Below are 57,135 nucleotides of genomic sequence, written 5' to 3' on the forward strand. Positions count from 1 at the left end.
CGATCTTTCGTATGGCGTCTACGGCTTCGACGACGACGGCCCCGTCCGGATGGACAACCCCGACCGGAAGACCGACCGCGCACGGATCGTCGAGGAGGCCGACCGCCTCGTGAGCTTCGTCGATACGGTCGGCCACGAGCCCTGGCTCCGGACCACGATCCGCGGGCTCGTCGGCCAGAAGCTCGATTACGGCCTGTTGACGGTTGCTGCCGACGATGGGCCCACCAAGACGACCCGCGAACACCTGGGCATCCTGCTGGCGACCGAACTGCCGACGATCGTCGCCATCACGAAGGCCGATCTCGTCGACGCCGACCGGATCGCCACAGTCGAGCGTGAGGTCGAGCGCCTGCTGCGGGACGTCGAGAAGACACCGCTGCCGGTCGAGCGCCACGGCGTCGACGCCGCGATCGAGGAGATCTCAGAGACCGTCGTCCCCGTGGTGACGACCAGCGCCGTCACGGGCGATGGACTCGACACCTTAGACGAACTCTTCGAGCGACTCCCCAAGACCGGTGGCGACGAGACCGCGCAGTTCCGGATGTACGTCGACCGCTCCTACAACGTCACCGGCGTCGGCGCGGTCGCCTCGGGGACGATCAACGCCGGCCGCGTCGAGGCCGGTGACGAACTCCTGCTGGGGCCGATGGCCGATGGCACCTTCCGCGAAGTCGAGGCCCGCTCTATCGAGATGCACTACCACCGCGTCGACGAGGGCCGTGCCGGTCGGATCGTCGGTATCGCGCTGAAAGGCGTCGAAGAACAGGACGTCGAACGCGGGATGGTCCTCCTGCCCCGCGAAGCCGATCCCCAACCGGTCCGGGAGTTCGAGGCCGAGGTGATGGTGCTCAACCACCCGACGCGGATCGGCGAGGGCTACGAACCCGTGGTGCACTTAGAGACAATCAGCGAGGCCGCCGCGTTCTATCCCGAGGGCGGCCAGCTACTTCCGGGCGACAGCGGGCGGGCGCGCGTTCGGTTCAAGTTCCGGCCGTATCTGGTCGAGGAAGGCCAGCGCTTCGTCTTCCGGGAGGGGCGCTCGAAGGGCGTCGGCACGGTGACGGACGTGACAGGCGTGGAGTGATTGATACTTGCAAACGATTTTTGATTGCTCGATGGAAGCCAGTCAAACGAGTAGATTGCTAACGGTTTATCAAGGGGGGCTCGTTTCCCTTTCATCACTTCTTCTTTTGGAATTCGGAATGAAACGATTGAGTCTAGTTTGTCTCCTGTCGACCATAGTCATTCTGGAACTGATCAACACTCGAATACACCCGGCCAATGACTCTACAGATTGGCTCGAAGCAAAGGAGTACCGTATGGATATCCAACAAGATGCGAGTGATGTCGCACTGGCTATGGGTATCGAACCACCACGGGTCATCATTTCAGGGGGTATGGACACTCTTTCAATTATATTCGCCGACGAGAACCTGATAATTGTACCACGACTAGTAGTCGCGGGCCTTGATCGGGATATTGTGAAAAGTCTTCTCGCCCATGAACTGGGACATATCTATCACCGCTCTTTGGTACTAGAAGCGTTTCACAAGGCATCGACTTCGTATGTAGGCTTTCTGGGTCTCTGGCTAGGATTCCTCCGTGGGCGCACGCTTGTTATTATAATCGGGATTTCATTAGTATACATTTTCATGGCCACATTCAAACGAAACTATCTGGGAAATCTGTTCCTGATTGCGACGAGTCTCGGGGCTATCCTTCCTTCTCTTTGGGCGTACATCGCGAGACAACGGTGTAATGAATATCTTGCTGACGAAATTGCGGCGAAACACGTGGGGGCAACGACATTTGCTCATGGTCTTCAGGTAATCAACAATCGATTACAATCGGTAGAACCTAGTCAGGATGCCAACGTGTCATTATTCAACCGCCCCAGACAATGGATGGCCCACCATCCTCCTATAAGTGCTCGAATTCGTCGTTTAGGTGTCGATCCAGAAGAAATATAGCCGGTCAACGAAGGTGCTCTTCACCAATAGTTTCGCAACATTCACCACAAATGTATTCATCCAGTTCGGAAAGCGCTTGCTTATTGCCAGTGTATTGCATTACACACCCTTCGGTGGTACAGTCAGCTACACCGAGCATCTGGCCCATCAGTTTGATAACCTCATTTCGCATCCACTCCGATGACTGGTCGGTCCACTGTCCATCTTCATAGAATTCGGCCGTTGTAACAAGAGAGATATCTCCAGCCAAATATGACATCCCGAATATATTATTTCGGCGCTTATGGTAGATTGGCAGATCCGTGATCGTGATCGTCTTCATCCCCTCTCCTATTTCACCAATACGGATCAACCTCTCCGCTTCATAGCACTCGCTGTCGGAGTCATAAGCCACATCTCGAATCGAAGTAGGGTCGTCAAATTCCGCGGGGTTGAATTTTTCATCAACATCGAATCTCGAAAGGGGCCGATGAACCGCATCAAAATGCGTTTCGATCGCACTTTCGAGTTGAAATCTTGCCTCTTCGATGGGGTTACCGATCATCTGCGATGTCACTTCCAAAGTAGGCGCATCGACTGAATCTGATCTGAACAGTGCCATTGGATGATATAAAGTGTGGGCTGGTAAATCAAATGTGTTACGTGTCAATTTTCATTTTCCAAAAATTCCGAACATTCCCCGGACCAATTCTTTATAATCTTCTGTCACTTTCACGTGGCGATCTGAGTGAGTTTTCTAAAAGTTGAGGGGGTGGTGGGGCCGTCTTCCGGGAGGGGCGTTCGAAGGGCGTCGGGACGGTGACGGACGTCACTGGCGTGGAGTAACGCTATCCCCGATACTGCGATTCGTTTTACGAGAGGTCGCTTTCGACGTCCGCGATATCGGTATCCTCGCCGACGTGGAGGTGCTCGATATCGGTCATCGACGCGAAGTCTTCGAGGTGCTCGCTCGTCACGGCCTGGCTGTAGCCCGTGTGGTGAGCACCGCCGGCTTTGATCCACGCCTCGATGGCGGTCTCGAAGTCGGGTTCGGGTTTCCAGACCGCCCGCGCGACGGGGAGTTCGGGCAGCGGTTCGTCCGGCCCGACCGATTCGACATCGTTGGTGATGAGCCGGAAGCGATCGCCCATGTCGACGAGCGAGGCGTTGATCGCCGGGCCGGTGTCGGCGTCGAAGACCGCCCGGACCGGGTCGGCTTTCCCGCCGATGTCGAGCGGGTGGATCTCCAGGCGTGGCTGTTCGCCGGCGATCGACTCACAGATCTCCAGCATGTGCGCCCCGAGGACCTTCTCGTCGCCCGCGGTGAGATCGTAGGTGTAGTGTTCCATCAGCGAGGTGCCGCCCTCTCGGCCCCGGCCCATGACTTTCATCGCCCGGGTCAACAGCGCCGACTTCCAGTCGCCCTCAGGGCCGAACCCGTAGCCATCGGCCATCAGCCGCTGGACGGCCAGGCCCGGGAGCTGTTCCAGGCCGGTCAGGTTCTCGAAGGTGGTGGTGAAGCCGACGAACTCGCCGTCTTCGAGGAAGGCTCTGATCCCGAGTTCGATCCGGGCGGCCTCCCGTAGCGACTCGCGTCGATCGCCGTCGGCCCGGAGATCGGGCGCGAGTTCGTATTGCTGGTCGTACTCCGCCACGAGGTCGTCGATCTCGTTCTCGGTGACGTCCTCGACGAATTCGACGAGGTCGCCCAGACCGTAGCCGCTGACGGTCGCCCCGAGGGTCATCTCAGCTTCGACTTTGTCGCCCTCCGTGACGGCGACGTCGCGCATGTTGTCGCCGAAGCGGGCGATCTTCGCGCCCCGGAGTTCGTGACGTGCGGCAGCCGCGCGAGCCCAGGTGTCGAGTTGCTCCCGGACGCCGTCGTCCTCCCAGTGGCCGACGACGACCTTCCGGTCGATGTCGAGTCGGGAGACGATGTGGCCGAACTCGCGACCGCCGTGGGCGGACTGATTGGCGTTCATGAAGTCCATGTCGATCTCGTCGTAGGGCAACTCGCGGTTGAACTGGGTGTGGAGGTGGACGAAGGGAACGTCCAGCGCCTGCAGGCCACGGATCCACATCTTCGCCGGCGAGAAGGTGTGCATCCAGGTGATGAGCCCGATGCAGTCCTCGCTGGCGTTGGCTTCTCTGACGACCGACTCGATGGCGTCGGCCGTCGTCAGGACTGACTTGAACTCGACGCTGACCGGGATCCGGTCGTCATCGTCGAGTCCGGCGGCGACCTCGCGGGCGTGTTCCTCGACGAGGTCGAGCGTCTCCTCGCCGTAGAGGTGCTGGCTCCCGGTGAGGAACCACACTTCCAGGTCATCGAAGTCCGTGCCGTGCGGGATGGGTGACATAGATAGTCACAGATCGGACGACCGCGAGTAAAAAATGATCGATGGGTGCGGACGAACGCGGCCGGGCCGCCTTGCCCACTCTTCGTCCGGCGGCGTCACCCCCTGATTCATTATCCCGTCGAGTGAACCCCGCGGGCATGGTCACGATCACCGATCCGACCGGCGGACTCACCGCCGAGGTCGATCCTGACGGGACGATATCGCTCGAACACGACGGCACTCGCGTGCTCGATCCATCGCCGTATGGCATCAGAACGCCGTACGGTCAGTTCCCGGACGACTTCGATCTGCGCGAGCAGTCCCAAGCCGAGATCGACGAGACCTACGAACTCTCCCACGGGAAGGAATCGAACCCGCACCATCTGGCGACCGAGACGACGCTGACCTTCGCGGGCGACGGCGGGACCGTCGACCTCCAGATCCGGGTCGCCACCGACGGCGTCGCCTACCGGTATCACATCGAGGGCGACCACGACCAGTATCTCCTGCCCGGCGACGAGTCCGGATTCCGGTTCCCCGACGGGGCAGTCGCCTGGGTCTCGGAGTACCAGGCCAACCACGAGGGTCACAGCTGCCAGTCGCCCGTGACCGCCCTCGAGGGCGAGTACAACCTCCCCGGCCTGTTTCGCGTCGGCGAGTCCTGGGCACTCATCGCTGAGGCCGGCGTCGACGGCACCTGGATGGCCGGGCGACTCACCCCTGCCGACGATCACCCGGTCGGCGTCGACATCGCGTTCCCCGAGGCGAGTCCGACCTCCCACGTCTGGGGCCACGACCCCGTCACCTCGCCGTGGCGGGTCGCCATCGTCGGCGACCTGGCGACCGTCGTCGAGTCGACGCTGCCGACCGACCTCGTTGAGGGGCCGGCGTTCGATCCCGAGTGGGTCGAACCGGGTCGCGTCGCGTGGTCGTGGTGGTCCAGCGGGTCGCAAGTCCGCGATTTCGAGACGCTGAAAGACTACGTCGACTACGCCGAAGAGCGCGGCTGGGAGTACGCCCTCGTCGACGCGGGCTGGGACGAAGCGTGGCTGCAGGACCTGGTCGACTACGCCGACGAGCGAGGCGTCGGCATCGAAGTCTGGGCCAACTTCATCGACTTGAACACCGAGAGCAAGCGCAAGCAGCGATTATCCCAGTGGAGCGAGTGGGGCGTCGCCGGGATCAAGGTGGACTTCATGGATAGCGACGACCAGGGGCGGATGCAGTTCTACACTGATCTGGCCGCCGATGCCGCCGAGCACGAACTCACCGTCAACTTCCACGGCTCGGCCGTCCCGACGGGCCTCCGGCGGCGCTATCCGAACATATTGACCTACGAGGGCGTCCGCGGCGCGGAGTACTACAAGTGGGACACGAACACGCCCGAGCACAACGCGATCCTGCCGTTCACCCGCAACGTGGTGGGGCCGATGGACTACACGCCAGTGACGTTCTCGGCCGACCGGCGACTCACCTCGGCGGGCCACGAACTCGCGCTGTCGGTCGTCTACGAGTCTGGCCTCCAGCATTACGCCGACAGCATCGAGAGCTACGCTGACTATCCACTCGCCGAAGACGTGCTCGAAGCTGTCCCCGCAGCCTGGGACGAGACGGTCTTCCTCGGCGGTCATCCCGGAAGCGAGGCGACGCTCGCCCGTCGGCGGGGTGAGCAGTGGTTCGTCGGGTCGATCACGGCCGGGCCCGCCCGGACGATCGAGGTGTCCCTGCCCGATCTCGACTTCCTCGACGGCTCGACGACGGCGACCGTCACGACCGACGCCGGGGACGGCGCGGGCCTCGAAGCGTTCGAGCGTGAGGTCTCCCCGGGCGGGACGCTGTCGGTCCCCGTCGCCGAGCACGGCGGGTTCGTCGCGAGACTCTGAGTTCCCGCCGTGTCGCGCCGTCGAAACTCCCACGGATCGCCCGTCGAATCCGCCGGACGGCTGCGTTCCTTCGAACACAATTTATAAATACGAATTGGCCGCTCGACTAGGCTATGGGCTCTGCAATTCACGTCCAGCAGCGCGAACCGATCGCCGAGATCGATCCGAACCTCTATGGCCACTTCGCCGAGCACCTCGGGCGGTGTATCTACGGCGGACTGTGGGTCGGTGAGGACGACCGCGTCCCGACCGAGGACGGCGTCCGCATGGACACGATCGAGCTTCTCGCGGATCTGGACATGCCTGTCCTGCGGTGGCCCGGCGGGTGTTTCGCCGACGACTACCACTGGGAGGACGGGATCGGACCGCGCGAGGAGCGGCCGACCCGCCGCAACGCGTTCTGGACGCAGGGACGTGCGGATATCCCCGAAGAGCCGAACGAGTTCGGCACGGAGGAGTTCATGCGGGTCTGTGATCTGCTTGACGCCGAACCGTACCTCGCGGCCAACCTCGGCAGCGGGTCGCCCGGCGAGGCGGCCGACTGGCTGGAGTACTGCAACTACGACGGGGACACGGAACTCGCGAACCGCCGGGCGGAAAACGGCAGCGAGGAGCCTCACGACGTGAAGTTCTGGGGCGTGGGTAACGAGAACTGGGGGTGTGGCGGCCGGATGAGTCCGGAACAATACGCCGAGGAGTTCCGTCGCTTCGCAACCTACCTCCGCAGCGTCGACGGCCTCCTGAGCGAGGAAGACGTCGAACTCGTTTCCGTCGGGCACATCCACGACGACTGGAACCGCAAGTTCCTCGACGCGCTCTCTGAGTGTGCGAGTTTCACCGAGGGTCCCTACGACCTGATGGAGCACATGTCCGTCCACCGGTACTACGAGGCGGGCAGCGACACGGACTTCGACGACGAGGAGTACTTCCGACTGCTCGCGCGCTCTCGCAAAGTCGGCGGCGACGTCGACAACGCCGTCGACGCGCTGTCGATCTACGCGCCCGAATCCGACATCAGTATCGTCGTCGACGAGTGGGGCGTCTGGCACCCCGAAGCGACCAACACGAACGGCCTCGAACAGGAGAACACGGTCCGGGACGCGATTTCGGCGGCCGGCGTCTTCGACGACCTCCACGAGCGGGCCGACGTGGTCGCGATGGCGAACATCGCCCAGACAGTCAACGTCCTGCAATGCCTGGTCCAGACCGACGAGGACGACGCCTGGCCGACCCCGACCTATCACGTGTTCGACCTCTACGAGGGCCACGCCGGCGGGACGGCCCTCGATACGGTCGTCGACACCGACGAGCGCGAGGTCGAGGACGAACCCTACGACGTGCCGCTGGTCAGTGCCTCGGCCTCCGAGCACGACGAGGAGATCTACGTGACGCTGTCGAACCGGGCCCTGGAGAGCGAGGACGTCACCCTTACGCTCGACGACGATGGCGCAACTGTCCGCGACAGCGCGGTGCTGTTCGCCGACACCGACGTCGAGGCGTACTCGCGGAAGGACAACGCGGAGGCGTTCGCGCCCCAGGAGATCGACGTCGAGGCGACCGGCGACGGGACGTTCGAGGTCACGGTGCCGGCGAGTTCGGTCGTGGCGCTGACCGTCGACGTCTGATTCCAGTCCCGTCTACTGATTTTGCTGGCCTCGTTGTTCGGCGGCATGTCGTCGCCTCGCCGTGTCTGTGCCTGTGCGCTCGATCAAAAACAATAAACCATGTTGTTACGACACCCTGACAAATGGCACCAATGAACGATGACGGCGACAGTCACAGCGACCGGCGCACGTTTCTCAAATCGATCGGGGCACTCGGCGCGAGTACGGCAGTGGGGACCGGAGCGATCGGTTCGGTCACGGCCGACGAGCACCTCGACCAATATCACCGGACGCTCAGGGAGGAACTCACCGACGAGCGGGGGCTTCCAGCAGGGGAGTTCGTCTACGGCGGGACCGAGAAGGCGCCATTGGACGCGTTCAGCCACAACGGCGGGGAGGGCGGTACCGAAACCGAGATGGACGTCTCGGCCGACGACGTGCCGATCACGATCGCCGACAGACTCCAGGTCACCGAGACGCCGGAGAACGCCTACGCCTACACGTACAAGGGCTCCATCGATGACCGGTCGTTCAGCCAGGGTGACGTCCTCCTCGGGGTGGCGTACCTCAGGGGTGTGGACACGGCAAGCGCGGACGCCGAGGTCCAGACCCAGGCCGGGTTCAAGTGGGAGTACACCAACCCTGACGGCTCGACGGGCTACTCCAGCAACATGGTCGTCAGCCCGGCGAACGTCTCTCCCGGGTCAGATTGGCAGCGTCACTACTTCGTCGTCGAGATCGGCGAGAAACCCGACGGCTCCGAGTTCCAGCCGTTCTTCGAGTTCTGGACCGGATTCACCGCACAGACGATCGACTTCGGCGGGATGGCGCTGATCGATTACAGCGACACGGACGTCACGGCCGGGCGACTCAACGAGTTGCTCGTCTCGTATGACTACGACGGCCGCGGGGCGGACGCCCAGTGGCGCCAGGCGGCCCACGATCGGATCGAGAAGATCCGCAAGACCGACGTCGAGGTCGAAGTGCTCGATGGCGACGGGAACGCCGTCGCCGACGCCGACGTCGAGGTCGCGATGGCCGAACACGCTTTCGACTTCGGCGGCGAGTTCACGCTCTCCCAGATCGGCGACCGATGGGATTCTGACGTCGCCGAGACCTACCGCCGGACGTGGCTGGAGAACTTCAACAAGGGCGTTCTCACGAACGCACTGAAGGTCTCACCCTGGAGCGGCGAGTGGGGCGAAGCCGTCAATGCGGACACGGCGCGCCGCGCCATCCAGTGGTTGCTCGACAACGACGTCCCGACACGGGGCCACGCGTTAGTCTGGGAGGAATGGGACTGGATGAACATCGACGCCGAGCAGTCCGACGCGGCGATCAACGACCTCGTCACCGAGCGGATCCGCACGCGCGCCAGCGAGTTCCGGGGCGACTTCGTCGAGTGGGACATGCACAACCACCCGATCTGGCAGCCCAACATCCGCGAACAGATCGGCCGGGAGGCCGCCCTCGAGTGGTGGCAGACCGCCCACGATGCCGCGCCGGACGCCCAGATGTACGTCAACGAGATGAACATCATCGCCGGGAGCAGCTATCGCGACCCCTACGACGAGTTCATCACCTGGCTCATGGACAACGATGCCGGCGTCGAGGGGATCGGGTTCATGGGCCACTTCGACATCACCAACCTGACGCCGCCCGCGGAACTCCTCTCGGTGTTCGACCGCTTCGGCGAACACGGCGTCCCGCTGCAGATCACGGAGTTCGACGTCCAGATGGACACCCGCGATGACGAGGCCAAGGTCGAGGCCCAGGCTGACTACGTCCGTGACGTGCTCACGGCGGCGTTCAGCCACAAGGCCGTCGAGGGGGTGATGTCCTGGTGCTTCTGGGACGAGAGTGGTGAACCCAAGCGCTACTACAGCGAGGACTGGACGCTCCGTCCACATGGTGAGGAGTATCAGCGCCTGGTCTTCGAGGAGTGGTGGACCGAGGAATCCGGCACGACCGACGGCGACGGTGTCTACGCCACGGACGGGTTCAAGGGCACCTACACGATCACGGCGACCGACGGCGACCAAACTGCCGAACGCGCGGTCGAGATCGGCGACGACACCGGCACCGTGACGGTCACACTCGGCGAGAGCGACGCCGGTGGGGGCCAAAAGGACGATAGCGACGACGAAACCGAGACCCCGCCCGGCGCGTTGCCCGGCGGCGAGGGACCGCCCCAGGACCTCGACGGCGACGGTCGTCACGAGGATGTCGACGGCGACGGCGACGCCGATATCGCCGACTTGCGGTCGCTGTTGAACAACCGCGACAGCGGGATGGTCCAGGAAAACGCCGGGGCGTACGACTTCGACGGCGACGGAGACGTCGACGCCGGCGACGTGCTTGCGCTGTTCCGACAGCTCTACCGGTAGGATCACTGATCGGGCAGCTATTTTCGTGTCTCCGGGCGAGTCGGCGTCGGATACAAACGCTTATCGTGGAGACTATCCAGCCATCGAATCATGGACGGGAACCGGCAGTCCCCCCCGATCGAGACCGTGACGATCGACGACGAGTTCTGGACGCCGTGGCGCGAACGCAATCGCGACGTCACGGTCGAATACCAGTACGAGCAACTCGAAGAGGCGGGCACGCTCGACAATTTCCGGCGGGTACGCGACGGCAAACGCGGCGGGCACAGTGGCATGTGGTTCCAGGATTCGGACGCCTACAAGTGGATCGAGGCGGCGAGTTACGTCCTTGCCTCGCGGGACGACGACGACCTGGAAGCCCGCGTCGACGAGGTGATCGATCTGATCGCCGATGCCCAGGGGGCCGACGGCTACCTCAACACCTACTTCGACCTGGAGGTACCCGAGAAACGCTGGAGCAACCTCAACACGATGCACGAACTGTACTGCGGGGGCCACCTGATCGAGGCCGCGGTCGCGCACTACCGCGCGACCGGCAAGGAAACCCTGCTCGACGTGGCGCGGAGCTTCGCCGATCACGTCGACGAGATGTTTCCCCAGCAGATCGACGGCGCGCCGGGCCACCAGGAGATCGAACTCGCGCTGATCAAACTCGCTGCCGTGACCCACGAGGACCGGTATCGCGACCTCGCGGCGTACTTCGTCGACGTGCGCGGGAATACCGATCGCTTCGCGTGGGAGAACGACCACCGCGAGGAGATCGCGACGCTCGAGGAGTGGGAGGGCGACGAGGGCGGTGCGGAGGGTGACGGTGAGATCGGGGCGGACGACGAAGACGCCGACAGCGATGGCGACGCCGAGGAGGGTACTGACGACGCTACGGCGGAGAACGACGACGTCGAGGGCGACGACGAGTGGGCGGACGCCGAGGTCGAACCGTACGACGCGAGTTACAACCAGGCCCACGCCCCGCTTCGCGACCAGGAGGCCGTCGAGGGCCACGCCGTCCGGGCGATGTACTACTTCGCCGGTGCGACCGATGTCGCCGCCGCGACGGGCGACGATGATCTGCTCGCCCACCTCGATGCCCTCTGGGAGAACATGACCCGGCGGCGGATGTACGTCACCGGCGGGATCGGCTCCCAGCACCCCGGCGAGCGCTTCACGATCGATTACCACCTGCCGAACGAGACGGCCTACGCCGAGACGTGCGCAGCGATCGGGAGCATCTTCTGGAACCAGCGCCTGTTCGAAGCGACTGGCGACGCAAAGTACACTGACCTGATCGAGTGGACGCTGTATAATGCCGTACTGCCGGGCGTCTCGCTCGATGGGCGGGAGTTCTTCTACGACAACCCGCTCGCGAGTGACGGTGACAGCCACCGGGAGGGGTGGTTCGACTGTGCGTGCTGTCCGCCGAACGTCGCGCGATTGCTCGCCTCGCTCGAACGGTATCTTTACGCCACCGACGACGACGAGGCACTCTACGTCAACCAGTACGTCGGCGGGACGGCCGAGCTATCGGTCGGCGGAACGGGCGTCTCGATCAGCCAGGATGCTGCCCTGCCATGGGAGGGCAGCGTCACGCTCGACATCGACGCCGCGGAACCAGCCACGTTCGCCCTCCGGCTCCGGGTGCCCGGCTGGGCCGAGGACGTCTCGATCACTGTCGACGGCGAGGCGGTCGACACGGCCGTCGACGCCGCGGACGCGCCGACGTACGTCACGCTCGACCGGGAGTGGGCGGACGCCGAGGTCAGCGTCGAGTTCGGGATGGGCGTCGAAATCCTGCAAGCCCACCCCGCCGTCGCGGCCGACGCCGGCCGGGTGGCACTGACGCGCGGGCCGCTGGTGTACTGTCTGGAGGGCGTCGATCACGACCGGCCCCTCCACCAGTACGCGATCGATCCCGACGCGACATTCGAGGCGGTTCATCACGACGAGTTGCTCGAGGGCGTGACAGTCCTCGACGGCGACGCCACGGTGCCGTCACTCGACGGCTGGGACGATGAACTCTACCGGCCCGCTGTCGAAACTGCGACGGAGAACGTGTCGATCACCGCCGTCCCCTACTACGCCTGGGACAACCGCGACCCCGGCGAGATGGCTGTCTGGGTGCGAGAAGCGTAGGGCTGGTAGCTAAGATAAGGACTCAAACTGAGTGAGACTGCTCTGAAAGCCCTCGCCAGTTTCGGTCCCGCGACTTGCTGCGCGCTTCGGTCGCTTCGCGCCCTGCAGTGCTCACGTCGTCGGGGTTCCCGAAACTGACTCGCCCTTTCATTCCACCAGGATTTGGATTCATAGCCGACAGAAACGCTCTCGTTGCTCGGTACTTAGCTGAACACCGCCGTAGGCCCGACCCTTACAGCTGCGCGAGGTCGTGCATTTCGTCTTTGGTGTTCTGATAGAGTCGCTTGTAGATGTCGTAGTACTCGTCGTAGATGTCGACGTTCTCTGGCTCCGGCGTGTACACCTCCCCAGTCTCGGTCCACTCGGTGGCGACGTCGTAGTCCTCGAACAGTCCCGTCCCGACGCCGACGACCAGCGCGTCGCCAAGCGGCGCGCCGACGCCGCCGGCCGGCACCTCCATCACACGACCGGTGACATCGGCCAGAATCTGCATCCACAGCTCGGAGTTCGAAACGCCGCCGACGACGCTGGTCTCGGGCTTCAGCGGAATCCCGATCTCCTCGGCGACCTCGACGTTGTGCCGGAGGCTGTACCCGCCGGCCTCCATCAGCGCCCGGTACATGTGGGACTTGCCGTGATAGAGCGACAGTCCGGTGAACATCCCGCGCGCGTCCGGATCCCAGATGGGCGAGCGCTCGCCCTTGAAATAGGGCAGCGCGACCAGCCCTTCCGATCCCGCCGGGACGTCCTCGGCCTTCATGTTCAGCAACTCGAAGGGATCCACGTCGACGAGTTCGCCGGCCTGTTCCTCGGGACCGCCGAACTCGTCCTTGAACCACTCGATCAGCCCGCCAGTCGTGGCCGAGCCCCCCCAGGTGTAGATTTTCTCGTCGCTGTCGGCGACGTGGGGCATCGAGACGAGCTGCTGATCCAGACCCGCACCCTCGTGGATGGTCCCCCAGCACGTCGAGGTCCCCATCATGCTGACGTTGTCGCCTTCCTCGAAGGCTCCCGCGGCCAGCGTCGCCATCGGTGCGTCGACGCCGCCAGCGAGCACCGGCGTCCCCTCCGGCAGCCCGCTCGCTTCGGCCGCATCGGCGGTCACCTCACCGACGATCTCCTCGGAGGGGACCAGTCGCTCGGGAAACTTCTCGACCGGGATCTCGAGCATCTCGCAGGCTTCTTCGGACCACTCCAGCTCGTGGATGTCGAAGACCCCGCCGACGTTGCCGGCCGAAGAGTAATCGACGGCCAGCTCGTCGGTCATGACGTACTCGACGTAGTTGTTCGGCGGGACGAAGTTCTCGATATCGTCCCAGACGTCGGGCTCGTGTTCCTTGATCCAGCGGATCTTCGTGTACCCGTAATACGAATCGACGTAGTTGCCGGTGATCTCGAAGAGCCGATCGAGGTCGACATTCTCCTTGACCCACTCGACCTGGTCGGTCGCGCGGCGGTCCATCCAGATGAGACAGGGGTAGACCGGTTCCCCCTCGTCATCGAGGGGGACGCCCGCACCGCCGTAGAGGCTGGAGATGCTGATCCCGCGGATCTCGGCGGGGTCGACCTCGGCCTCGTCGATGGCTTGCTGGATCGAGTCGTAGGTGGCCTCGACCCAGACATCGGGCCACTGCTGGGCCCACGACGGTTCGGGCTGTTCGACCTCGTAGCCGGCATTCCCGGAGCCCAGCACCTCGCCCTCCGGCGAGACGATGATCGTCTTCGTACTGTTCGTCCCGATGTCCGTCCCCACGAGGTATTGTCCGTCCATCGGAATCACTCCTGGCCGTAGCCCTCGAGATACTCCTGGTTGAGGCGTTCGGCCTCCTCGTCGGGGATCTCCTCGGGCGTGCCCAGGTCCTCGGCAATCGAGGAGATCTTCGCGCTGTGTTCGATGTGGAGCGCGGCCTTCAGCGCGTCGCCGGGGGTGTCACCGGCGGCGAACAGGCCGTGGTTCTTCATCAGCAGGCCCTGGAACTTCCCCTCGCCCGTGTGCTTGGCGAACTCCTCGCCGATGGCTTCGGTCCCCGGCGGGACGTACGAAGAGACGGGGATCGACTCGCCGAAGGTGTCTGCGAGTTCGGTGACGTAGACGGGGAGTTCCCGCCCGGCGGCGGCGAAGGCGGTCGCGTACGTCGAATGAGTGTGGATGATCCCGCCGAGTTCCTCGTTTGCCCGATAGATGTGGAGATGTGCGCCCGTGTCCACGGAGGGCTTGAGATCGCCCTCGATGACCTCGCCGTCCATGTCCACGACGACGAGGTTCTCCGGCGAGAGTTCGTCGTAGTTGACGCCGCTGGGTTTGATCACGACCCGATCACCCTCACGACCGCTGACGTTGCCGCTGGTGCCCCTGACGAGGTCGTTTTCCGGCAGTGCCATCAGCGTCTCGTAGACCGTCTCGCGTAGACTCTCGAGTGCCATGTTCACCCGACCGTTCGCTTGGGTGGGTAAAATCTCTTGGTACTGCTCGACCCGGGTTCTATCGGTCGAATCTGTCGACGATATCAACAAAATACTTTTGAACTGATCGTCGTAGTGTCACGCATGGTCGACATCGCAGAGGTCGCTCTGGGTCTGGGACTCACACTCGCCGGGGTCGCGTCGATCGTCGGCGCTCGCTCGATCGCGGACCTCTCCGAGCAACTGGACGCGATCGGGAGCACGCACTCGGCCGCCGAGACGGAGGCGGCGCCGTGGAAAGTCTCGATGTACAGATATTCCGGTGCGTTCATCGCCTTTCTCGGCCTGCTGTTCGTCCTGGCCGGTCTCGGGCTTTGAACCGGCACTGGCCTCCTTTGGTTTCCGCTAGTGCCAGGGTTCCTCGGCCACGTCGTGCATCGACTCGACCCGATGATCGGGGACGGGGTCCGGGTCGATGCTGGCGTCCCCGTCGAGCCAGACCGACCGCAGTCCGGCGTTGTGTGCGCCGGCGACGTCGGCCGAGAGGGAGTTGCCGACGTGGACGGCCCGGTCGCGATCGACATCGAGTTCGTCGAGTGCCGTGTAGAACGGTTCGGGATCGGGCTTGTAGGCCGCGTCGTGGCCGCCGTGTACGATCGTCTCGAAGCGGTCTCCGATCCCGAGGCCGGCGAGTTTCTGGGACTGCATCCACGGGTCGCCGTTGGTGACGAGGCCGACGCGATACCGCTCGGCAGCCGTTTGGACGGCCTCCCGGGCGCCGGGCAGAAACCGGACGTTCGACTGGTCGCGCTCGGCCTCGAAGGCCTCGGCGACAGCCCTGCCCACGTCTTCGTCGAGTCCCGCCTCCTCGGCGAACGCCGCGAAACTCCGCCGGCGGAGGTCCCGGATGTCGTCACCCGGGCGTGTGAACTCCTCGAAGCGATCGTAGAACGTCTCGACGGAGAACCATGGCTCGACGCCGACCCGGTCGAAGGCCGCCGACAGCACGTCCCCGGCGGGGCGGCGATACTCACAGAGGGTGTCGTCAAGATCGAACAGCACGGCGTCGACGGTCATTGAGTGATTCGACGGGCCGCTGATTCAAAACGACAACGGACAACGCCGACGGACGGACTTTCACCCTGGCCGGCACCCTCTCAGCCATGATTATCGCCGAAATCGAGACCGACTACGAGGGCGTGACCACGTCCCTCGATATCGACTTCACAGAGCGCTTTTCGCTGGCGGAGTGATTCACGAACCGCTCTTGGCTGGCGGAGTGACGATCGTTCACTCCTTGACAGCAACGATTCGCAGCCGGCGGTAGTCCGCCGTCCAGGTCTCGCCGTCGAAGTATTCCTCCCGCAGGGCGTCTTCGGCGTCGCTGATGACGGCCGCCCGGGTCTCGTCGTCGAGATGGTCGAGCAGGTCGTCACAGAACATGTCGTAGAGTTGCCGCAGGCCGTTCTCGCCACCCTCGAGCTCGGTCGGCCGGTCGAACAGCCGCGCCAAGCGGACTTCGAATCCGTGATCCGAAAGCCGTGGCGCGTATTCGTCGATACTCGCGAAATACCACGGCAGTTCGGCGTCGTATCCCCGCTCCCGGAGTGCCGACTGGAGTGCCCCGTTGATCGCGGCCACGTTCCCGCGGCCACCGAACTCCGCCACCAGCCGGCCACCCGGGACCAGCGCGTCGGCGATGGTCGAGAGCAGTGCATCCTGATCGTCGATCCAGTGGAAGGCAGCGTTCGAGAAGACGGCATCGAACGACTCGTCGGGGTCGAACGCCGTCGCGTCGGCCACCCGAAACGTCGGCTCGGAATGTCGATCGCGGGCGGCGTCGATCATCTCGGCGGAACTGTCGATCCCGACGACTTCAGGTTCGCTCGCTGCGATCTCGGCTGTCAGTTCTCCCGTCCCACAACCGATGTCGAGGATCCGCTCGCCCGGCTGTGGATCGAGCAGCGACAGCAGCGACTCGCCGTACTCGTAGACGAACGCGTGATCCTCGTAGGCCGCCGGATCCCAGTCGTTTCCGTCGCTCATCTCACAGCCCGAAACTCTCGACGAGTAGTGCCTCGTCGGTCTCGCCGTAGACGGCCGTCTCCCCACCGATGACGTCGACGGTGACCTGCGCGGGGCCGAAGACCTCCGCGGGCAGTTCTTCGAAGTCCCAGTCGGCGTCCTCGAAGATCTCGGCGAAGGGTTGACTGTACTCCTCGCCTGCCGTCGAGGGGATCTCCTCGAATCGGTCGAACTCGCTCTCGACGGTGAGGTGGACGCGACCGCCGTAGGCGAGTACGTCGTTCGTCCGCGCGATAGCCGCCTCCTCGCTTTCGGCGACGGGCGCGACGGGTGCGACGCCCGATACCGAGTGGACATCTTCGGGATCGTAGCCCAATTCAAACAGCTGGAAGACGGCAGATTCACTCGCTCGCGCGCCCGCTGCGACGCTGCCGGTAATCGACGCCGTCGAAAACGCCGGGAGGAAGACGCTACTTTCGGGGACGCCCGCGAGGTCGGCGACCTGGGCTGCGGCCGCCTCGGTCGGCAGCGCGTCGCTCTCGACGGCGAGCACGGCGAAGTCGAAGGCCTCGACGTACTCCAGCCGCTCGAAGATTTCCTCTCTGGCGACCAAGGCCCGTGCGGGGCCGCTACCCAGCCCCTCGAAATCCTCGGTCGCGAGTTCCCAGCCGGCCTTCTGCCCGGCGAGCAGCGCCAGTGCCGGGTGGTCGGTCGTCACCTCGACGTGGGGGAGGGCGGCGTCGCCGACCGACTCCAGTCGCGTGGTGACGGAGGCGAGTCCCGCGGTCTGGATCTCGGTGAGCATCAGCCCCGCTTCGACGCCACCAGCGTGCTCGACGCCGAAGTCGAGGACCGTCGTCTCGTTGTCGAGTCGATACTCCGCGATGCCGAGCTCGTCGGCGAAGTCGATGGCCTCGTCGACGAGTTCGGTGCCGAGGCGATTGAGTTGGTCCATACGCCCCGATCGATCCCCGACCCTGAAAACCCATCCCTCCCGGCTAGTTGGTACCGGTCCGGTGTCACGTCCCAACGCGAGGGGTCTTACTCCTCGGCGTCGCGTTTGGGATCGTGCCCGAGTTCCTCGGCGACGGACTCGACTTTCTCGCCGGCAGCGTGTTCGACGGCGCGCTTGTCGTCGATCTTGAGGAAGGTCTCGACGCGATCGGCGTCGACCGCCGCGTGGGCGTCGGCGGCCGCTTCGAAGAGCGCGTCGGCGTCCTCGGCCTCGATGATCGTCCCCATCGGCGTGGTCTCGTAGCCGACGTCGTGTTCCTCGATCGCCGCGACCGCCTTGGCGACCTCGCCCGACATGCTGCCTTCGATGACCGGTGCGACGCTCAGGAAGCCAAACGCTGTCATAGGTGCGTGTGGGTTCGCGGCGTACAAAACGGTTCGTGGTCTGTCTCGAAACGGCGGAAGAAGAGGGGGTCAATCCTGTAACCACTCGTACCACGTGTCGATCTCGACGTATTCGTCACGGAGTTCCTCGGCTCCGTACTGTTCGAACACTTCTTCGACAGTCCGAGCGAATCCCTCCGGATCGTCGTCGGGTAGTGACTGGTCATAGTAGATCAGCAGTCCAGCGTGGTCCGTTTTGCGATGCAGCAATTCGAAATCCCTCGCGTTGTTCGACACCAACACGACGTCGTTTCGGTCACACCATTGGAGCAACTCCTCGTCTGTCGTGTATTCGCCGAACCGATCTTTTGCCTGGCTGACGTCGAATCCGCGGTCCCGAAGCACGTGTTCGCAAATCCGGCTGACGTGTTCGTCTAGAAGCAGCTGACTCATGAAACCGGTTCTTTCGGCTGCAGCGACGACTCACGCAACCGGTCGCGCGTCTCCGCGTTCTCGCGTTCGATCGCCCGGATTTCCTCGATGTTGTCATAATAATACGAGAGGGCCTCGTAGACGGCCCCCAACGAGATATCGAGCTGATCAGCTACGTAGGCGGGTGCATACCCTGCATCGACTACTTTCCCGGCGACGTGTCGGACGCCGATTCGGGTCCCCTCGATCCGCGGTTCTCCCCCGAGGATGTCCTCGGTTCGGACGATGCTTGACATTGTATAAAGACATTGATCGTGTCGATATATAAACGTTCGTCAGGGTCTCACCCGTCTGGTATCTATTTCCCAGCCAATTACCTGAATTGACTCTTTCACCCTTACCAGGTCAGGCCGTCGTACTCGATGCCGTCCCGGGGCTCGACGATCCGGCGACCGTCGATCACGACGGGGTCAGCCATCGCCTCGAACTCCGCATCGAGGGCCCCAAACTCGTCCCAGTCGGTGACGAACAGCGCCGCGCTGGCACCCTCTAAAGCTTCGGCCGCACTGTCGGCGTAGGTGAGATCGGGGTACTGCTCGCGCATGTTCTCGGTCGCGACGGGGTCGTAGGCGACGACCTCGGCGTCGCGTTCAAGTAGCCCCTCGATGACCGGGACGGCTCGCGTATAGCGGATGTCGTCCGTCCCAGGCTTGAACGCGAGGCCCATCACGGCGACACGCTGGCCGGCGACGTCGGTGTGGTCGTCCAGCAGGTCGAGGAGTCGCTCGGGCTGGCGGTCGTTGACCTCGACCGTGGCGTCGAGCAGGACGGGATCGTAGTCGCGGTCGCGTGCGGCGGCGCGGATCGCCGCGACGTCCTTGGGGAAGCAGCTGCCCCCCCACCCCAGGCCCGAGCGGAGGAAGTGTTCGTCGATGCGGTGGTCCAGCGCGATGGCGTCGGCGACCTCGTAGGCGTCGACGCCGTACTCCTTGCAGATGTTCCCGAGTTCGTTGATGAGGCTGACCTTCGTCGCGAGGAAGGCGTTGTTTGCGTACTTGATCATCTCGGCCTCGCGGATCCCCGTCTCGACGATCGCGGGATCGCCCGCGGCGGCCTCGACCAGCGGCTCGTAGACCCGCTTCAGCGTCTCGACGGCCTGCTCGTCCTCGGCACCGATGACGATCTTGTCGGGATCCTTGAAGTCATCGAGGGCGAACCCTTCCCGGAGGAACTCGGGGTTCATCGCGATCCGGAACCCCTCGCCGACGGTCTGCCCCGAGGCGTCCTCGATGGCGGGGGCGATCGTCTCGGCGGTCGTCCCGGGGATGACGGTACTCTTGACGACCACGAGGTGATCGCTGTCCTTCTCGGCGATGACCTCGCCGAGTGACGCTGCGGCGGCTTCCATCGCTGAGAGGTCGATACTGCCGTCGGCCTTGGAGGGGGTCGGCAGCGCGAGGAACGTGACGTCGCTGTCAGCTATCTCGTCGTAGTCCGTGGTCGCGACTAGCGAGTCACCGCCGTATTCGGCCATGAGCTCGTCCAGGCCGGGCTCGTGGATGGGTGCTTCGCCGTTATTGACGGCTGCCACGACGTCCTCGTCGATATCGACGTTCGTGACTGTGTGGCCCAACTCCGCGAACCAGGCGGCGATCGTCGTGCCGATGTATCCGCTGCCGACGACGCTTACGTGCATCGTTGGGATTTCAGGCCCTTCGGATTTGGTCGTTTCCCTTTCGACATCCGATTCACGTTCGAACGTGGGTTTCACGGGTAATTCCTCCCACAGTCGTGCGATCGGGATCGCTTTCGGGAATCGGGCCGCATACCCGCTTGAGATGCAAGAGGAGGTCGACCCCGCTGATTCCGCTCTCCACGTCAGTCGATCGAGACACCCGCGGACGCGATAGAGCGTCGACGAACGCAACCACGGTCGGTGACCTCATCGAGGACTGGTCCGGCGACGCCGCGATGTCTCAACTGCGTGGCTCGGAATGAGGGCCGCGACCGAACGACGGTAAGCCGCTATCCCTGCCACGATTTTGCCGAGTCGCGCCGACCCTGTTGACCGACGGCAAGGCATATACTCCCCGGACGAAAATATCGATCCGATGAAAGCTGTCGTACTCGCCGCCGGCAAGGGCACCCGCCTCAGACCGCTGACCGAGGACAAGCCGAAGGTGATGGTCGAGGTCGACGGCAAGCCCCTCCTGACGCACAGTTTCGAGCAACTGCTCGAACTCGGCGTGGACGAACTTATCGTCGTCGTCGGCTATCAGAAACAGGACATCATCAGCCATTACGGCGACGAATTCGAGGGCGTGCCGATCACGTATACCCACCAGCGCGAACAGCAAGGGTTGGCCCACGCGCTGTTGACCGCCGAGGAGCACGTCGAGGAGGACTTCATGCTGATGCTTGGGGACAACATCTTCCGGGCGAACCTCGAGGACGTCGTCAAGCGCCAGCGCGAGAGTCGCACGGATGCGGCGTTCCTCGTCGAGGAAGTCCCGATGGACGAGGCCTCACGCTACGGCGTCTGTGATACTAACGACTACGGCGAGATCGTCGAGGTGATCGAAAAACCCGACGACCCGCCGTCGAATTTGGTGATGACGGGCTTCTATACGTTCTCGCCGGCCATCTTTCACGCCGCCAAGCTCGTCCAGCCGTCCGACCGCGGCGAGTACGAGATCAGCGACGCGATCGACCTCCTGTTGCAGAGCGGGCGGACCATCGACGCGATCCGGCTCGACGGCTGGCGTATCGACGTCGGTTACCCCGAGGACCGCGACCGCGCCGAGGAGCGCCTCCAGGTATCCGGCCCCGAGGCTGACGCCCCTGAATCGTCGTCCTGACGACGCTATCGGTGCCATCCCGACGCTTCCGACGGATTTTTGCTCGCCCCGTTATATCAATGCGCATGAAGATTCTGGTCACCGGCGGCGCGGGCTTTATCGGCGGGCACCTCGCAGAGCACTTCGCCGCAGACGGTCACGACGTAGTCATCCTCGACAATCTCGATCCGTACTACAGCGTCGATCTCAAGCGTCACAACATCGAGAAGGGCCGGGAGGCCGGCACGGACGGTGACGGCTCCTACGAGTTCGTCGAGGGAGACGTTCGCGACGCGGACCTCGTGGAAGAACTCGTCGCCGACGTTGATTTCGTCTTCCACGAGGCCGCCCAGGCCGGCGTCCGGACCAGCGTCGAGAATCCGCGCAAGTACGACGCCATCAACGTCGACGGTACGCTGAACGTGCTGGACGCGGCTCGCGATCACGGGATCGAGCGCGTCGTCGTCGCGAGTTCCTCTTCAGTCTACGGCGGTCGCGAGGAATACCTGCCCTTCTCGGAGACTGACCCGGCGATGCCAGTCAGCCCCTATGGGGCCTCGAAGCTCGCTGCCGAACGCTACACCTGCGCCTACGCGGACGTCTATGACCTCCCCGCCGTGGCGCTGCGGTACTTCACCGTCTATGGCCCCCGGATGCGGCCGAACATGGCGATCTCTAACTTCGTCTCGCGGGCGATCAACGGCGACCCGCCCGTGGTCTACGGCGACGGCTCCCAGATCCGGGATTTCACCTATATCGAAGATATCGTCGCGGCGAACGAGACGCTGCTATCGACGGACGCCGCCGACGGCGAGGTGTTGAACATCGGGAGTTCGGGAACTATCGACATCGAGACGCTGGCGACCGAGATCCGTGACCAACTCGCGCCCGGTCTCGATCTGGACTACGCCGACCGTCACGACGCCGACGCCGAAGCGACCCACGCGGACATCTCGAAGGCCACGGCGGTACTCGGGTACGAACCGACACGGTCGATCCGTGAAGGTGTCTCCGAGTTCATCGAGTGGTACCGGGCGAACCGCGAGTGGTACGAACCGCTCGTCCTTGAGAGCTAGAGCGCGACTTCGGAGCCATCGCCCACCGCTTTCCGTATCGTGGCTCCGATCCCGGATTGAACATGTTCGGGGAAATTGGGTAGTCTATCGCGCGGCGAGAAACGAGTGCGAATGAACTTACGCCCATTTCGAACGGTAGTAGCCGACCCGAATGGTCCGTTTGACGATCATGTCTGCCACCTGAGGAGTGATTCAGCATGAGCAGTATGTTCTGCTATCAGTGCCAGGAGACGATGGGCAACGAGGGCTGTACCGACGTCAGCGTCTGCGGGAAGGACGTTCAGACGGCCAGCCTGCAGGACCTGCTCGTCTGGGAACTCAAGGGGTTGTCGTACATCGCTCAGCGCGCCCGAGAGGCCGGGATCGTCGACGAAGAGACGAACGTCTTCATCGCCGAGAGCCTGTTCTCGACGGTCACGAACGTCAACTTCGACCCCGAGTGGTTCGAAGATCAGCTCCAGGAAACCCAACAGCGCCGCGAGTCACTCAGGGCTGAACTCGAGGCTGCCGACGGCGAACTCGACGACGAAAGCCTCCCGGAAGCTGCAACCTGGTCCGGCGAGGATTCCGACGACTTTCACGCGAAGGCGACGCCCGCCGGAATCGGCGTCCAGGCGACCGACAACGAGGACGTCCGATCGCTGCGTGAGCTGCTCACATACGGCCTCAAGGGAACCGCTTCCTACGCCGATCATGCCTACGTGCTGGGCGAAAAGAAGGCGGAGGTCTTCGCGTTCATCCAGCGTGGCCTGGCGGCGACGCTCGATGACGATCTCGGCGTCGAGGAACTCACCGCACTCGTCCTCGAATCCGGCGAGATAGCCACCGAAGTGATGGAACTCCTTGACTCAGCCCACACTGAGACCTACGGCCATCCCGAACCGACCGAGGTCGACATCGGCACGCGCGACCGGCCGGGGATCCTTATCAGCGGCCACGACATGAAGGACATGGAGGAACTCCTCGAACAGACCGAGGGCGAGGGCGTCGACGTTTACACCCACGGCGAGATGCTGCCGGCCCACGCCTACCCCGCTTTCAAGGAGTACGACCACTTCGTCGGCAACTACGGCAACGCCTGGTGGGAGCAACACCGGGAGTTCGAGGCGTTCAACGGCCCCGTCCTGATGACGACGAACTGCCTGGTGCCCCCCAACGATTCCTACGCCGATCGGGTTTACACGACCGGCGTCGTTCGGTTCCCGGACACGCCCCACATCGCCGACCGGGATGAGGGCGGACAGAAGGACTTCTCGGCCCTCATCGAGGCCGCGAAGGACGCCGAACCGCCGGAAGAACTCGAATCCGGGACGATCGCGAACGGCTTTGCCCACAAGTCCGTCCTCGACCGGGCCGACGACATCATCGAGGGGATTCAGGCCGGCGACATCCGCGGGTTCGTCGTCATGGGCGGGTGTGACGGCCGGCAGAAGGAACGAGAGTACTACACCGAACTGGCCAAGGAGCTCCCCGATGACGTGATCATCCTCACGGCCGGGTGTGCGAAGTACCGCTACAACAAGCTGGATCTGGGTGACATCAACGGCATCCCGCGCGTGCTCGACGCCGGCCAGTGTAACGACTCCTACTCGCTCATCCGGATCGCGAACGCTCTCGGCGACGCTCTGGACGTCGAGGACGTCAACGACCTGCCGATCGCCTTCGACATCGCCTGGTACGAACAGAAGGCCGTGACTGTCCTGCTGGCACTCCTGAGCCAGGGCGTCGAGGACATCCGACTCGGCCCCACGCTGCCCGCGTTCCTCTCGGAAAACGTGACCGACCTGCTGGTCGAGGAGTTCGGCATCCAGCCGATCGACACCGTCGAATCCGACAAGGAAGCCATCCTCGCCGCGATGTAGCGCTGGAGAGTGGCGAAAACCGGTAGCTACCGAATAATATCGTCTACACAAAAATATATTAGCCAGTGCCGACAAGCGTTCTGTATGGCACCGACGTTCGACGTGGCCGCGGAGTTCGAGGCGGAACTCGCGGACGCGCCGACGGACGAGCGAGTGTACCGGGTCACACTCCAGCTTTACGAGCCGGCCCGGATCGCCGATATCGCCGACAGGGCCGAGTGTACGCCCGATACAGCCCGTCGGCACTGTCGACGACTCGCCGACATCGGCGTTCTCGAGGCAGTCTCCGAGCAACCCGAGACCTACCGACGCAACGAGTCGTACTTCGAGTGGCGCAAACGCGAGCGCCTCGCCGAGCTCTCGACTGCGGAGTTACGCGAGCGTCTCGCCGAGCTCACCGATCGGGATGCGGCGTTCCGGGAGACTTACGGCGTCAGCGATCCCGAGGCCGTCGACGCACTCGAGCATGCCGAGTACAACGCCGTCGAGGAGGTCTGGCTGGACGTCAGCGAGTGGCAGACCGTCAGACGGCGGATCGAGCGACTCGAGGCGGTACGACAGCGACGGGCGAACGATTCCGCCTCGCGGTCGGAACCAGCCTGACCGTGTCGGGGGACGGATCGCGACAGGCCAACGAAGCCCTTCTGGACCATCTGCAGTCGATATTCGGTCGTCTCTCGAGTGTGAACCGGGCGTCACTGTTCCCCCCGAACCGACAGGAGAGCCTGGTGATCGAGTTCGATACCGCCGCGTATCCGGAGTCGATCGACGCGGTCCGTCTCGAGGTCCGCGCCTACACGAACGGCGACTTTCACGTCTCGTATCTGGAGACGCATATCGGCGAGTTGCGCCAGTGTCGGTTCGATCGCCACGAACAGGATCACAACACTCGCGATCACTACCATCCCCTGCCGGACGCCAGCACGGGGGACGCACAGGATCGGGAGTTTCCCACTGACCTGACGACGGTGATTCGCGACGTCGTATTGCCGTGGGTGGAGACGCGATTCGGCGATCTCTGGAACGATGCGTGACCCCCTCGCGAACACGACCCCGACGGGTAATCCGTCGGAGTCGCGTTCTCACCGCGATCGCTCGAGCTCCGCACGTCGGCGCTCGAATTCCTCGTCCGTGAGTTCGCCTCTGGCATACCGTTCCCGGAGCGTCTCGAGCGCGCGATCAGTGTGTTCTTGTCCGGGAGCGGTCCCAGCCGCCGTGTCCGGGCGGAACCGGCGGCCGTCGCGTGCGTAGGCGAAGAGGCCCACGACACCGAGGCCGAGCAACAGCCAGAACACGAGGCCGAACCCCGGGATGCCGAACCCGCCGTATCCGCCGCCGCCCATCATGCCACCGCCGCCGTGCTGGGCACTCGCGGTGCCGACTGTCGCGAGGAGGGCGACGCCAAGGACGCCGACACGGGCGATCCCGCGCCGGACTCGTCCCCCTTCCGCCCGCGAGCGGGTAGACTCGACATTCTGGGCTGTCCGATCGTCGTCATCGGACCCCGCTCGCTCACTCAGCATCCGTGACCACCCTTGTATGTCCCACCGTGGCTACCGCGCTCGTCGTGGCGGTCGGCAGCGTCGCCGTCGTTCGGCGCGTCCGGGTGGATCCCGACGTCGTCGGACCACTCGCTTGCGTTGATCCCTATGTGGGCGGCCATCCACGTGGTCACGTTGCCGTCTGAATGAGTCAAGTCATGGGCGGGCATCCGGACCGGCTGGTCGTCGTGTCTCTCCTGCTCCGTCCAGTTCTCGCTGGGCTCCTCGGGTGCGATTCCGTCCCCGTGGGCGCTGATCAGGGGCACTGCCAGCAGCACACCCAGGATCGCGATCCCGACGAGCAGCCAGGTTCCTGCGTTCGTTTCGGACATCGTATTTCGCCTCGGGAAGTCGTAGAGGCGTCGAGTGGGTATTTCTCTGGGTGTGAACACAACGACGAGATCGTTCGAGAACGGTTCTAACCGCTTCTAATCGTTTCTTTCCGAGGAGAACGTTCGTCGCGGCTAAATTCGCCAGTCTGTCCCGATCGGGTTAGGTCTCCTCGGCAGTCCCGAGTTCCTCACTCGGGTAGATCCGGTAGGTCCGGCCCTGGCGCTCCCGATAGAGCAAGCCCCGTTCCTCGAGGTCGGTCACCGTCTGGCTGACTTTGCTCTTCGAGAACGCGGAGCGGTCCCGAAGTTCGATCTGCGTGATCCCGGGCGAGTCGAGGACCGGTTCGAGGACACGGCGTTCGTCCTCGGGTAGGAGATCCAGCACGCGCTCGGTCGGATTCGCCTCCGGGGCGGTCGCGTGCCCGTCGGTCGCGTCGGTTTCGGCGCTCTCGGCGGCTAAATCATCCGTGGTCGATTCCTGGTCCGTCTGTTCGGCGGAGTCTCCAGTCGCTCCCGCCGCTGGCGTCGTATCGACCTGGTCCGGCCGAGTCTCGGCTTGTCCCGCCCGAATCTCGGCTTGGTCCGGTCGAGTCTCGACTTGTCCTGAACGAGCCCTGGCTTCTTCCCCCTCAAATTCCGGCCGCACGACGAGATAGACTCCGACGAGGACGGCGGCCACCACCAGCGTCCCGACGGCAAACCAAAGCGGGTCCGGGCCGTGCATCGTGCCCATCGAAGAATCCATCATCGACCCCATCGTTTCGTCGACGGTTCGACGCTGCTCGATCGCCTTCCAGGTGAGTCCGCCGCCGAGGAGGAGGACCGCCCCGACGAGAATCGCTGCCGCGACGTCGGTGCGTTTCCGCTTCATTTGATCACTGAAATTCGAGCGATTCGTCCGTCCATACCGATCTTTCGAGCGCCAGGAATGAACGGGTTATGATTTGACCCGGTGAACGACAACTTCGCCGGTTCCTCACTCACCGAGATCGAGCTCGTCTCCGAACTCCGCTTGGAATCCTTCGATGAGTCGCCGAGTCCCGAGCGCTTTGCGAACTCGGCGTCCTCACGTGCGTCCAGGAGATGCTCCCGTCGCTTGCCAGTGTACTCCTCGGCCATCGATTCGAGCTCGGCCGCCAGTGCCGTAATCGTCTCCTCGTCGTCGAGTGTGTCGTAGGTCCTGAAGACGTCCTTGAGGGCGCGCTTGGCCGCATTTCTGACTCGGCCGTCGGTGTCCGTCATCGCCTCCAGCAGGAACCCACTGCTCGCGTCGGCCTGTCGGCGCACTGTCTCGCGGTCGAGGTCGGTCGATCGCTCGCCGTCATCGACGGCGAACGCGGCCACGAGGCCGGGCGAGAGTGCTTCCAGGAACCGCACGGTCGACTGGCGGACGTACCCGTCGTCGCTGTCGGCGTAGAGTTCGGTCAGGTCGTCGAAACGCGACTCGAACAGCTGTGCGCGCTCGTCGAGACCCATGTCCTCGACGTCGTCGATCGCCGCGTTGACCCGATCCGACTCGCCCGATTCGACCGCTTCCGCGAAGTCGTCCCATCGTTCGTTCATAGTCGGTCATTCGGACGGCAAGGACTCAAAACCCGACGATTCTATTGTCGTTGTTCACTCTTCTCGAAGCGACGCCTCACCCGTCCGGAGCGCTGCTTCGAGTGCGGGCGAATCCCTTATACCACGCATCGGCGTTGGCGGATCCGGATCCCTCGGTCGGTCGCCCAGTTGTCGATGCCACCACTGGACATCGTGCCACGAGCCTTGCTTGTGTCCGGCCGCAGGAAAGGTTCCGATCGGTTCGAACGCGAAGTTCTCGTGGAGGCTGATGCTCGCCGGGTTCGGCAGCGTCACCGCGGCGTACGCGTCGACGAAACCCTGCTCGCGCAGGATTTCCAGCAGCGATGTGTACAGTGCGGTGCCGACGCCCGATTGCTGGGCGTCGTCATCGACGTAGACAGTGAGCTCGACCGCCCAGGCGTAGGCCGCCTTCGACCGGAGGGAACTCGCCGTCGCGTAGCCGACGACGCCTTCGTTCTCGGTCTCACAGACGAGCCAGGGGTATTGCTCGTGGGACTGTTCGATTCGTTCGGTCATTTCCTCCGTCGTCGGGGCCTCGGTCTCGAAAGTGATCGCCGTCGATTCGACGTACGGTGCGTAGATCGACCGGATTCTGGATGCGTCTGCGGGCGTGGCGATCCGAAGCGACGCGTGCATGTACGGGAAAATTCCCGCGTGAGTGTTGTAGTATTGTGGTTTTCCAATTTCCCATTCGTTCCACTTGCATGTCTGAAATAGCGGTAGATGAGCATTGCTTCGTAGAATGTGGCGTTCGACATGGTGAATTGAGTTCGTAGCTGCACCGTAGATCCGATACGGACTGTGGTCGGCACTCAACAATGATTGAGATGAGTGTCTAATTGTCCGCTGATATGACTATCTTCTGCCCACAAGTAGACAAGAACAGTCGAAGTACCGAATATTTGTACGTGTGTTCGGATCCAAGTGGGATTAGAGAAGTGAATCATAAAGCTCGTGGTATTGTTCGGCGATCTTGGTGAGATGATATCGGTCGACGGCCCTCTGTCGTGCTTGACTCCCGATCATCTCGCGGCGTTTTTCATCTGTGAGCAACCAGCTGATACCGGTCGCGAGATTGACTGGGTCGTCCTCAGTCGCAAGATATCCTGTCTCCTTGTGATCGATGATATCCGACGGTCCGGTTCCCTTGAAGGCAACGACGGGTGTCCCGCAAGCCATCGATTCAGTAACAGTCTGACCGAACGCCTCGTGGCGGGATGGGACGACCATCACGTCCGCTGTCGCATACAGCACGGCAAGACTTTGATCGTCGTGTAGGTATCCGGTATAGTGAATCGGGAAGTCGAACTCCGGTGGTTTTTCGGGTTCAGATGTCCCAAAGACGACGAGTTCCGGGCTCTTGTCTACCTGGGAATCGAGTTGCTCTAGTGCCTCCCGGAGTAGGTCATAGCCCTTACGTGGATTGCTTAGCGGACCGACCGACCCAAACAGGACTAGTGGTACTTCTTCGGGAAGGGTGAACAATTCTCGGCCGATCCGGCGGTCGATTGGCCTGAACGTCTGGGTGTCGAGGCCGTTCGGGATGACTTCGATCGGGCTCTTTTCGAAAACAGTGCTTTCCCGTGCGTGTTCGGCAAGCCAGGGGGTCGTGGCGACGACAGTCACATCCGCCCGGTCGACAGCCCGTCGCTTTCGTTCGAGCATGACCCGGGATGGATCCCACGTACTTGTACTATCCAGTTGTGGACACTCACCACAGGTCGATCGATACCGCGTACAGTCCCCCGCGTAGTGACAGCCACCGGTGAGCGGCCACATGTCCGGCAGCCGCCAGACGATCGGACGGTCGAATGCGTTGATCGACCCTGGGCTCATGTATCCACCGGCGATCCAGTTGAGGTGGACGATATCGGGATCGATCCGCTCTACGTGCGCGTCGATGCGGTCGGGGAGCCAGCCGACGGAATACTCGCTGGCGGCATCATAGGGGACTAATGGGGCTGAGTCGAGATATGGGCGGAGTTTGGCGAGTACTTTGGCAGTTTTTGACTCCGGACCACGGATAGTCGGGTCGTCGCTTGATTTCTCCCGAACGAGCAGCTGTGAATCGATACCGACCTCTCTGAGCCCCTCATGGATACGTCGCGCAGCAGTTCCCGCTCCCCCGCTATCGCTCGCGGTGAGGAGAAGGGGGCGGACCGAGTCCATATGGTTTTGTCTCCGGAGACCCACAAAAATACGATGGTGTCTGCTCTCAAAGCCCCAATCGGGTAGCCATTGCATCAAGCAGCCGTCGTGGTTTCGATCGTGTCTGTCGGAGTTCGTGAAACCGTTGGTCGTACTCTCTATCCGGTGCGACGAACGGCGGATGATTCAACGGAAACGACATTTCATACGTGTCCTTGTTTGCGAACCCGTGGGACGGATTCGTGGTGTTGGTCGCCGTCTCGTCGAAACCAATGTTCTCGACGAGATTTTTCGACGGAACGACCGAGAGGGCGTTGTTGCGATGTCGTGCGAATCCCCACTGGTAATCCCACGTGTCGAGTTCTCCAGACTCGGTTTTATCGTAGACGCGTTTTAGATATCGATATTGATCAGCGTCGTTTATCACGTCTCGAACCCGTGATTTAATTATTTCCTCATTCCAGCGTTCCATCGTTTTATCGTATTCCTCCCATGATTCTCGCCATGTTGCCCACCCCCAGATTCCGCCATATAGCGAGAAATGATAGTCATAGCCGTTCCGCTTCCACGTATCGAGGTAGTTCGATCCAGAGATATCCCAGACTCGATTATCTCCTCTAAAATACTCGAGCAATATATCACATAATTTAAAAAACGATATACTGGGTACGGTATCGTCCTCAAGGATTATTGCCTCGGAACTTTGTTCAAAGATCCACTCCAACCCGGTAGAAAACCGTTTCTTGAGTCCAAGATTTTCTGTAGCAAAGTTTGTTTTTACGTCAAATCTAAATTCATTCTCAGTAATTTGTCTACGTGTCTTTTCGCACATTTCACGCTCCGAATTATCCTGAGGGCCATCAGCGATAACGTACAGCGCTGGTGGATTTGCTTTTTGAACCCTTTCTAATACACGTTCAGTATGATCTGGGCGATTGTAAATGAATAGTGCCACTGGCGTTGATAGATACCTCCCACTCATGTCATATTATTTATTTTGAAGGTAGGTCGTCATCTTTTAAATATCATTATTTCTCCGGCATGTTCCGGATATGTGGGTTCTACAGTTCGTGTTTTATGATCGATTAAGGTAAAATCAGCAAACGCTTCCTTGTAGCTTTCAACGGATCGAGGCCAAGTGTGTGATCCTGCGTCACCTACTGTTTCTTCGCAAATCAATACAACTGCATCCTCTGTGGTTACCCTTTCTATCTCCTCAATGGATTCCTGTATCAGAGATGGCGGTATGTGCTGCAGGACTGTCCAGGTTACGACGAGATCAAATGATTCTTGTTCGAATTCTAGGTCCGGTAGACGATCTCCGGTCCATGTAATACCCGGATACAATTTCTGTGACTTTTTTCGAACTTTCGAATTCGGCTCCACGCCATAATGGTCCGACGAGTGGCGTCCGATCCATGGTGATACCCGCCCGTAACCGCTCCCGATCTCCAGTGACCTTTCGGCTGAAATGTCATATTCTGAAATGACATCTATCAACTGGGATATTTCGTAATAGTATCTCGCGGAGAATTCTGGCCTATCTTTGGTTCCTCCTGAAAACCCGCCGATATTAAACGTATAGTACTCGTCTTCTTCTCTCCAACTTCTATCCACCTTTTGATGGGACAATCTATTTTTCTTCGCTAAGATCCAATCTTGAAACTTCTCATATATATTTCTTGATTTCGTTTCCATGGTTTCGGGTGTGTTATCCATGTGCAGGGGAAGTCTATCTCGCTTTATATTCTTACTGGATATTGTTGGGTCTTTCTTTCTTCGTTGCTATGACGACTTTTACGTCATCTTTTGCATGTTGCCGGGCCATCTCCGGCTCGGCAACGCCGGCGTCATGAACCTCATAGCCTCGATCCCTCAATATCTCAATTATACTATCGGTTGGTGATTCAAATACACCGTGCGTTTCTACGATCATTGTCTTCGCGTCAGGAAGGGAAGGGACAACGTCAATTTCTTCTCCTTCAATGTCAACGATGCATACGTCCGGCATCGGAAGATCTTCGGGTTCAATAACTGTGGCACCTTCTGGACTCCCCCATAAATTGTCTGGACTGCCAACAATTGCATGAGTGACTGTTACAGATGCAGTTACGGGGTTCAATGCCAACGTTCTTGAATGGAGTGACAACATCTCTTTTGCTCCTTCGTAAACAAATATGTCCCCTTCTGGTCCGGACTCTCGTGCCGCATGGACCGTCACAACCCCAAGTCCACCACCAAGTATGACAACGGTGTCTCCTTGCGATATAAGCCCCACAGCTTCAGATATTATTGTGCCTTCGTACGTCGGCCGATCCCTGATGTTTTTGTCGGGATCAAGACAGTCCGCTAGATGATGCCGTTCGACGGTGACACCGTTGTATTCTGTTTTGATCGAGGGCGTGATTGGTCGGATCTGTCTCAAAACGAACTTGAGACTTGCACGCAGTAATGGTATAAGCCCGTCGGCTTGATATATCTCAGCGGCTCGACGGACTTTTTCGAGCATTCCGATATCTGTGATTCAGTGGTCGGTCTGATAAGTGCTTCCCAATATTCGGGCCGTCTACTCCAATAGTTGTATGGTACTTTGTCCCTCAGTAGTGTTGTATGGATCGGTCTCTTCGAGTGCTACTCGTCACGCTTAATTACCCGCCACCACCGGGGGGGATTCAGACAGTGACGAAAAACCTTGAACACGGACTCCGTGCAGAGGGTCACGCCTGTAAAGTACTTCACCTTCCGATGGCAGACACTTCGCGTTCAGTCGGGGACTACATTCCTCGGCCATCACGTCTATACAACTGGAGAAGCCTTACGAATCGTGACTTTCCGTATTTAAACTTCGTCTATCGGAAAACAATGAACGCGATTCGTGAATTCAATCCCGACATCGTTCATGCATTACACTGTAACAACTGGACAGCTCTGGTCGCGGCACGAAATCACGGGATAGCGCGTGTCCTTTCAGCTCACGCTCTCGAATTACAAAATACACCACTTGCCAGAACTGCTATCGGCGATGCGGATTCCGTGCACGTTCCGTCTCGGTTCACTGAAAATCAGGTATGCAAAATCCACTCCAAGGCCGAGACGAACGTTATTCCACCTGCAATCAATGTAGACGAATATCGCAAGATGTCGAAACGCTCAAATATCGATTCTCAGTCCGGGCCAATCGTTTGCATCGGCCGATTCGTAGATAGAAAGAACATTGAGACAGTTATTCGGTCTTGGAACTATTTTCCGCCACACGTCAGGGAAGGTCGAGAACTGTTGGTCGTCGGAGATGGTCCGAACCGAGCCGAAATCGAAACACTTGCTTCCGAAGATGACAACATTCGTCTCCTTGGATGGGTAAGCGAACAAACCAAGCGTGAATTACTTGCCAAAGCTAGCGTGTTCGTCTTAGTTCCTTCTCGGGACGGATACGACGCAGAAGGGTTTGGAATCGTGTATATTGAGGCCCAAGCCGCAGGAACTCCTGTCGTCGGTTCCACTACTGGTGGGGTGCCCGAAGCGATTGGTAATGGAGGCCTCACTGTTGAAGATGAGACCGATCCGAAAGCTGTAGCGAGAGCGATTGAAACGATGGTGACGAACGATAGTATTCGATCAGAGAAGGTCTTCAATGCTAATCAACGCATTGAACAGTTTGATATTCCCGCGGTCACCGAGCAACACGTGGCGTCATATCGTAGTCTACTAACTGAATGAGCCGACAAGCATTTCATCTTCAACTAATCATATCAAATATGGATATTCGTAGCTTTGTCTTGTTTGACGATGAGTCAACTAATTTTGAATTAGCTGTCCACCAGGGTAACCGTCTATTGAGAGGGGTTTTCATCGGACAGACCATTCTTTAACCATCATTGTATGACAAACACGCTCATTTTCACCAAAGGGGGAGGACGGCTTGGAAATCAACTAGTTAACTATGCTAACCTATACGCTTTCCAGTGTGAAAATCCAGAATTCAATGTTTTTGATCTAGCATTTGTTCCATTTATTGAGGATTATTCACGGCCGGACTTAGACTTGCTCAATAAATCTAGTGCGCTCGATGATATATGGCATCCTCTGATACGCCTATTCTGGGACGACGGCATTCTGATATCAACCATTCCCGATCGAATCATTCACCCATTCCGATTGCGTCTTGTCCATGGCATGGCCGTACATCGAAGAGAGGCACAGAGTATAGTTGCCGGCAATCCGCATATTTCTTGTAAGATCCCAGGAGTTCACTGCGATGGCCTTGATCTGACGGACCCAGAGGATATCGCACAAATTCAATCGAAGTCTGTATCCGTCGTTGCTGGCTGGAACGTGCGTGCATGGCCTTTAGTTGAACAATACCGTGACGAGATTCGTCACCAGCTACGGCCTGGGCCGGAACGAACTAATTCGGTTATGGATTATATTGAGTCGTTGCGAGATAAATATGATTTACTTGTAGGACTTCACATTCGGCAGAGTGATTACCGTGAATGGCATGACGGGGAGTTCTACTATACCGCTAGGGAATACTGGGACATGGCAGAAGCGTTTGCCGAACGATCTTCGGCGGAATCAATGGCGTTTTTAATTGCTTCGGATGAAACTCATGATAATTCGATATTTGATCACGACAAGTATCACATGGGATTGGGGGATCAAGATAGAGTGAATCATTATGTGGAGGATTTCGTCAAACTCTCACATTGTGATATCGTGTTAGCACCGCCCAGCACATTTAGCGCCTTCGCAGCGTTTCTTGGAGACCTTCCGCTGGTACCACTCTACGAGGGCGTTACCAATGATGGATTCCAGAAACTAGAACGTCCATTGTTGGACTCTATAGATCATCCGGTTATGTCTTCGGCCATTCGGTAATATTTTCTCGATAATAACTATTAGAGAAATGGGAATAGCTCAGTCCAATTATATCATACCGATTCTTTTTGTGCATTGATCTATTAGGTTTACACCGAATGGATCTCCCTCGATACAGATTATCGCATTTGCGTTCTGCAATTAGAAATCCAAAGAGAGCATTTTTAGAATTAAATAAGATATACTATACTAAAGTTCATGGGTGGGAAGGTATTGATATTGTAGAAGAAGACTGGGATAATTTAATCGTTTTGGACGCGTGCCGATACGATTCTTTTCGAGAATTAAATACTATATCGGGTAAATTAGAAAAAGTTCACTCAAAAGGTTCTATGACAGTCCAATTTCTCCGAGAAAATTTCCCAGATGATGGATATCCAGAAATAGTATATGTTTCGGCAAATCCAAATATCACCTGGCTTGATGCGAAATTCCATAAGCGAATTAGATTGTGGGAAAATCATACCGATGGTGATAAAGGTGTTGTTCCACCACAGTCAGTGACAGCAGAATCATTGAAATATCTGGACCAATATCCAAATAAGCGTGTGATAATCCACTATATGCAGCCTCATTATCCGTTCATTGGTGATTTCGGTCAGAGTCTATATGAGCGGGGATTGATAGAACACCGTAATAATGGAAACGAGTTCTGGCATCAAATTTCTACACGGGAAGCCAGTAAACAGGACTTTAAAATGGCTTATGAAGAAAATCTCCGAATTGTTCTGCAGGAAGTCGAAAAATTAACTGAAAATATTGACGGGAAGACGATAATTACATCAGATCATGGAAATGAGTTTGGGCGGCTCGGGGTATATGGTCATCCAAGTGGGACATTCACTAAAGGATTGACAGAGGTCCCATGGTTTATTATTAATAGTGGTGTGAGAAAGACAATATATTCAGGAACTGCAACTGATGGTCCAATTGAACAAGATACACAATTGGACGATAAATTGGAAGCATTAGGATATGCGTGAGTGATCTATCTCAATTTCTCGTTTGTGGGTAAGTAGGTTCATATAGCTAAACTTTCACCCCGTCTATCGATATAGCACTTGTATATTTGAAAATACTCATATGTACAACTATTCGAGTGAAGCCACCGGATTGAATCACCAACCTTCCAGTAATTTAAGCTTTGAGTAAGTGTGTGTGTGTCTGTGTGTCTTCTCCTTTCCGGGAGATGAGTTTCAGGGGTTGCCTTTGATGAACTGGTGTTGGCCGCCGGGCACCACCGGTACTATATTTTGAACTACTAGGCTCAACATTGCCCACAACCTGACAACTACAGCGTCAATATTCACCAAAAGCGGGGGGTTTCGATAACCCGATGGGAACGTACCGACCACCTGCAGTTTCATATGTCATATACCCTAACTGATCAAGCTGTTTGGCAACCCTTTGCGAATCGATATTTGATACCTGCCGGGGTGGAGTAGTTGTAACCTGCTTTCGTTCGTCATACGGTACTTCCAGCCACGGGACAGTACGAAGTTCAGGAACATATTGCGTCTTGAGATGGCCGTATTTTCGTGGCGAAAAGACCGCGCTCGAATCTCCCAAAAGTTCCCCGTGGTCGGCAGTGATAACTGTTTTCCCCTTCAAATGGGGTAGTAATTTCTCCACGTATTCCAATACGAGTTTTAGGTTTTCACGGTATATCGTTTGTATCTTTTCTTGTGAAATATACCCGGCCTCAGCTGCCCACATTAAGTCGGGATACATGCGTTTAGGATCATTATTGGATTCATTGAGCCGCTGGAACCCGATATTCTCATTCTCATTTAGACTTTGCCTTAGTGTTCGAGCCGTTTCGCCAAAATACGGACCATGTGGCTGCATGAAATGAATTATACATCGCTTATTTTCGTATTGTTCATACACGTCAGAAACAACATCGAACACATGTTCAGGATGAAAACACTCCTGATTGCGCTCTACATCAGGTTCCCACTCTTTCCCGTAAGTTCGCAAAACGTCGTGGAAAACCCCTCCATCTAGCGTCATATCTGTATGTGGATTTGATGAAATGTATACTGTGTCGTGTAGTTCTCGTCCATTGAATGTTTTCTCGATAAACTGGCTCGTTCGTGAGGCTACCGAGATAACTTCATCTAGGTCTCCTTCTATTTCTTGAATTGAATCGAAAACATCGTATCGGCAGGCATCAAGAAGGATCAAGTTGTCCCAGTCTTCAGTGACAATATCTGTTCCTGGACCATATTTCCGAAGAAAAATCGGTTTGTCGACCCGTTCGTGGGCTATTTGAAGAATAGATTCGGCCTTCTGGTTCAGTATATTTCGTAGGAGTTCCGGGTTATTCATTCCCTTTTTGAATTTGCGGAGTAGATTTGGATTTGGGGTCATTGGTTCTAGACTGAGGTTATCGCTTTAACAGTATATCTATGGTATCTGGGTAGTGTTTAGATAACTTGGTTCCATACGAACGGGAAGGGGCGGACCTAATTGCCGACGTATATACCGGATATACACAACCAGAAGTCGATGGTCGAACTTTTTTGGAACACTGTGGGGACAATTTGGATATATACACATCTTAAGCTCAATATGATTGAATTCTATTTGCAAATTTCGTCTTGTTGGTCTCTCTGATGCGACTTCTTTGCAATATCTACTTTCGTCCGTTCGATCCCTTCACGGAGCGGAATCGACGGTTCCCAGTCAAGATGCTCACGTGCTTTCGAGAGATCGGGCTTCCGGATGTCTGGGTCCTGTTCTGGACGCCCTTCGTAGACAATATCGCTATCGCTGTCGGTCACATCGATGACGACCTCCGCTAAGTCTTGGATCGTCCGTTCGTCGGGATTCCCGATATTGATCGGTGTTTGTACGTCCGCATCCATCAACGCCCGAAGCCCTGCGATGAGGTCGGAAACGTAGCAGAAACTCCGCGTTTGACTCCCGTCACCGTGAACGGTCAGCGGTTCGCTCTCCAGTGCTTGCCGGAGAAAGGTCGGCACGACACGCCCGTCGTCGAGTCGCATCCGGGGACCATATGTATTGAAAACCCGCGCGACACGGACGTCAAGATCGTGTTGGTCGCGATAGGACCGAATCAGCGACTCTGCGTAGCGTTTCGATTCGTCGTAACAGGATCGCGGGCCGTACGGATCGACGTTTCCGCGGTAGTCTTCGGGCTGGGGATTGACTTCCGGATCGCCGTACACTTCGCTAGTAGAGGTAAACAGGTACTTTGCGTCCTTTTCTTTCGCCAGTCCGAGGGTCTTGTGTGTGCCGAGCGCACCGACCTTTAGTGTCTTGATTGGATGGTCCTGGTAGAACACCGGCGAGGCGAGGCTCGCTAGATGACAGACCCAGTCAACGTTACCCGTCACGTGGACGAACTCGGTTACGTCGTGTTCATAGAACGTAAATCGATCATGATGGAAAAACCCGTCCAGATTCTCCGTTCGACCGCTCACCAGGTTATCCATCGCGATGACTTCGTGACCGTCTTTGAGTAGTGATTCACACAGATGCGAACCGAGAAAGCCCGCCCCGCCGGTAACGACAATCCTAGCCATCGGTTTCCAATTGGGCCTGTAGTACGTCTCGGACGGCCGTGTTCATTTCACCTTCGTCGTGTTCCAATGCCATCTCGACGTTTGCCTCAAGCCAGTCAATGAGCGTCCCGATGTCGAAGCGGTCGCCTTCCAGCGGGAGGCCCCGTACGTGATCGAGCTTCCGAATCGCGTCGGTAAGCTGCAGTTCACCCCCGACGCCTGGTTCGGTCGCTTCTAGTGTTTGGAAGATTTCGGGCGGCAGCACATACCTGCCTGTGATCGCGAGGTTCGATGGTGCGGCTTCTTGAGAAGGTTTTTCGACGAAGTCTGCGACCGGAAAGGACTGTCTGTCCGAGGAAGCTGTCGATTCGATGTCGGCTACTCCGTAAGCCGGAACGTCTTCCCAGGGAACCTCTTCGAGCGAGACCATGGCACTTTCGCAACCTTCGGCGGCTTCGACGAGTCGTGCAGTACACGAGCGCTCGCTCTGGACGATCGTATCGCCGAGCAATAACGCGAAGGGTTCGTCCCCGACATGTTTCCGAGCGTAAAGAACGGCGTCACCGAGTCCGTTACGCTCTTTCTGGCGGATGTAGTGAATGTCGGCGATATCGGCGATATGCTGGACGCGATCCAGTCGTTCGTCTTTTCCTGACCGGCGCAGTTCGTGTTCGAGTTCGTACGATTTGTCGAAATGTCGTTCGATCGCTTGCTTTCCCCGACCAGTGATAATCAACAGATCGTCGATTCCGGCAGCGACCGCTTCTTCGACTACGTATTGAATTGTCGGCTTATCCAGCACGGGCATCATTTCCTTCGGCTGGGCCTTCGTGACAGGGAGAAACCGGGTTCCGAATCCGGCAGCCGGTATTACGGCGGTTGTCACTTCCATGGGGGTCTTTACACTGAACGCCGTTATCAGGCTTTGCCTTGCTGCGTATACAGCCGCGCATAGGTGCCATCGTTTTTCAGTAGCTCTTCGTGGCCACCAGCTTCCACGATGTGGCCGTCTTCAAGCGCGAAGATACGATCCGCGTTTTTGACGGTCGAGAGCCGGTGCGCGATGACGATCAGCGTTCGTTCGCGTTCCATCGATTCGATCGCCTGCTGGATGTCGTGTTCGATTTCTGTATCGAGATCGCTGGTCGCTTCGTCCAACACGAGTAGATCCGCATCAGTCAGCAGGGCGCGAGCGAGTGCGACGCGTTGGCGCTGTCCGCCCGATAGTCGCACTCCGTCATCACCGAGGTCAGTTTGATATCCGTTCGGAAGATCCTCGAGGAATTCAGTAACCTGTGCCAGTTCACAGGCCCGCTGAACCTCCGCGTCGGTCGCTGACCGGTCTCCGACCGTTATGTTTCGACGGAGCGTCTCGTTAAAGATATAGGGGTGTTGGCGAACTACTGCGACTTGTTTACGCCACTTCGTCACATCGAACCGACTGATGTCTATATCGGACGCAGTAATGTTGCCTTCCTCTGGTTCGTATAGTCGGGCGAGAAGTGAGATGATCGTCGATTTCCCAGCACCGGAGGGACCGACAAACGCGACAAATTCGCCGGGGTCGATGTGCAACGAGATATTTTTGAGCACTCTTTCGTCGTGATTGTATGAGAAGGATACCTCGTTGAATCCGATGCTACCGACGCTATCCGGGAGTTCTTTGTCTCCTCCCATCGGTTCGCGGTTTCGTTCAAGCTTTGTAAGGAAACGCTTGGTACGAACGAGATGAGGCAGATCAACGCTGAGATGATACAGCAGATTGTTCAGGGTACTTACTCGTGGACCCAGCCGGAACAGAGCAAACAGGAACACACCCAGTGATCCGAGCGACAGTGATGGATTTTGCAGGCCAATATAGATCAAGACGAAAATCATAATCGCTGTCAACAGCTGATAGAAGTTGCGTATTGCGGCCTTGTTCCTGGTTGATTTCACTCTCGCGGTGCGAAACTGGGTCACAGCGTCCTCGAAAACGTCGATCAATTCCGGACGAAGGCCGAACAGCTTTACATCACGGATTCCCTGTGTACCAGCCTGTGCCGCGGATTGGATACGTTCGTTTGCGTCCGCGACACGGTCACCGATTTCATATCCCGACTCCAGAACGCGATCGAATCCGACCGATAGTACGGCGAAAACGGCCCCTGCAGCCAGTGTTAATATCGGTGCGAACGCAAGTGCGATCCCGAAGTACATCACAGCAAGCAGTCCCTGCTCAACGATTCTGAGCGTTGTCTGTAGTGACCGTCCAGCGTACTCGGCCTGTGTCACGATCGCGTTGAGTATATCGTCCGACCCCTCCTGATCGAAGTACGCGATCTTGGCCACCGTTGCTTGTTCGAACGCCCGCTGTTGTAAGTGCGCGGTGTAGTACGTCTCCATCGCCCCGCGGAGCCATCCGACAAGGAAACTCGATGTGTACCGGATCGACATGATGATTGCGACGCCGACGACCAGATACGCCATTGTGAAGGGCACGTCGAGCGCGAGATAGACGTCGGCGAACAGACCGAGCACGCCTGACGCCGTTTCCGGATCGGTTGACCCACGGGCGAGCTCGATGATCGGAAGGATGAATCCGAGGCCGATGCCCTCGAGAACTGCTGCGACGACGCTGATTAGGACCACTCCCGTCGCTAACTTCGGACGATACCGCATCGCGTCGAAAAGCGCAGCCAGCTTCGTTCGCCAGTGGATCTCGCCGTCCATCTATTCCAGTACTGTATCGTACGGCTGTGTCCATTAAACCCATTCGATCAGGCAATCTCAGCGCCTTGAATTACTTCTCGATGGGCCGGACTGCTTCGTACCATTCGATCGTCCGACGCAGTCCCTCCTCGAAGTCGGTCGTCGCTTCCCAGTCAAAGCGCTCTTTTGCACGCGACGTGTCGAGTCGTCGCCGTGGTTGGCCGTCCGGCTTCGACGTGTCCCATTCAATATCACCGTCAAAACCAGTCAAATCAGCAATCAGCTCAACAAGTTCCCTGATGCTGATCTCCATCCCGCTACCCAGGTTTACGGGATCGCTCTCGTCGTAGCGCTCGGCCGCGTCAAGGATCCCCGCCGCGGCGTCTTTCACGTACAAAAATTCCCTGGTTGGCTCTCCACTTCCCCAGGCTGTAATCGAGTCGTCTCCCCGTTCCCGGGCTTCGATACACTTCCTGATGATCGCGGGGATAACATGGGCGGTCTCGATGTCGAAGTCGTCACCTGGCCCGTAGAGATTGACCGGGAGTAAGTAGATGCTGTTAAACCCCCACTGTTTTCGGTACGCACGCGATTGAGTGAGCAAGGCTTTCTTCGCGATGCCATATGGGGCGTTGGTTTCCTCGGGGTATCCTTCATAGAGGTCCGTCTCGCTGAACGGGACTGGCGTATGCTTGGGATAGGCACAGATAGTTCCCAGGATTGTACACTTCTCGACATCGAACTGGCGGGCCAGTTCTAACAGCTCGATTCCCATGACTGCGTTGTCATAGAAGTACTGGCCAGGATTGGCTCGATTTGCACCGATACCGCCGACGGTCGCTGCGAGGTGGATCACCGTGTCCGCTTTCGAGTCGGACAGCGCCCGGCGGATATTTGCCCGTTCCCGGAGGTCGTACTCGTTGCTGTCCGGGACGAACACCGACACCGTCTCCGAGCGCGAACGCAGTTCTTCGATCAGGTGGCTACCGAGGAACCCGCTTCCACCAGTCACCATAACGGTCTTGCCATCCCAGAACGTGGTTGGTTCGCTCATCGCCAGTCCACCCGGCCGTCCCACTTCGATGGGTTGTTGGCATACCACGCGATCGTCCGACGGATCCCCTCCCGCCATGAAACGTTCGGCTCCCAACCGGTCTCGTCGTGAAGTTTTTCGTACCCGACTAGCAACTCTTCGACGTCACTGTCGCCCGGACGATATCTGTCTTCCGTCTGGACGATCTCGGGCTCGTCCCAGTATCCTTCTTCGGCACCGACTTCGAGGATCGTATTCGTCCACTTCCGCATCGAGATGTTCTCACCGTAGCCGTAGACGTACTCCTCGCCGGGATTTCCATCCAGAGCGACGTGCATGTGCCCTCGAACGCCATCGGAGACGAAACACATGTCTCGTTTGGGCGTGAGGTTGCCAAGCTCGATGATATCTCGTTCTAGGGCCTGTGTGATGATCGTCCCTGTAATGTATCGGGGGTTCTGTCGTGGCCCGTAGTTGTTGAACATTCGTGTGGTTACGCCGGGCAGGCCATAGGCGTCATGATAGTTCATCGTCAGAAAGTCCGCGGCGAGTTTCGAGGTTGCGTAGATCGACTTCGGATTGACCGGCGACCGTTCGTTGAGGAGAACCTGGCCGTCGTCGTGGTAATCATGCTTGTCAGCCATTCGGCTGTCGACGTTTCCGTATTCTTCGGAAGTGCCTGCCGTATCAAACTTTGCGATGTCGAGGTCCAGATCGACGATACTTTGCAGGAGATTTAGCGTGCCAACGACGTTGGTATCGATTGTTTCGTATGGCCGGTCCCAAGAGTCGCCGACGTGAGCCTGCGCCGCGAGGTGGAAGATGATTGTTTCGGAGAAGTCAGCTAGCACTGAGAGAGCCTCCTTGACAGAATGAGCGTCCCGGAGATCCCCCCGATGGATCGTGATCGAATCACGCAAGTGCCGAATATTCCGGAGCTCGCCACTCGATGTCGCACGGACGAACACGTGGACGTTAGCGCCAAATTCGACAAGTTGTTCGGTGAGATGTGACCCGACGAACCCGTCGGCGCCGGTTATAAATACCGGGCGATCGGCGAATCGACGTTCGACATTCATATCTCTCAGAAACACGTGAGAGCCGTTAGTAATTTCCGATCATTTGCGTCTGCTACGTATACCATCAACTCTCTGTGTGTAGTCTTGAGAGGGTCGCTGCTGCTCCGGTGTTTTCGGTTAACTCAACAAGGTAGAGACTATAGACGGCGATATGGTCCAAGTACAGGAATCAAGACTGCCGGAGTACTCAATCCTCGGTGGGATACCGATTCCGCTTAGCTGAATACGTTACCCAAGCAATAGAAACATTCTATATTGTCCCACTGATTCGCTGATGTGATATCACAGTGGCCGACATTTACCAGTCGACGAAAGATCGGTTTCGAGACAATCCGTGGCTCTATCCGACCGCCGTATTTGCCCTCGCGCTGGTCGCCCGTTTCGGCTACTTATCGCGCATTCTCCAGGGATCGTATGGTATCCGAACACCACCAGATACGAACACTTTCCTCCGGACTTGCGACGTTCTCTTCACTGATCCGACCGCTATTGTCGCTCAGACAAAAGGAATCCAATATCTCGGATTTACCGTGCCTTTCTGTACTGTCGACCAACTCTCAGGAGGGAGCGGGCTTGCCTGGGTCCTCGTCCAGATCGTCCTCTCCGCCATCACTGCCGTGCTGGTCTATCATATAGCGAAACAACTCGCCAACGAGATTGCAGGCCTCGTCGCTGGCTTCTCTTTTGCCATCTTGTTCGATACGTTTCGATTCGCCATGTTTCTGCTCTCCGAGACCGTGTTTACGTTCGCCCTCGTGCTCTCGATCTGGGCGCTCGTCCAGTACCGGGTGACCCCGACACGACGGGCCAGGGTATCGGTAATCATTAGCCTCGGCCTTCTTGCCATCTCGAGGCCGTTCGGGCCACCGATCGTCGCCGGCTGGATCCTGTTGGAGGCACTGCCACGAGAAAGCAAGTACCGGACTGGCTTCCTTCCCCGACCGATCGCGATCGCTACGCTCGTGGCCATCCCTGTGGTGATGTTTCTGTTTTCGAGTGCACCGTCGAAGTTGGTACAGATTGAGCGCGGGTGGCGGGAGGGATGGATCATGTACAAAGGAAAATCGAACTTCATCATCACGGAATACGCATATTCGCCACGATCGGCCGGATCACTTCTGGCGTTCATCGTTTTCAACGTCGATCATATCGTGATCCTGGGTGTCGTGCGGACGCTGGTACTTTTTGTTCCGCTGATCGGCGGGGGCGGATTTAGCCCGTTCTGGACGGCACTCAATGTAGCTGTCCTCGGTCCACTAACTGTCCTCGGGTTTTATGGACTGCTTCGAGGTCGACAGTCACATCCTGCTCTCCTTTCGGTCGTCGCGATACCGCTCGTCGTCGTTGTCGGTATCGTGGCTATCACGTTTGTGAGTCTTTCGTGGCGGTACCGTGCGCCGCTGGGGCCGGTGCTCGCCATCATCGCCGGGTATGTAGTTGGTACGAACACCCGCGTCCAGAACACAATCACTTGGGTAGATGAACGCGTAACTTCCCAGTTGCAATAGACTCCCTCAACGCTCCTTGATTACGCGTTTCTCTCGTAGTGCTTTTCCAACCAGATTGAGCACCTTCGTTTGCTCTCGTTCCCAGTTGTATTGTTCTTCCAGCGCACGACGACCGTGCTGACCTAGCTCACGCGCTCGATCCGGGTCCGCGAGGAGCGATTCGATTCCGTCGGCCACTGCCTCCACATCGCCGGTGTCCACTGTGATCCCGCAACCAGTTTCCTCGATGATCTCCGGAAATCCACCGAAATTCGGTGCTACAACGGGCAGGCCGGCATTCATGTAGTCCGGGATCTTCCGTGTATTCCACCGCGATATTTCGTACACCTCGAGGCGCTGGTACGGTGCCACGGCGATATCGCCCCGGAGCAAGTGGTCGTGTACCTCGTCGTAGGGTACCTGACCAACGAATTCGACATCGTCGGAGACGCCGAGTTCACTAGCGCGCTCTTGCAGTCGTTCCAGCGTATCGTCGACAGCGCCGCCGACGACCAGCAATTCGATATTGTGATCGGGATGGATGTCGGAGAAGGCCTCCAACAGCGTTGGAACGCCTTTTCGTTCATCTACCAGACCAGCATAAACAATCGTCGTCGGTCCATCAGTCCCTTCCTGCTCAGGTGCTGGCTTTACACGTGGTAAATTATAGACGACATCCATGTTGTCGGTAAAGCCGCGATAGCGTTCGGCGAGCAGCCCCTCCGCAGTGTCGATGACGGTAATGCCTGCGACGCCGCGTAGACAGAGCCGTTCGATACCGGTGACCAGCGTCGTAAAGGGGCCTGCCAGTACCGAGTCCCGACTTCGATAGCCCGTCTCGTAGGTCTCGACGACGTCGTAGACGACCGGCGTTCGAGTCAGCAGCCCGAGGAGTACGGCAAGTGGCAATAGTGATATGTGTCCACAGAGTAGAACGTCTGGTTGTCGGCGATAGATCGCTACCACGAATTTACAGTAGAGTATCGGGATGAAAAACACGTTCCACAGCGACATGGGGAAATTCGGCGTGTTGATACGGGTGGTCGGCACAACGTCGCCTTCGGCGTTTGATGCCCCACCGCGCCTCCAGCACAGGGCCTCGACATTGTGCCCATCGTCCACCAACGCCTGTGCGAACAGTTCTAGACGAGGATTGAGCGTCGACCGGTGGAACAGTGCGAGCACAGATGCCATTCGAAGTATGCTCTACAACGGGGAGAATTAGGATTTGGGTTTTGAGTCAACCGTTGCTTGGCCGAGATAAGTCGCCATAGTTTAATCCCATCGCTGTGATATTCGAAACGCACAGACCAACCGTCGATTTCCCACGGTCGAGATCCCAAAGATGGCAGATGACCACCCTCCGTTTTCAGTTCTCCTACCGACCTACGCCGGCGACGACGCCGGAGAGCTCTCGGTCGCGCTTGAGAGTTGCTTCGACCAACCCCTCGTTCCCGAGGAGGTACTCGTCGTTGCGGACGGCTCCCTCACCGATGCACTCGAATCCACGCTTTCGACCTGGCAAGACCGCTATCCCAACGTTTGCCGACGTTATTCCCTTCCCGAGAACAGTGGCCTTGGAAATGCCCTCCGGGAGGGCGTCAAAGCCTGTCGTAACGATCTAATCGCCCGTGCCGACGCCGACGATATCAACGTTGCCGGCCGGTTCGAACGCCAGGTGACCTACCTAACGGAACACCCAGATATCGACATCGTAGGGGGCTATATCGCGGAGTTCGAGTGCGATCCCGACGATCCGGTGACTGTCAGAGAGGTACCGACCGATCACGACTCGATTCGCCGGAAGGCTCGCTTTCGCAGTCCAATGAACCACGGGACCGTTTGCTTTCGCCGCCAGGCCGTTCTCGAGGCGGGTAATTACCGGCCTGTCGTGCGGATGGAAGATTACGACCTCTGGGTCCGAATGCTCCTCTCGGGTGCGTCGTTCGCGAACCTCCCGGCGGTACTGGTGAAGGTTCGGGCCGGGCCGGCGATGGCTGCACGACGAGGGGGTCTCGAGTACGCTCGCGCCGAAGTTAGACGTCAAATCGAATTCTATCGACGCGGGTTCACGAGTCTGCCGGTCTTCCTGTTCAACCTTGCTACCAGGACTGTCTTTCGATTCTTGCCGAACGCCGTCCGGTCCGCGATCTATCGCCATGTCGCTAGACGAGACGCTGATGGCTGATTTAGCAGACACCGAACCGAATCGTTATGCGCTTTCGGTGTTCAACCCAGTACATGAGCGATCCGGCGGTGAGCGTAATCACGCCGTCCTACCAGCACGCCGAATTCCTGGCGGACAACCTTCGATCCGTGCGCTCCCAAACGGGCCCATCCGTTGAACACATCGTCGTCGACGGCGGCTCGACCGATGCCACCGTCAACCTCCTCCGCAAGTTCGAAGACGACTACGATCTCCGCTGGATTTCCGAACCGGACGACGGTCAGTCCGAAGCTATCAACAAGGGGATCGAGATGGCCAACGGCGAGTGGCTCATCTGGGTAAACTCCGACGACTACCTTCTGGAGGGGGCCCTTGAGACATTTGCAGATGTCCGTGACCGCAACCCCACCTGTGACATTGTGTACGGTGATCACCTCTTCGTCGATGCCGACGGGAACGAGATCGGCCGGAAGTACAACGCCCGGCCGTCGACGTTCGTCCACAAGTATTACTACCAGTTCGCCGGCAACCACAGCACGTTTTTCAAGCGCGACGTTCTGGAATCGATCGGCGGTATCGACGAGAGCTACGAGTACGCCATGGACACGGAACTGTTCTGGCGGATCCTTGACGCCGACATCAGGATGGCGCGAGTCACGGCGTTTCTCGCCGCGCGTCGACTTCACGAGGACGCCAAGACGACAGGTTCTCCACCGGAGGAACGAACTGCCGAGATCAAGCGGCTCGAACGCCAGTATCCACAGACCAGAATCGAACGACTGCTCCCACGCCCGTTCCTCATTGTCACCGCCGCTTGTCTCCAGGCGTGCTATCACCTCCTCGATGGGCGGCCGCAGGCCATCCCGTCCATGCTTTCATGACCTGGAACCGTCCCCAGATTCTCTTTAGTGCCCTGCTACTCGCTGTCGTCTTTTCGGTCCAATTTCCCGTCCCTGGCGTCGGTTCCCAGTTTGTTTCGCTCAACCTCTCTGATCTCGTCGCTTTGGCCATCGTGATTGCTTTCGTCGTTGAGCGCTCGGTTGCTGACGATTGGCATATCTCGATTCCGCTGCCACGAATTACTGCATTGTACATCCTCGCGACTGTCTGGATCGTCATAACAGTCGCTGTTGCAGTCATTAGGGAACCTGTGTCTGTCGTCGCGAGTACCTTCTGGACCCTGAAATGGCTCGAAATTCTGGTCGTGTTCGTTTTGGCTCAGCAATACCGTGATGAGATCGATTGGCGTTCGATCATGTCTCTGCTGATTGGCGCGGCACTGCTCATATCACTCGCTGCGATCGTCGAAACGGCGACGACATCGGGTTGGAACCAGCCGACGGTATTCTGGCACAATCCAAATACTCTTGCCGTATTCCTTGGCCTGCCGAGCTTACTTTGTCTGGCTTTCGGTGCGGTCGAAATACAGCGTCGGCCCCGCGTCGGTGTCCTCTCGCTTGGTCTCGGACTCGTCCTCGTTCTCGGTGTGGGGGCAACGGGGTCTCGATCGGGCGTGATCACGCTCGTCGTCGGTGCGACTGTTGCCGTCATACTTGCCCGACGCAGGATTTCGACGCCACTTCTGCTCGGGACCGCTAGTGGAGGGGTGCTGCTGGGGCTCGGTGGGCTCTGGCTCACTGATAGATTTTATCTCTTTCGCCGGTTCTTTCCGACAATTACACTTCAAGAGGGTGGAATCGTCTTCAGTGGCCCGGGAACAAACGGGCTATACACCCGCTATGAGTTGGTTATCGATGCTATCGGACTGTGGTCACGACAGCCGGTCTTTGGCTATGGCTGGATGGCTTCCCCGGAGAACCCACACGTGGGGTATCTCGACGTTCTCTACTCGCAGTTGCTCGTCGACGTTGGCTTGTTCGGCCTCGTGCTCGTGCTCGCTCTCTACCTTGGAATCGCCCGGGCTTTCATCATCAGGAGAGCGGACTCCTCGCTCGCGCTCTGTGTGACCGGCGCCGGCTGGCTGTTCGGTATGCTTACAGCGGGTATCGGGGGCGCACACGTGCGTGTCCCTCGGCTGATGTTTCTACTGGTAATCATTCTTGCCGCCGCCGCTCATCTCTCCTGCCGGGACCGATAAAGTGACAATAATCCGTTGTATCGGTGGATAGGGATGGAACCTCTCTGTACCCTTCTTTCGGTCGGTGAGGGCAACATCCACTCATAGGTTCAGACACTGGCACGTCTGTTTTTGTATCCCTGTCCCGACAGTGTCTTGAACCGATACCCCAGCCGGAATCTGACTCTTCCAGTTTATTCTCTCGTGGGGACCCCATCTCGGAATCATAATTTTCCATCAGGTATGTTCCCCGCACAGGGCCGCCAAAGGTGACTGGGATGTGTTGGCACGTCTCTACGGATCGTCTCGCCGATGCACGACAATCGCTGCTGCCGATTTCCGGGCGCCCACTCGCTGGCCCCTTTGTGGGGCGGCTACTGGGTATACCCCTCATCGTGGAACGCTGAACGACGCGTCCCGTTTTGAACGTCGTCCTCGGAAACGGTTACGCTGGTGCCTTCAGCTTCGTAGGTTCCTGGCAGTGGGACTGTTTCCCGATAAACACCGTCCGCATCGACGTCCGTCTCCATCGTGATCGAACGCGACTTTCCACCGATCTCCGCTGACACCGCTATCGTCACTGTCGAATTCGCCGGCGCAGGCCCCGTCAACCGGGCCCCAGGGACGAGCGTGAACACTTGCAATGAATCTTCCGAATCAGTCCACACCGCTTGATAATGGCTCGTCTCGATCCCGAACCCGTCACTCCAGAGCTGGTCGTAGATCGTCCCGGCCTGCCCGCCATTGGACATGTCCCCCTCTTGAACAACAACGAACCCGGCGCGATCCTTTAGTCGCTCGTACCACTCTTCGCCATTTTCCGACGCCAGGAACTCCCCGAAGTTCGACTGCGCGTACCCGTAACTCCGGGCTTCCCCGTTCACGAACCAGTTGTACACCCGATTGCGCCCCCACTGGCTGAACACGTAGTTCTCGGGATACTCCCACTCTCGCTCCGCAGAATACTCCCGCATGAACTGCGCTGCCTCGTACATCGACTCGTCGATCAACAATTGCGAGTGCTTGATCGGCGTGTTCAAAATACCGAGTGACCCGACACCCAGTCCGAGCCCCAGCAACGACAACGCCCGACGTCGTTCCGGCATCTCGAGATCGTCCGTCTCCTCGACGTCTTCACCCGAAGCCAACCCCCGACTCCCGGACTCTTCCGACCCGCTGAACGGCCGTGGATACGCCCCCAGATCCACCCACGCAGCCACGTGCACGAACCCCAATCCACCAAAGACCGCCGCAAACAGCGCCAACTGTCCGGCGAACCGAATCTGGATCACTGACAGCAACAGGAACCACCAGCCGTAGACGCCCACGAGCAACCACGCCGGTGCGAATTCCCGGGAACTCCGCCAGAGCGCCCAGCCCATGTATGGCAGCGCGAGGAAGAGCGCGAACCCGAACAGGAAGATCGGCCCGACGATCGACCCCAGCTCACCCGAGACGATCGATGTCGTCTCGGCGATCCCCTCTGTCGAGACCAGGAAGTCCACACCACGCCCGAGTTCGTCGACGAAGTCCGGGAAGAGCGTCCAGACCGCCGCGAACCCGACTCCGCCGATCAGCACTTCACCGCCGAGCAACGACCGGGCCGACACTTCGAACCGCCGGGCGGCTTCCCCCAGTCCAACGAGCACGACGCTCCCGCCCACCAACAACACGGGCGCGAGCGCGACCACCCGCGTGTGCCAGCCCCACTGGGTGTGGGCCGCCAATACCACCAGCGCGGCCAACGCCAGCCCGCTCAGGAAGCCCGCCGCCTCACGAGCGGGCGATCGCCCTGCACGCACCCACGACGGCACTGCCAGCGCCACAAACACGCCCAGCGGCGCGACCAGCAACGGCCCGGCATCCCAGGCGAGCGTCTGGCCCGCCACACCGATCCCCAGGGCCAGCCCCCACGCCCACGTCCGCCAGTTGCGAGTGTCCACCCGATCGCGACCCACCAGCGACACCACCGCCAGCGCCGTCAACGCCAGCCAGGGATAGTCGAAGGCGTGGTGATCCGCGAACCCGAGCCCGGTCCGGAAGGCGTGGCCGGGCATGATCGCCAGCAGCGCCACGGCGGCGATACCGACGCGACGGTCCTCCGTCAATCGCACCGCAAGCACGTACACCAGCAACGCCGTTAGGACCGCCGAGACCACGGGGAACCACGCCAAGACCCCGCCGACGGCCGATGTCCCGCCGAACAGCGTCGAGGCCCACGACACCATCGCGATCATCAGCGGCTCGCCATGGGCGACCTCTTCGGGCAACGACGCGAACACCGAGAAGTCCACCGGCCCGCCACTCGCCTCTATCAGCTGATGCACTAAATACCGGTAGTAGTATGGATCGTTTCCCGAGAGGACGACGTCTTCGCCGCGGAACACCGCCGGCCAGGGTAGCACCCGGAACAGAACCACCAGCGTGAGCGCCCCGACCAGCCCGAGCGTGGCCACCGGCCGCTCGACGCGCAGGTCCGACAGTGACACCTCCTCGAAAATACCCCCTGATCGGTTGCCCGGAGAAGTCCTCGCCGTCCCCTTGTCAGCCTCCTGCTCCACACCGAGCGCCCGCCGAACCCCCTCGCGATCCGCGAACGTGTACTCCCCCTCGCGCTTCTCGACGATACCACGCGAGACCAGCTCGCCGAACGTCCCCGAGTCGAATGGCACGTCCTCATAGGTCCAGGTCTCTGCAGCGGCGTCCACGTCGAGAAGTTCTTCCAAATCGTCCGCAATATCCGGCTTCTCCGCGAGGAGTTCCGTAGTCGTCGCCTCCACGTCAGTCATTACACCCACACGTTCCGCCGGAGTCAATAAAGCCACGGGTCGGGGCGAGTTCGCTACAGTAGTGTCTCGATCTCGTTTAACCCATACAGCGACCAGTTCTCGCCAAGCTCGTCCGGGAGCCCGTCGACGAACCCGCTTTTGGAGAACAGCGCGAACGCCTCCTCACGCGTCTCCGGCCCCCATCGCACACGCTCGGCTTTCTCCCGGAGCTGTGATGCGAGTCCGTGACCGACTGGCTGCGCTGTCCACTTACATTCCGCAAAGAGGATCCGATCGTCCCCGGGAGCGAGTCCGACGATGTCGATCTCGTCTTCGCCGTACCACCACCGCCCGACGTCGGCGTAGGGTCCGAGTTCACCACGGCGATGCAAACGCTGTCTCGAGAGCATCGAGTTCCGCCGTCCGGTCGTAGAAGGTCATACTCTCGATAATGATTACTGCGATAATTTCTTCTAGCTTATTGCTGGTCTCGACGCCAGGTACGTTTGGCGGTATCCCGGACTGATCCAGCCCGCTGTCTCGACGAGCGACACCGCAACTGTGTCGAACGCCCACCGACGGAAAGACTTATGCAGGTAGTTACTCACTTCATGAGTAACACATGACGATCATCGTCACCGGCGGCGACGGACACATCGGCTGGCCGACAGCCCTGCGCATCGCGACGCGAACCGACGACCGCGTGCTCCTGGTCGATAACTTCGCACGACGGGAGTGGGTCGAGGAGGTCGGCTCCGTCAGCGGCGTCCCGATCACCTCGATCGACGAGCGCATCGAGGCCGCCGAGGCGGTCCACGGGATCACGAACCTCTCGTTCGTCGAGGGCGACCTCGTCGAGAAGTCCTTCGTCGACGAACTCCTGGCCGTCCACGAACCCGACACCATCGTGCACACGGCCGCCCAGCCGTCCGCACCCTACAGCCAGATCAACGGCGAGCGCGCCAACTACACCCAGCACAACAACATGCAGGCCACCCGGAACCTGCTGTGGGGCCTGGAGGAACACGACCTCACCGACACCCACTTCATCGAGACGACGACGACCGGCGTCTACGGCGCGCCGGAGTTCCCGATCCCCGAGGGCGGCGCGACGATGGAGAACCAGGGCGAAGAAGACGAGGTCCCGTTTCCGGCGATGGCGGGCAGCTGGTATCACCTCACCAAGAGCCACGACGCGGCGAACATGCGCCTCGCGCACTCGCAGTTCGACATCCCCATCTCGGACGTGCGGACCGCGATCACCTACGGCACAGGGACCGAAGAGACCGAGGCCGACCCGCGACTCGCGACGCGTTTCGACTTCGATTACTACTTCGGCGTCGTCGCCCACCGCTTCGCCGCCCAGGCCGTCGCCGGCTACCCGATGACCGTCTACGGCAAGGGCGAGCAGCGCAAACCCTTCATCGCGATGGAGGATGCCGTCGAGGGACTCGCAGAACTCGCGCTTATGGACCCCGACGACCGCCCGGACGACCACGTCGTCTACAACCAGGTCACGCGCGCGATCTCGATCGTCGAGGTCGCCGAGACCATCGCCGACGTCGCCGGCGAGTTCGATCTCGACGTCGACGTCAAACACTACGACAACCCCCGCGACGAGGACGAGACCCACAAGATGGAGATCGAGAACGACCGCTACGCCGACCTCATCGACGGGCAGGGCACGACCTTCGAGGAGGGCGTCCGGTCGATCCTGGGAACCCTGGTCGAACACGACGACCGGATCACGGCCCACGAGGATCGGTTCCTCCCGGGTGTGCTGACAGACGACGAGGACTGACCGACTGTCATGGATGTCCTCGTGACGGGCGGAATGGGATATATCGGCAGCGCCCTGCTGCCGCTGCTCGCCGACGCCCCCGACGTCGATCGGATCGTCGTGCTCGACTCGCTCGCCAGCGGGTCGCCACGCCATCTACTCGAAGCGCGCGTCGACGGCGATCTGGACTTCCGGCGCGGCGACGTCCGGGAGTACGGCAACGTCGAGAACGCGATGGGCGGCGTCGACACCGTGATCCACCTCGCGGCGATCACCGGTGCGGCGAGTACCCACGACCGCCGCGCGGAGACGATGGCGGTCAACTTGGAGGGCACGGAGAACGTCGTCAACGCGGCGCGGAAACTCGATGTCGGGAACCTCGTCTTTGCCTCCTCGTGTAACAACTACGGCCGCGCGGCGACGACCGACATCGACGAGACGACCGAGCCCGATCCGCTGAATCCCTACGCTGAGGCGAAAGTCGCCGCCGAGAACATCGTCGCCGAATTCGCTGGGGCGAACGGCGCGAACGCGACTTCCCTCCGGATGAGCACAAACTACGGGTTCGCCCCCGGCGTCCGGTTCAACCTGGTGGTCAATCACTTCGTCTTCCGGGCGTTGACCGGTCGGCCGCTGACGGTCTACGGCGACGGGTCGAACTGGCGGCCATTCATCCACGTCCGCGACGCAGCGCGGGCGTTCGCCCACGCAGCACGCAACCCCGAATCGTGGTCCCGGGACATCTACAACGTCGGCAGCGAGGCCGGCAACTATCGCATCAGTGAGATCGCCGAGATCGTCAGCGAGGAGGTTGCACCTGTCGACGTGACGTATCTCGAAGACGAACATCCCGGCCCCTCCTATCACGTCAACTTCGACCGCCTCGAAGAGACCGGGTTCGAGCCCGAATGGACGCTCCGTGATGGCGTTGGCGATCTTGCCACCGTCCTTCGCGACCGTCAGGAGATCGATGCATGACCGAGAATGACTCCTTCGACCCGGACGAACCGCTCTCGATCGCCGTCACCGGCGCGGCGGGCTTCATCGGCTCGCGCGTCCTCGACCGCCTCCAGGCGGCCCACCCGGAGTGGGAACTCACGGCGATCGACAACTTCTATCTCGGTGACGTTCGGGAAGTCGGCGACGTCACCGTCGAACACGTCGACGTCCGGAACCGCGATCGCCTCGCGGACGCACTCGCGGGGAGCGACGTCGTGATGCACCTCGCGGCGATCAGCGGCGTCGACGACTGCACCGAGAACGCCGACCTCGCCTACGAGACCAACGTCGTCGGGACGCACAACGTCGCGTGGTTCTGTCGCCAGACCGGGGCCGCACTCGTCTTTCCCTTCAGCATGGCCGTGCTGGGGGACCCCCAGTCGTTCCCGATCACCGTCGAGCAGCCACGCGACCCGATGAACTGGTACGGCCGGACGAAAGTGCTGGGCGAGCAGGCCATCGAGACCTACGCCGACGGCGCGTTCCCGGCCCACCTCTTCCTGAAGTCGAATCTCTACGGCAGCCACCAGGTCGGCGAGCAGACGGTCTCGAAGGGGACGGTCATCAACTTCTTCCTGGGCCGACTCTTCGACGGCGAGACGCTCACCGTCTACGAGCCGGGAACCCAGGCGCGCAACTACATCCACGTCAAGGATATCGCCCGGGCGTACGTCCGGAGCGCCGAACGCCTCGAAGAACAACTCGCCGCTGGCGAGACCGGCGTCGAGCGCTACGAGATCGCCAGCGACGAGGATCCAAGCGTCATGACCGTCGCCGAACGGATCCAGTCGATCGCCGGCGAGTACGGCCTCGACGCCGATGTCGAACTCGTCGAGAACCCGCGTGCCGGCGACGAGACGCTCGTCTCGGAGTTCGGCGTCGACACGAGCGCCGCTCGCGAGCGACTGGGCTGGGAGGTCCGTCACACCATCGAGGAGACTGTCCGGGAACGACTCGACTCCCGGCTGTCGTGACCCTCGATAGGTCGGCTGTCCGGCACTTTCCCCAATGACTTTCTCCCCTCGCTTCGACTGATAGGGAGATGGAAAGCGACAAGACGCTTCGCGAACTGGCCGACGAGAACGACCTCACGCTCGGTGCAAGCATCACGGCAGACGCATTCAGGACGTACCCCGACGATCCGGCGGTCGCACAGACGCTCACGCGGGAGTTCAACGCCGTCACGACCGGCAACGCACTCAAGATGGGGCCGTTGCGCCCTGAGCGCTACACCTACGATTTCGAGGATGCCGACGCCATCGTGAACCTCGGAGTCGCAAACGACCTGCTGGTTCGGGGCCACGCGCTCGTCTGGCACAACCAGACCCCGGGGTGGTTCTACCCCTGGGAGTACACCGACGACCAGCTTCGGACGTTCCTCCGGGACCACATCCACACCGTCGCGGGACGCTATCGCGGGAAGGTCGACGTCTGGGATGTCGTCAACGAGGCCGTCGCCGACGACGGTACCATGCGCGAGACGGCGTGGTACGACGCGATGGGCGAGGAGTACATCGACCTGGCCTTCCAGTGGGCCAACGAGGTCGCGCCCGATGCCGACCTCTTCTACAACGACTACGGCATCGACGAGATCAACGAGAAGGCCGACGGGGTCTACGCACTCCTCGAACGCCTCCTCGACCGCGGTGTCCCCATCGACGGCGTCGGCCTCCAGATGCACGCCTTCCGTGCCCAGGAGTACGTGACGCCCGAGGCCCTCGGCGAGAACATCCGGCGGTTCAAAGACCTCGGGCTGGACGTCCACGTCACCGAGATGGACGTCGCCTACGATCGGGAGAACGTCCCCGAGGACCACCTGGAACACCAGGCCCAGTACTACCGCGACATCCTGGAGGCGTGTCTCGACAACGGCTGTGACACGCTGGTCACCTGGGGGGTCCACGACACGGCCTCCTGGCTGCGAAACTACGACCAGACGATCACCGACGACCCGCTGCTGTTCGACGAGGACTTCGATCCCAAGCCCGCCTACTTCGCGATCAAGGACCTGCTGGAGAGTCGGGTCTGAGCGAATCAGGTCAGCAACATCCCTGTGTTATCGGGGCCTGCGATCGCTTGCGGAAGACGCACGCTGGGGCCTGAACATGTCGGTTGTGTCTGTTTTGAGCCCAACAACTAAACCCTGTCAACGCCAACGTTGACGTAACAATGGCCACCGCTGACGAGCAGATACGAGTGAGCGACCGGGTGAAGCGAGAACTCGACCGCCTCCGGCGGGAGAACGAGAGCTACAACGATGTGCTCGAGCGAGTCCTTGACGAGGAGAAGCTCGGTGACTTCTACGACGGGTTCGGTCGATGGTCCGACGAGGAAGCCGACCGCGTCCGTGAGGCCCGCCGCAAGTCAAAAGAGAAGCGAAAGCAGCGACTGCGAGAGCGAGCTGTGGACACGGCATGAAGGTCCTCGACGCGACTTTTCTGATCGACTATCTGGACGGCGTCGAAGCGACCAAAGCGTTCTATGAGGCACATGGGGGCGAGAACGAACGCTGGGTGATGCCCGTTCCGGCCTACGCTGAGGCACTCGTCGGCGAGGGGAACCTGCCGAGTGGCGACGTCGACGGTGCTCGTGGAGCCCTCTCGTGGGGTGAGACGTACGCCGTCGACGAGCGGACGGCCGTGACAGCGGGGGAGATCGCGGACGAGGTCGGATCGAGTGGGCCGTATTTGGACGGCCTTGATGCGCTGATTGCCGCCGTCGGCAGGGAACTGGATGCGCCAGTGGTCTCCGGCGACAGTGACCTCACGCACCCAGA

At 59.7% G+C, this 57,135-nt stretch carries 53 protein-coding genes and 1 pseudogene (2 of these 54 running past the window's edge); 25 read left to right on the forward strand and 29 right to left on the reverse strand.

Annotated elements, in window-relative coordinates:
- Both HBNXHr_RS02190 and HBNXHr_RS02195 read left to right on the forward strand, forming a co-directional pair.
- On the forward strand, positions 1–1,084 hold the 3' portion of the coding sequence (locus tag HBNXHr_RS02190) for a GTP-binding protein (protein ID WP_275882986.1). It extends 554 nt beyond the left edge of the window; the window shows 1,084 of its 1,638 coding nt (coding positions 555–1,638); its start codon lies beyond the left edge, outside the window; its stop codon occupies positions 1,082–1,084.
- A 31-nt stretch (positions 1,085–1,115) separates the two neighbouring features.
- Positions 1,116–1,970 (forward strand): M48 family metalloprotease, encoded by an 855-nt coding sequence (locus HBNXHr_RS02195; RefSeq protein ID WP_275882987.1) that lies wholly within the window; start codon positions 1,116–1,118, stop codon positions 1,968–1,970.
- 4 nt (positions 1,971–1,974) lie between these two features.
- Here the strand turns inward: HBNXHr_RS02195 and HBNXHr_RS02200 are convergent, their stop codons facing one another.
- Positions 1,975–2,571 (reverse strand): hypothetical protein, encoded by a 597-nt coding sequence (locus HBNXHr_RS02200; protein WP_275882988.1) that lies wholly within the window; start codon positions 2,569–2,571, stop codon positions 1,975–1,977.
- A 250-nt stretch (positions 2,572–2,821) separates the two neighbouring features.
- Complete coding sequence (gene araA / locus HBNXHr_RS02205; RefSeq protein WP_275882989.1) at positions 2,822–4,309, reverse strand: L-arabinose isomerase; 1,488 nt, start codon at positions 4,307–4,309, stop codon at positions 2,822–2,824.
- A 137-nt stretch (positions 4,310–4,446) separates the two neighbouring features.
- Here araA and HBNXHr_RS02210 point away from each other — a divergent pair, with 137 nt between their 5' ends.
- The 4 genes from HBNXHr_RS02210 to HBNXHr_RS02225 all read left to right on the forward strand — a co-directional run bounded on the left by HBNXHr_RS02210 (position 4,447) and on the right by HBNXHr_RS02225 (position 12,292).
- Positions 4,447–6,171 (forward strand): glycoside hydrolase family 97 protein, encoded by a 1,725-nt coding sequence (locus HBNXHr_RS02210; RefSeq protein WP_275882990.1) that lies wholly within the window; start codon positions 4,447–4,449, stop codon positions 6,169–6,171.
- 113 nt (positions 6,172–6,284) lie between these two features.
- Positions 6,285–7,796 carry an alpha-L-arabinofuranosidase C-terminal domain-containing protein gene (locus HBNXHr_RS02215; protein WP_275882991.1) on the forward strand — a complete coding sequence of 504 codons (1,512 nt, stop codon included), beginning with the start codon at positions 6,285–6,287 and terminating at the stop codon, positions 7,794–7,796.
- Between the two features lie 131 nt (positions 7,797–7,927).
- On the forward strand, positions 7,928–10,162 hold the full coding sequence (locus HBNXHr_RS02220) for an endo-1,4-beta-xylanase (RefSeq protein ID WP_275882992.1): 2,235 nt from the start codon (positions 7,928–7,930) through the stop codon (positions 10,160–10,162).
- Between the two features lie 90 nt (positions 10,163–10,252).
- A complete protein-coding gene (locus tag HBNXHr_RS02225) occupies positions 10,253–12,292 on the forward strand; it encodes a beta-L-arabinofuranosidase domain-containing protein (protein WP_275882993.1) in 2,040 nt (679 codons plus the stop codon).
- Between the two features lie 232 nt (positions 12,293–12,524).
- On the opposite strand, the gene HBNXHr_RS02230 is transcribed toward HBNXHr_RS02225, so the two are convergent.
- Positions 12,525–14,063, reverse strand: coding sequence for an FGGY-family carbohydrate kinase (locus tag HBNXHr_RS02230; RefSeq protein WP_275882994.1), 1,539 nt, complete (start codon positions 14,061–14,063; stop codon positions 12,525–12,527).
- A gap of 5 nt (positions 14,064–14,068) precedes the next feature.
- Entirely contained in the window at positions 14,069–14,716 is a 648-nt protein-coding gene (locus HBNXHr_RS02235; RefSeq protein WP_275882995.1) for a class II aldolase/adducin family protein, read from the reverse strand.
- A 123-nt stretch (positions 14,717–14,839) separates the two neighbouring features.
- On the opposite strand from HBNXHr_RS02235, the gene HBNXHr_RS02240 reads away from it, so the two are divergent.
- Positions 14,840–15,073, forward strand: coding sequence for a hypothetical protein (locus tag HBNXHr_RS02240; RefSeq protein ID WP_275882996.1), 234 nt, complete (start codon positions 14,840–14,842; stop codon positions 15,071–15,073).
- A gap of 27 nt (positions 15,074–15,100) precedes the next feature.
- Here the strand turns inward: HBNXHr_RS02240 and HBNXHr_RS02245 are convergent, their stop codons facing one another.
- The 7 genes from HBNXHr_RS02245 to aglM all read right to left on the reverse strand — a co-directional run bounded on the left by HBNXHr_RS02245 (position 15,101) and on the right by aglM (position 20,186).
- The gene (locus tag HBNXHr_RS02245) at positions 15,101–15,772 is read right to left on the reverse strand and encodes an HAD family hydrolase (RefSeq protein WP_275882997.1); all 672 of its coding nucleotides are present in this window, start codon (positions 15,770–15,772) and stop codon (positions 15,101–15,103) included.
- Between the two features lie 213 nt (positions 15,773–15,985).
- Positions 15,986–16,741, reverse strand: coding sequence for a methyltransferase domain-containing protein (locus tag HBNXHr_RS02250; protein ID WP_275882998.1), 756 nt, complete (start codon positions 16,739–16,741; stop codon positions 15,986–15,988).
- 1 nt (position 16,742) lies between these two features.
- A complete protein-coding gene (mch, locus tag HBNXHr_RS02255) occupies positions 16,743–17,675 on the reverse strand; it encodes a methenyltetrahydromethanopterin cyclohydrolase (protein ID WP_275882999.1) in 933 nt (310 codons plus the stop codon).
- Positions 17,676–17,761: 86 nt separating this feature from the next.
- A complete protein-coding gene (locus tag HBNXHr_RS02260; protein ID WP_275883000.1) occupies positions 17,762–18,079 on the reverse strand; it encodes a thiamine-binding protein in 318 nt (105 codons plus the stop codon).
- Between the two features lie 69 nt (positions 18,080–18,148).
- Complete coding sequence (locus HBNXHr_RS02265) at positions 18,149–18,511, reverse strand: DUF5615 family PIN-like protein (protein WP_008527195.1); 363 nt, start codon at positions 18,509–18,511, stop codon at positions 18,149–18,151.
- A complete protein-coding gene (locus HBNXHr_RS02270) occupies positions 18,508–18,786 on the reverse strand; it encodes a DUF433 domain-containing protein (protein ID WP_275739078.1) in 279 nt (92 codons plus the stop codon). Before HBNXHr_RS02270 ends, HBNXHr_RS02265 begins: the two co-directional genes overlap by 4 nt.
- A 101-nt stretch (positions 18,787–18,887) precedes the next feature.
- Complete coding sequence (gene aglM, locus HBNXHr_RS02275) at positions 18,888–20,186, reverse strand: UDP-glucose 6-dehydrogenase AglM (protein ID WP_275883001.1); 1,299 nt, start codon at positions 20,184–20,186, stop codon at positions 18,888–18,890.
- Between the two features lie 415 nt (positions 20,187–20,601).
- On the opposite strand from aglM, the gene aglF reads away from it, so the two are divergent.
- The 5 genes from aglF (at position 20,602) to HBNXHr_RS02300 (ending at position 25,299) form a co-directional block, all read left to right on the forward strand.
- Positions 20,602–21,348, forward strand: coding sequence for a UTP--glucose-1-phosphate uridylyltransferase AglF (aglF, locus tag HBNXHr_RS02280; RefSeq protein WP_275739080.1), 747 nt, complete (start codon positions 20,602–20,604; stop codon positions 21,346–21,348).
- A 65-nt stretch (positions 21,349–21,413) separates the two neighbouring features.
- Positions 21,414–22,403, forward strand: a complete 990-nt coding sequence (locus HBNXHr_RS02285; RefSeq protein ID WP_275883002.1) for an NAD-dependent epimerase/dehydratase family protein — start codon at positions 21,414–21,416, stop codon at positions 22,401–22,403.
- A gap of 197 nt (positions 22,404–22,600) precedes the next feature.
- On the forward strand, positions 22,601–24,265 hold the full coding sequence (gene hcp, locus HBNXHr_RS02290; RefSeq protein WP_275883003.1) for a hydroxylamine reductase: 1,665 nt from the start codon (positions 22,601–22,603) through the stop codon (positions 24,263–24,265).
- An 84-nt stretch (positions 24,266–24,349) separates the two neighbouring features.
- On the forward strand, positions 24,350–24,868 hold the full coding sequence (locus HBNXHr_RS02295) for an ArsR family transcriptional regulator (RefSeq protein WP_275739083.1): 519 nt from the start codon (positions 24,350–24,352) through the stop codon (positions 24,866–24,868).
- Between the two features lie 80 nt (positions 24,869–24,948).
- Positions 24,949–25,299, forward strand: a complete 351-nt coding sequence (locus tag HBNXHr_RS02300; RefSeq protein WP_275883004.1) for a hypothetical protein — start codon at positions 24,949–24,951, stop codon at positions 25,297–25,299.
- Between the two features lie 48 nt (positions 25,300–25,347).
- Here HBNXHr_RS02300 and HBNXHr_RS02305 read toward each other — a convergent pair whose 3' ends face one another.
- From HBNXHr_RS02305 to HBNXHr_RS02345, 9 genes are all read right to left on the reverse strand, one after another.
- Entirely contained in the window at positions 25,348–25,788 is a 441-nt protein-coding gene (locus tag HBNXHr_RS02305) for an SHOCT domain-containing protein (protein WP_275883005.1), read from the reverse strand.
- Positions 25,782–26,138, reverse strand: coding sequence for a hypothetical protein (locus HBNXHr_RS02310; protein WP_275883006.1), 357 nt, complete (start codon positions 26,136–26,138; stop codon positions 25,782–25,784). Before HBNXHr_RS02310 ends, HBNXHr_RS02305 begins: the two co-directional genes overlap by 7 nt.
- A gap of 160 nt (positions 26,139–26,298) precedes the next feature.
- Positions 26,299–27,009 (reverse strand): MarR family transcriptional regulator, encoded by a 711-nt coding sequence (locus HBNXHr_RS02315; RefSeq protein WP_275883007.1) that lies wholly within the window; start codon positions 27,007–27,009, stop codon positions 26,299–26,301.
- Complete coding sequence (locus tag HBNXHr_RS02320; RefSeq protein WP_275883008.1) at positions 27,006–27,701, reverse strand: hypothetical protein; 696 nt, start codon at positions 27,699–27,701, stop codon at positions 27,006–27,008. The genes HBNXHr_RS02315 and HBNXHr_RS02320 overlap by 4 nt, the downstream gene beginning before the upstream one ends.
- 54 nt (positions 27,702–27,755) lie before the next feature.
- Complete coding sequence (locus HBNXHr_RS02325; RefSeq protein WP_275883009.1) at positions 27,756–28,358, reverse strand: arsinothricin resistance N-acetyltransferase ArsN1 family B; 603 nt, start codon at positions 28,356–28,358, stop codon at positions 27,756–27,758.
- Between the two features lie 294 nt (positions 28,359–28,652).
- A complete protein-coding gene (locus HBNXHr_RS02330) occupies positions 28,653–29,891 on the reverse strand; it encodes a glycosyltransferase family 4 protein (RefSeq protein WP_275883010.1) in 1,239 nt (412 codons plus the stop codon).
- Between the two features lie 46 nt (positions 29,892–29,937).
- On the reverse strand, positions 29,938–30,825 hold the full coding sequence (locus tag HBNXHr_RS02335) for a hypothetical protein (RefSeq protein ID WP_275883011.1): 888 nt from the start codon (positions 30,823–30,825) through the stop codon (positions 29,938–29,940).
- Positions 30,826–30,881: 56 nt separating this feature from the next.
- The gene (locus HBNXHr_RS02340; RefSeq protein ID WP_275883012.1) at positions 30,882–31,589 is read right to left on the reverse strand and encodes a class I SAM-dependent methyltransferase; all 708 of its coding nucleotides are present in this window, start codon (positions 31,587–31,589) and stop codon (positions 30,882–30,884) included.
- 31 nt (positions 31,590–31,620) lie between these two features.
- Positions 31,621–32,379 (reverse strand): hypothetical protein, encoded by a 759-nt coding sequence (locus HBNXHr_RS02345; protein ID WP_275883013.1) that lies wholly within the window; start codon positions 32,377–32,379, stop codon positions 31,621–31,623.
- Between the two features lie 101 nt (positions 32,380–32,480).
- Here HBNXHr_RS02345 and HBNXHr_RS02350 point away from each other — a divergent pair, with 101 nt between their 5' ends.
- The 3 genes from HBNXHr_RS02350 to HBNXHr_RS02360 all read left to right on the forward strand — a co-directional run bounded on the left by HBNXHr_RS02350 (position 32,481) and on the right by HBNXHr_RS02360 (position 35,731).
- On the forward strand, positions 32,481–33,587 hold the full coding sequence (locus tag HBNXHr_RS02350) for a glycosyltransferase family 4 protein (RefSeq protein ID WP_275883014.1): 1,107 nt from the start codon (positions 32,481–32,483) through the stop codon (positions 33,585–33,587).
- A 162-nt stretch (positions 33,588–33,749) separates the two neighbouring features.
- Positions 33,750–34,748: a hypothetical protein gene (locus HBNXHr_RS02355; protein WP_275883015.1), complete on the forward strand. Its 999-nt coding sequence runs from the start codon at positions 33,750–33,752 to the stop codon at positions 34,746–34,748.
- 98 nt (positions 34,749–34,846) lie between these two features.
- On the forward strand, positions 34,847–35,731 hold the full coding sequence (locus HBNXHr_RS02360) for a sulfatase-like hydrolase/transferase (protein WP_275883016.1): 885 nt from the start codon (positions 34,847–34,849) through the stop codon (positions 35,729–35,731).
- Positions 35,732–36,047: 316 nt separating this feature from the next.
- On the opposite strand, the gene HBNXHr_RS02365 is transcribed toward HBNXHr_RS02360, so the two are convergent.
- The 6 genes from HBNXHr_RS02365 to HBNXHr_RS02390 form a co-directional block, all read right to left on the reverse strand.
- On the reverse strand, positions 36,048–37,121 hold the full coding sequence (locus HBNXHr_RS02365) for a hypothetical protein (protein ID WP_275883017.1): 1,074 nt from the start codon (positions 37,119–37,121) through the stop codon (positions 36,048–36,050).
- Between the two features lie 212 nt (positions 37,122–37,333).
- The gene (locus HBNXHr_RS02370) at positions 37,334–38,299 is read right to left on the reverse strand and encodes a UDP-glucuronic acid decarboxylase family protein (RefSeq protein ID WP_275883018.1); all 966 of its coding nucleotides are present in this window, start codon (positions 38,297–38,299) and stop codon (positions 37,334–37,336) included.
- Positions 38,292–39,170 (reverse strand): UTP--glucose-1-phosphate uridylyltransferase GalU, encoded by an 879-nt coding sequence (gene galU / locus HBNXHr_RS02375; protein ID WP_275883019.1) that lies wholly within the window; start codon positions 39,168–39,170, stop codon positions 38,292–38,294. The genes HBNXHr_RS02370 and galU overlap by 8 nt, the downstream gene beginning before the upstream one ends.
- 26 nt (positions 39,171–39,196) lie before the next feature.
- Positions 39,197–40,990 carry an ABC transporter ATP-binding protein gene (locus tag HBNXHr_RS02380; RefSeq protein WP_275883020.1) on the reverse strand — a complete coding sequence of 598 codons (1,794 nt, stop codon included), beginning with the start codon at positions 40,988–40,990 and terminating at the stop codon, positions 39,197–39,199.
- A 70-nt stretch (positions 40,991–41,060) separates the two neighbouring features.
- Positions 41,061–42,023, reverse strand: coding sequence for a GDP-L-fucose synthase (locus tag HBNXHr_RS02385; RefSeq protein WP_275883021.1), 963 nt, complete (start codon positions 42,021–42,023; stop codon positions 41,061–41,063).
- A complete protein-coding gene (locus HBNXHr_RS02390; RefSeq protein WP_275883022.1) occupies positions 42,020–43,081 on the reverse strand; it encodes a GDP-mannose 4,6-dehydratase in 1,062 nt (353 codons plus the stop codon). The genes HBNXHr_RS02385 and HBNXHr_RS02390 overlap by 4 nt, the downstream gene beginning before the upstream one ends.
- A 287-nt stretch (positions 43,082–43,368) precedes the next feature.
- On the opposite strand from HBNXHr_RS02390, the gene HBNXHr_RS02395 reads away from it, so the two are divergent.
- Positions 43,369–44,589 (forward strand): glycosyltransferase family 39 protein, encoded by a 1,221-nt coding sequence (locus HBNXHr_RS02395; protein WP_275883023.1) that lies wholly within the window; start codon positions 43,369–43,371, stop codon positions 44,587–44,589.
- Between the two features lie 6 nt (positions 44,590–44,595).
- Here HBNXHr_RS02395 and HBNXHr_RS02400 read toward each other — a convergent pair whose 3' ends face one another.
- Positions 44,596–45,762, reverse strand: a complete 1,167-nt coding sequence (locus HBNXHr_RS02400) for a glycosyltransferase family 4 protein (RefSeq protein ID WP_275883024.1) — start codon at positions 45,760–45,762, stop codon at positions 44,596–44,598.
- Between the two features lie 151 nt (positions 45,763–45,913).
- Between HBNXHr_RS02400 and HBNXHr_RS02405 the strand changes: the two genes are divergently transcribed.
- Genes HBNXHr_RS02405 through HBNXHr_RS02415 form a run of 3 tightly spaced genes read left to right on the forward strand, consistent with a single transcriptional unit; the run spans position 45,914 to position 48,833 of the window.
- Positions 45,914–46,756 (forward strand): glycosyltransferase, encoded by an 843-nt coding sequence (locus tag HBNXHr_RS02405; RefSeq protein WP_275883025.1) that lies wholly within the window; start codon positions 45,914–45,916, stop codon positions 46,754–46,756.
- A 53-nt stretch (positions 46,757–46,809) separates the two neighbouring features.
- Positions 46,810–47,616: a glycosyltransferase family 2 protein gene (locus HBNXHr_RS02410; protein WP_275883026.1), complete on the forward strand. Its 807-nt coding sequence runs from the start codon at positions 46,810–46,812 to the stop codon at positions 47,614–47,616.
- Positions 47,613–48,833 (forward strand): O-antigen ligase family protein, encoded by a 1,221-nt coding sequence (locus HBNXHr_RS02415; RefSeq protein WP_275883027.1) that lies wholly within the window; start codon positions 47,613–47,615, stop codon positions 48,831–48,833. Before HBNXHr_RS02410 ends, HBNXHr_RS02415 begins: the two co-directional genes overlap by 4 nt.
- Positions 48,834–49,186: 353 nt before the next feature.
- On the opposite strand, the gene HBNXHr_RS02420 is transcribed toward HBNXHr_RS02415, so the two are convergent.
- Positions 49,187–51,601 carry an STT3 domain-containing protein gene (locus HBNXHr_RS02420; protein ID WP_275883028.1) on the reverse strand — a complete coding sequence of 805 codons (2,415 nt, stop codon included), beginning with the start codon at positions 51,599–51,601 and terminating at the stop codon, positions 49,187–49,189.
- 53 nt (positions 51,602–51,654) lie between these two features.
- A pseudogene (locus HBNXHr_RS02425) lies at positions 51,655–51,966 on the reverse strand (DUF234 domain-containing protein); the annotation flags it as partial.
- Between the two features lie 236 nt (positions 51,967–52,202).
- On the opposite strand from HBNXHr_RS02425, the gene HBNXHr_RS02430 reads away from it, so the two are divergent.
- The 6 genes from HBNXHr_RS02430 to HBNXHr_RS02455 form a co-directional block, all read left to right on the forward strand.
- On the forward strand, positions 52,203–53,381 hold the full coding sequence (locus HBNXHr_RS02430; RefSeq protein ID WP_275883030.1) for an NAD-dependent epimerase/dehydratase family protein: 1,179 nt from the start codon (positions 52,203–52,205) through the stop codon (positions 53,379–53,381).
- A 9-nt stretch (positions 53,382–53,390) separates the two neighbouring features.
- Positions 53,391–54,338, forward strand: coding sequence for an NAD(P)-dependent oxidoreductase (locus tag HBNXHr_RS02435; RefSeq protein ID WP_275883031.1), 948 nt, complete (start codon positions 53,391–53,393; stop codon positions 54,336–54,338).
- A complete protein-coding gene (locus tag HBNXHr_RS02440) occupies positions 54,335–55,333 on the forward strand; it encodes an NAD(P)-dependent oxidoreductase (RefSeq protein WP_275883032.1) in 999 nt (332 codons plus the stop codon). The genes HBNXHr_RS02435 and HBNXHr_RS02440 overlap by 4 nt, the downstream gene beginning before the upstream one ends.
- A gap of 68 nt (positions 55,334–55,401) precedes the next feature.
- Positions 55,402–56,388, forward strand: coding sequence for an endo-1,4-beta-xylanase (locus tag HBNXHr_RS02445; protein ID WP_275883033.1), 987 nt, complete (start codon positions 55,402–55,404; stop codon positions 56,386–56,388).
- Positions 56,389–56,528: 140 nt separating this feature from the next.
- The gene (locus HBNXHr_RS02450; protein ID WP_275883034.1) at positions 56,529–56,777 is read left to right on the forward strand and encodes an antitoxin VapB family protein; all 249 of its coding nucleotides are present in this window, start codon (positions 56,529–56,531) and stop codon (positions 56,775–56,777) included.
- Positions 56,774–57,135 carry the 5' portion of a PIN domain-containing protein gene (locus tag HBNXHr_RS02455; protein ID WP_275883035.1) on the forward strand. 55 nt of this gene lie beyond the right edge of the window, so the window shows 362 of its 417 coding nt (coding positions 1–362); the start codon lies at positions 56,774–56,776; the stop codon falls past the right edge of the window. The genes HBNXHr_RS02450 and HBNXHr_RS02455 overlap by 4 nt, the downstream gene beginning before the upstream one ends.

Source organism: Halorhabdus sp. BNX81, from assembly GCF_029229925.1.
GTDB lineage: Archaea > Halobacteriota > Halobacteria > Halobacteriales > Haloarculaceae > Halorhabdus.

What these genes read in the sequence shown, in the direction of transcription:
- HBNXHr_RS02195 (WP_275882987.1), top strand. Translation starts at nt 1,116, where the DNA reads ATGGAAGCCAGTCAAACGAGTAGATTGCTAACGGTTTATCAAGGGGGG.
- HBNXHr_RS02200 (WP_275882988.1), bottom strand. Translation starts at nt 2,571, where the DNA reads ATGGCACTGTTCAGATCAGATTCAGTCGATGCGCCTACTTTGGAAGTG.
- araA (WP_275882989.1), bottom strand. Translation starts at nt 4,309, where the DNA reads ATGTCACCCATCCCGCACGGCACGGACTTCGATGACCTGGAAGTGTGG.
- HBNXHr_RS02210 (WP_275882990.1), top strand. Translation starts at nt 4,447, where the DNA reads ATGGTCACGATCACCGATCCGACCGGCGGACTCACCGCCGAGGTCGAT.
- HBNXHr_RS02215 (WP_275882991.1), top strand. Translation starts at nt 6,285, where the DNA reads ATGGGCTCTGCAATTCACGTCCAGCAGCGCGAACCGATCGCCGAGATC.
- HBNXHr_RS02220 (WP_275882992.1), top strand. Translation starts at nt 7,928, where the DNA reads ATGAACGATGACGGCGACAGTCACAGCGACCGGCGCACGTTTCTCAAA.
- HBNXHr_RS02225 (WP_275882993.1), top strand. Translation starts at nt 10,253, where the DNA reads ATGGACGGGAACCGGCAGTCCCCCCCGATCGAGACCGTGACGATCGAC.
- HBNXHr_RS02230 (WP_275882994.1), bottom strand. Translation starts at nt 14,063, where the DNA reads ATGGACGGACAATACCTCGTGGGGACGGACATCGGGACGAACAGTACG.
- HBNXHr_RS02235 (WP_275882995.1), bottom strand. Translation starts at nt 14,716, where the DNA reads ATGGCACTCGAGAGTCTACGCGAGACGGTCTACGAGACGCTGATGGCA.
- HBNXHr_RS02240 (WP_275882996.1), top strand. Translation starts at nt 14,840, where the DNA reads ATGGTCGACATCGCAGAGGTCGCTCTGGGTCTGGGACTCACACTCGCC.
- HBNXHr_RS02245 (WP_275882997.1), bottom strand. Translation starts at nt 15,772, where the DNA reads ATGACCGTCGACGCCGTGCTGTTCGATCTTGACGACACCCTCTGTGAG.
- HBNXHr_RS02250 (WP_275882998.1), bottom strand. Translation starts at nt 16,741, where the DNA reads ATGAGCGACGGAAACGACTGGGATCCGGCGGCCTACGAGGATCACGCG.
- mch (WP_275882999.1), bottom strand. Translation starts at nt 17,675, where the DNA reads ATGGACCAACTCAATCGCCTCGGCACCGAACTCGTCGACGAGGCCATC.
- HBNXHr_RS02260 (WP_275883000.1), bottom strand. Translation starts at nt 18,079, where the DNA reads ATGACAGCGTTTGGCTTCCTGAGCGTCGCACCGGTCATCGAAGGCAGC.
- HBNXHr_RS02265 (WP_008527195.1), bottom strand. Translation starts at nt 18,511, where the DNA reads ATGAGTCAGCTGCTTCTAGACGAACACGTCAGCCGGATTTGCGAACAC.
- HBNXHr_RS02270 (WP_275739078.1), bottom strand. Translation starts at nt 18,786, where the DNA reads ATGTCAAGCATCGTCCGAACCGAGGACATCCTCGGGGGAGAACCGCGG.
- aglM (WP_275883001.1), bottom strand. Translation starts at nt 20,186, where the DNA reads ATGCACGTAAGCGTCGTCGGCAGCGGATACATCGGCACGACGATCGCC.
- aglF (WP_275739080.1), top strand. Translation starts at nt 20,602, where the DNA reads ATGAAAGCTGTCGTACTCGCCGCCGGCAAGGGCACCCGCCTCAGACCG.
- HBNXHr_RS02285 (WP_275883002.1), top strand. Translation starts at nt 21,414, where the DNA reads ATGAAGATTCTGGTCACCGGCGGCGCGGGCTTTATCGGCGGGCACCTC.
- hcp (WP_275883003.1), top strand. Translation starts at nt 22,601, where the DNA reads ATGAGCAGTATGTTCTGCTATCAGTGCCAGGAGACGATGGGCAACGAG.
- HBNXHr_RS02295 (WP_275739083.1), top strand. Translation starts at nt 24,350, where the DNA reads ATGGCACCGACGTTCGACGTGGCCGCGGAGTTCGAGGCGGAACTCGCG.
- HBNXHr_RS02305 (WP_275883005.1), bottom strand. Translation starts at nt 25,788, where the DNA reads ATGCTGAGTGAGCGAGCGGGGTCCGATGACGACGATCGGACAGCCCAG.
- HBNXHr_RS02310 (WP_275883006.1), bottom strand. Translation starts at nt 26,138, where the DNA reads ATGTCCGAAACGAACGCAGGAACCTGGCTGCTCGTCGGGATCGCGATC.
- HBNXHr_RS02315 (WP_275883007.1), bottom strand. Translation starts at nt 27,009, where the DNA reads ATGAAGCGGAAACGCACCGACGTCGCGGCAGCGATTCTCGTCGGGGCG.
- HBNXHr_RS02320 (WP_275883008.1), bottom strand. Translation starts at nt 27,701, where the DNA reads ATGAACGAACGATGGGACGACTTCGCGGAAGCGGTCGAATCGGGCGAG.
- HBNXHr_RS02325 (WP_275883009.1), bottom strand. Translation starts at nt 28,358, where the DNA reads ATGCACGCGTCGCTTCGGATCGCCACGCCCGCAGACGCATCCAGAATC.
- HBNXHr_RS02330 (WP_275883010.1), bottom strand. Translation starts at nt 29,891, where the DNA reads ATGGACTCGGTCCGCCCCCTTCTCCTCACCGCGAGCGATAGCGGGGGA.
- HBNXHr_RS02340 (WP_275883012.1), bottom strand. Translation starts at nt 31,589, where the DNA reads ATGGATAACACACCCGAAACCATGGAAACGAAATCAAGAAATATATAT.
- HBNXHr_RS02345 (WP_275883013.1), bottom strand. Translation starts at nt 32,379, where the DNA reads ATGCTCGAAAAAGTCCGTCGAGCCGCTGAGATATATCAAGCCGACGGG.
- HBNXHr_RS02350 (WP_275883014.1), top strand. Translation starts at nt 32,481, where the DNA reads ATGGATCGGTCTCTTCGAGTGCTACTCGTCACGCTTAATTACCCGCCA.
- HBNXHr_RS02355 (WP_275883015.1), top strand. Translation starts at nt 33,750, where the DNA reads ATGACAAACACGCTCATTTTCACCAAAGGGGGAGGACGGCTTGGAAAT.
- HBNXHr_RS02360 (WP_275883016.1), top strand. Translation starts at nt 34,847, where the DNA reads ATGGATCTCCCTCGATACAGATTATCGCATTTGCGTTCTGCAATTAGA.
- HBNXHr_RS02365 (WP_275883017.1), bottom strand. Translation starts at nt 37,121, where the DNA reads ATGACCCCAAATCCAAATCTACTCCGCAAATTCAAAAAGGGAATGAAT.
- HBNXHr_RS02370 (WP_275883018.1), bottom strand. Translation starts at nt 38,299, where the DNA reads ATGGCTAGGATTGTCGTTACCGGCGGGGCGGGCTTTCTCGGTTCGCAT.
- galU (WP_275883019.1), bottom strand. Translation starts at nt 39,170, where the DNA reads ATGGAAGTGACAACCGCCGTAATACCGGCTGCCGGATTCGGAACCCGG.
- HBNXHr_RS02380 (WP_275883020.1), bottom strand. Translation starts at nt 40,990, where the DNA reads ATGGACGGCGAGATCCACTGGCGAACGAAGCTGGCTGCGCTTTTCGAC.
- HBNXHr_RS02385 (WP_275883021.1), bottom strand. Translation starts at nt 42,023, where the DNA reads ATGAGCGAACCAACCACGTTCTGGGATGGCAAGACCGTTATGGTGACT.
- HBNXHr_RS02390 (WP_275883022.1), bottom strand. Translation starts at nt 43,081, where the DNA reads ATGAATGTCGAACGTCGATTCGCCGATCGCCCGGTATTTATAACCGGC.
- HBNXHr_RS02400 (WP_275883024.1), bottom strand. Translation starts at nt 45,762, where the DNA reads ATGGCATCTGTGCTCGCACTGTTCCACCGGTCGACGCTCAATCCTCGT.
- HBNXHr_RS02405 (WP_275883025.1), top strand. Translation starts at nt 45,914, where the DNA reads ATGGCAGATGACCACCCTCCGTTTTCAGTTCTCCTACCGACCTACGCC.
- HBNXHr_RS02410 (WP_275883026.1), top strand. Translation starts at nt 46,810, where the DNA reads ATGAGCGATCCGGCGGTGAGCGTAATCACGCCGTCCTACCAGCACGCC.
- HBNXHr_RS02415 (WP_275883027.1), top strand. Translation starts at nt 47,613, where the DNA reads ATGACCTGGAACCGTCCCCAGATTCTCTTTAGTGCCCTGCTACTCGCT.
- HBNXHr_RS02420 (WP_275883028.1), bottom strand. Translation starts at nt 51,601, where the DNA reads ATGACTGACGTGGAGGCGACGACTACGGAACTCCTCGCGGAGAAGCCG.
- HBNXHr_RS02430 (WP_275883030.1), top strand. Translation starts at nt 52,203, where the DNA reads ATGACGATCATCGTCACCGGCGGCGACGGACACATCGGCTGGCCGACA.
- HBNXHr_RS02435 (WP_275883031.1), top strand. Translation starts at nt 53,391, where the DNA reads ATGGATGTCCTCGTGACGGGCGGAATGGGATATATCGGCAGCGCCCTG.
- HBNXHr_RS02440 (WP_275883032.1), top strand. Translation starts at nt 54,335, where the DNA reads ATGACCGAGAATGACTCCTTCGACCCGGACGAACCGCTCTCGATCGCC.
- HBNXHr_RS02445 (WP_275883033.1), top strand. Translation starts at nt 55,402, where the DNA reads ATGGAAAGCGACAAGACGCTTCGCGAACTGGCCGACGAGAACGACCTC.
- HBNXHr_RS02450 (WP_275883034.1), top strand. Translation starts at nt 56,529, where the DNA reads ATGGCCACCGCTGACGAGCAGATACGAGTGAGCGACCGGGTGAAGCGA.